This window comes from Streptomyces sp. CC0208 (genome assembly GCF_003443735.1).
Classification (GTDB): Bacteria; Actinomycetota; Actinomycetes; order Streptomycetales; family Streptomycetaceae; genus Streptomyces; species Streptomyces sviceus.
In genome coordinates, this window is the sequence record NZ_CP031969.1 from 3,934,022 (window position 1) to 3,990,242 (window position 56,221).

Consider the following 56,221-nt stretch of genomic DNA (forward strand, 5'->3'; position numbering starts at 1 on the left):
ATACGGCCGTCCTTGGTGAGTTGCAGAGCCGTGCGCGGATAGTGGAGTTTGTCCACCAGCGCTCTCGCGGTGCCCGGATAACCGGTGAGCACGACGGACGCGGGGAAGGTACGCGTGCGATAGCGCTCCTGGAAATACTCCGGCGGGAGATAGACGTACGCGGGACTCGCGATGTGCGACGTGGGGCCGATGATGTCGACCTTCTGGACCTGCCCGACCGACGACGGCCGAAAGCCGCTCCTTCCGGGCACGCCCCCGATCTCGGTCACCCTCAGGGGCCCGCTCGACCGGTCGCCCGGGGTGTGGTCGACCACCACGCCCTGGTCGTTCTCCCGGCCGAACAGGTCGGCCCAGGAGGCGTAGAAGCCGAAGGCCTGGTTGGCGACGAGTCCCACCGACACGAAGATCAGGAGCTGCGTCGCGAGCAACAGCCCGATACGGCCGCTGACGGACCGCCAGCCACGGCGCGCCAGCCGTGGCCAGAGCCACACCGTGCCGGCGAAGAGCGCTACGGCGGCCAGGACCGCCGGCACCAGCGTGTTGTTGCTCGTGAGACCCATTGCTTGCTTTCGCTTTCCTCGGCCTTTGAAACGGCTTTGAGGAGGTGAGTGAACCTCTCCTCACGAGACACCGTCCTAGAGGGCGCAATGTCGCCGGATGCCCGAATCGGGGCACTCCGGATCCAAAGTCACTCGCAGAACCACGGGATGCGATGTCTGTCAGGACAGATGAGGAAATGTCGGGCGGGGTTCCGATCCGATCAACACGGCTGCGGCGTGCACTGCACGGCCCACGCCCCGAGGCCGTCCCCGTCCTCGTCGCCAGAGCCTGCGCGCTCGTAGGGCTTCTGGACATCGCCGCCGGCGTCTTCCCACGCTTCAGGCACAGCCGTATGCACACCATGGCCGAGGTGCTGCCCGGCGCGCTCGGCCCGTTCGCGGCCGCGCTCTCGCTCAGCACCGGCGTGCTGTTGCTGCTGCTCGCCCACGGCCTCAAACGCCACAAGCGCCGGGCCTGGCGGGCGGCCGTGGCACTGCTGCCGGCGGGCGCGCTGGCGCAGTTCACCTACCGCCACTCACTCGTCGGAGCCGCCATCTCGCTCGCCCTGCTCGCGCCGCTGCTGCGCCACCGCGACCAGTTCAGGGCACTGCCCGACCCGCGCAGCCGCTGGCGCGCGCTCGCCAACTTCGTCCTCATGAGCGCCGGTTCCCTCGTCCTCGGGCTGATCATCGTCAGCGTCCACCCGAACCGCCTGGTCGGCGACCCGAGCCTGGCCGATCGCCTCACGCACGTCCTGTACGGCCTCTTCGGCTTCGAGGGCCCGGTCGACTACCAGGGCGACACCTCGTGGACCGTCGGCGTCTCCCTGGGCGCCCTGGGCCTGCTCACGGCGATCACGACGATCTACCTCGCCTTCCGTCCCGAGCACCCCGCCGCGCATCTCACCGAGGAGGACGAGTCCCGTCTCAGGGCGCTCCTCGCCAAGCACGGCGGCCGCGACTCGCTCGGCCACTTCGCGCTGCGCCGCGACAAGGCCGTCGTCTTCTCCCCCAGCGGCAAGGCGGCGGTGACCTACCGGGTCGTCTCCGGTGTGATGCTCGCCAGTGGCGACCCGATCGGCGACGTGGAGGCCTGGCCGGGCGCCATCGAGCGCTTCATGGACGAGGCCAAGGCGCACTCCTGGACGCCCGCCGTCATGGGCTGCTCGGAGACCGGCGGCGAGGTCTGGACCCGTGAGACCGGCCTGGACGCGCTCGAACTGGGCGACGAGGCGGTGGTGGACGTCGCGGATTTCTCGCTCGCCGGCCGCGCGATGCGCAATGTCCGCCAGATGGTCAAGCGCATCGAGCGGGCCGGTTACGAGACCCGCGTACGGCGCGTCCGTGACCTCGGGGAGACGGAGCTGGCACGCGTGCGGCAGGCCGCCGACGACTGGCGCGGCACGGACACCGAGCGCGGTTTCTCGATGGCCCTGGGCCGCATCGGCGACCTCGCCGACGGCGACTGCCTCATCGCCACCGCCCACAAGGCCGACGACCAGCCCGGCCCGTACGGCGACCTCAAGGCGATCCTGCACTTCGTGCCGTGGGGCACCGACGGCGCCTCCCTCGACCTCATGCGACGGGACCGCTCCGCCGACCCCGGCATGAACGAACTGCTGATCGTCGCCGCCCTCCAGGCGGCCCCCAAGTTCGGCATCACGCGCGTGTCGCTGAACTTCGCGATGTTCCGCTCGGCCCTCGCGCGCGGCGAGAAGATCGGCGCAGGGCCGGTGCTGCGCGCCTGGCGGGGCCTGCTGGTGTTCCTGTCCCGCTGGTTCCAGATCGAGTCCCTGTACAAGTTCAACGCGAAGTTCCAGCCCCGCTGGGAGCCCCGCTTCGTCGTGTACCGGGCCTCCGGCGATCTCCCGCGCATCGGCTTCGCCGCGATGCAGGCGGAGGGCTTCGTCAATCTGGCCCTCCCGCTGCCGCGCTTCCTGCGCCGCCGCTCGCACAGCGCACGCGTGTGTGCCCACGCGGTCGGAGAGCGCGACGTGAGAGCGGCGTGACCGCTCGCTCCGGGACTGGCCCGGACGGAAGCCCACCCCTCCTCCAGCCCGGGGCTTCCGTCCGGGCCGCGCGGTCCTGCGGCTCCGCGCGGGGCCTAGGCTGAACGCATGAGCAAGCAGAGCGGACGCGGGCGCGTCGCCGGCCTTCCGGAATGGGACCGCTGCGCGGTCATGGGGGTCGTGAACGTCACGCCCGACTCCTTCTCCGACGGCGGCCGCTGGTTCGACACGACGGCCGCCGTCAAGCACGGCCTCGCCCTCGTCGAGGAGGGCGCCGACCTCGTCGACGTCGGCGGCGAGTCCACCCGCCCCGGCGCCACCCGCGTCGACGAGGCCGAGGAGCTTCGGCGCGTGGTCCCCGTCGTCCGCGGCCTCGTGTCCGAGGGCGTCACGGTCTCCGTCGACACCATGCGCGCCTCCGTCGCCGAACAGGCCCTCGCCGCCGGCGCGTCCCTCGTCAACGACGTCAGCGGCGGCCTCGCCGACCCGGCGATGATCCCGGTCGTCGCCGACGCGGGCGCCCCCTTCGTCGTCATGCACTGGCGGGGCTTCCTGGAGGGCGGCAACGTCAGGGGCGTCTACGACGACGTCGTCGCCGAGGTCCTCGACGAGCTCCACGCGCGTGTGGACGCCGTCCTCGCGGGCGGCATCTCCCCCGACCGTCTGGTCGTCGACCCGGGTCTCGGCTTCTCCAAGGACGCCGAGCACGACCTGGTCCTCCTCGCCCACCTCGACCGCCTTCTCGGCCTCGGCCACCCCCTGCTCGTCGCCGCTTCCCGCAAGCGGTTCCTGGGCCGTGTCCTCGCCGGGCCCGAGGGTGCCCCGCCGCCCGCGCGCGAGCGCGACGCCGCCACGGCCGCCGTCTCCGCGCTCGCGGCGCAAGCCGGCGCGTGGGCGGTGCGCGTGCACGAGGTGCGCGCCACGGCCGACGCGGTACGGGTCGCCCGCGCCGTGGAAGGAGCGCGCACCGACGGCGCGAGCACCGCGGACAACGGCGCGGAAGGATCCCGGTGAGCGCCCCCCACACCGACGTGGAACAGGTGGAAGCCGCCAACACGGCCTTCTACGAGGCGCTGGAGCGCGGCGACTTCGAGGAGCTGTCCTCGTTCTGGCTCACCCCCGCCGACCTGGGCGTCGACGAGACCTACCACGACCCGGCTGACGTCGGCGTGGTCTCCTGCGTGCACCCCGGCTGGCCCGTGCTGACCGGACGCGGCGAGGTCCTGAGGTCGTACGCGCTGATCATGGCGAACACTGACTACATCCAGTTCTTCCTCACGGACGTGCACGTCTCCGTCACCGGTGACACCGCCCTGGTGACCTGCACCGAGAACATCCTCAGCGGCGGCCCGGCGCCCGAGGGCGGCGAGGAGCTCGGCCCGCTCGTCGGCCAGCTGGTGGTCGCCACGAACGTGTTCCGCCGCACCCCCGAGGGCTGGAAGCTGTGGTCCCACCACGCTTCCCCGGTGCTGGCCGAGAACGGCGAGGAAGAGGACGAGGAAACGCCTTCCTGAACCCGTCGGGACCAAGAAGTGGTTGGAATCACGAACCCCTGGGTATGGGCGGCTACCAACCCGTGAGCCGCCGGGTTCCCCAGGGGAAACACCCGGTGAACCCTCCGGGCCCGGGCAGCGGCCGCGCCCCCGTGGCCCGGTCCTGTCAGTGCTCGCAGGTAGATTCGTTCGAGGCCGGGGTACCGCCCGCACGCGGTACGGACCGGCCGTCACCGACGATTGCAGGAGTGATTCGCGTGGATCGTGTCGCGCTGCGCGGCCTGAAGGCCCGCGGGCACCACGGTGTGTTCCCGGAGGAGCGCGAGGAGGGCCAGACCTTCGTCGTGGACCTCGTCCTCGGGCTGGACACCCGGCCGGCCGCCGCCGACGACGACCTGACGAAGACCGTGCACTACGGCATCGTGGCGGAGGAGGTCGTGGCCGTCGTCCAGGGCGAGCCCGTCGACCTCATCGAGACGCTCGCCGAACGCATCGCCCAGGCCTGTCTGAAGCACGAGCGGGTAGAGGAGGTCGAGGTCAGGGTCCACAAACCCGACGCGCCGATCACCGTGCCCTTCGACGACGTGACCGTCACCATCACCCGGAGCCGAGTATGACCGCGTCCTTCGCCGCGGGTCACAGCGACCCGACCGTACAGCCGGTGCCCGCCTCCGTCGTGCAGCAGGTGGACGCCGCCGACGCCACCCTGCACAACCCGAAGCGCGCCGTGCTCTCCCTCGGTTCCAACCTCGGCAACCGCTTGGAGACCCTCCAGGGGGCCATCGACGCCCTGGAGGACACGCCCGGCGTCCGCGTCAAGGCCGTCTCCCCGGTCTACGAGACGGAGCCGTGGGGCGTGGCCGCCGACAGCCAGCCCTCGTACTTCAACGCGGTCGTGGTGCTGAAGACCACGCTCCCCCCGTCCTCCCTGCTGGAGCGGGCCCACGCGGTAGAGGAGGCCTTCAACCGGGTGCGGGACGAGCGCTGGGGCCCGCGCACCCTCGACGTCGACATCGTCGCGTACGCCGACGTGGTCTCCGACGATCCGGTCCTCACCCTGCCCCACCCCCGTGCCCACGAGCGCGCGTTCGTGCTCGTCCCCTGGCACGACGTGGACCCCGAGGCCCAGCTGCCCGGCCGCGGCCCGGTCGCAGCCCTCCTCGACACGGTCACGCGAAACGGCGTGGAAGCTCGCAAGGACCTGGAACTCCGGCTGCCCGAATAGCCGTTAAGGTCAAGACGACCACAGTCCGTGGGAACGCCCAAGGACCTCGGGGGAGCTGAAGGGGCACCGTGAGAGAGCTGCGCATCAGGCTGCTGGCAGGCGTCTTCGCCGTGTCCGGGATCCTGTCCTGGGCGGGCGCCCGCCTGTGGAACTCGATCGGGACCCTGCCCAGCGTCCCGCTGGCGGCCCCCATCGTCCTCGCCCTGATCGCCGTGGTTCTCGTGGCCACGGCGCTCTCCCTGCGCGCCCGTCTCAAGGCCCAGCGCGAGCGCGTCCCCGAGGCGAAGGGCGTCGACCCCCTGATGGCGGCCCGCGCGGTCGTCTTCGGTCAGGCCAGCGCCCTGGTCGCCGCGCTCGTCTCCGGCATGTACGGCGGCACCGGCGTCCTCCTCCTGGAGTCCCTCGACATCCCCGCCCGCCGCGACCAGGCCATCTACGCCGGCTTCTCGGTCCTCGCGGGCATCGCGGTGATAGCGGCGGCGATCTTCCTGGAGCGGGTGTGCAAACTGCCGGAGGACGACGACCGGAACACGGGGGCTACGTCGACGGCGTGACGGGCGGCGGCGCGGAGGACAGGGATGTGAAGAAGCGCAGGGTCACCGCGCCATGATCAGGCTCATCGCCTCGTTCCGCGTCGCCGCGTCCCGCAGCTGACCTCGTACGGCCGAAGTGAGCGTCTTGGCACCAGGCTTGCGGATCCCCCGCATCGACATGCACATGTGCTCGCACTCCACGACGACGATCACACCGCGCGGCTCCAGGATCTCCATCAGGGAGTCCGCGATCTGAGTGGTGAGTCGTTCCTGCACCTGCGGCCGCCGGGCGTAGACGTCCACGAGCCGGGCCAGCTTGGACAGTCCCGTGATCTTGCCGGTGGTGGCCGGAATGTATCCGACGTGGGCGACACCCCGGAACGGCACGAGATGGTGCTCACAGGTCGAGTACACCTCGATGTCCTTCACGAGCACCATCTCGTCGTGCCCGATGTCGAACGTCGTGGTCAGCACGTCCTCGGGCTTCTGCCACAGCCCCGCGAATATCTCCCGGTACGCCCGCGCCACCCGCCCCGGCGTCTCCCGGAGCCCCTCGCGGTCCGGGTCCTCCCCGACCGCGATCAGCAGTTCGCGTACGGCGTTCTCGGCGCGCTTCTCGTCGAACTCGCCGATGGAGCCGTCGCTGTCCAGCGTCACGGGATCGGTCATTCTGGTGCCTCGTTCCTAGAGTCCTCGCGGCCGAAAAACGCCGCGGCCCCCCAGGCTAAAACCTGGGGGGCGCGGCATCCATTCCGGGCCCGGTGAGGTCACCGGGGCGGGACGGGTGAGCGTCAGCTCTCGGGTCGCTCCTCGGGAACGGCCTCCGTGGCCTGCTCCGACGCGGTGGCCTTGGCGGTGCTGATCGCCGGGGTCGCGCCGTTGGCGCCGTTCGTCAGTGCGAGCTCCTTGGGGGAGAGCACCGGCGGACGGGTGGAAGGAGTGCGCCGGGAGGAGCCGGTCCAGGCAGGGCGCGGGGGACGCTTGACGATGGGAGCGAAGATCTCGGCGATCTGCTCCTTGTTCAGCGTCTCCTTCTCCAGCAGCTGGAGCACCAGCTGGTCGAGGACGTCGCGGTTCTCGACCAGGATCTCCCAGGCCTCGTTGTGCGCCGTCTCGATGAGCTTCTTGACCTCCTCGTCGACCAGCGCGGCCACCTCTTCCGAGTAGTCACGCGGGTGCGACATCTCCCGGCCCAGGAACGGCTCGGTGTTGTCGCCGCCGAACTTGATGGCGCCGAGACGCTCGGTCATGCCGTACTGCGTGACCATCGCGCGGGCCGTTGCGGTGGCCTTCTCGATGTCGTTCGCAGCGCCGGTGGTCGGGTCGTGGAAGACCAGTTCCTCGGCAGCGCGGCCGCCCAGCATGTAGGCCAGCTGGTCCAGCATCTCGTTGCGCGTGGTCGAGTACTTGTCCTCGTCCGGCAGGACCATGGTGTAGCCCAGAGCACGGCCTCGCGAGAGGATCGTGATCTTGTGGACCGGGTCGGAGTTCGGGGAAGCCGCCGCGACCAGGGCGTGTCCGCCCTCGTGGTACGCGGTGATCTTCTTCTCCTTGTCCGACATGATCCGGGTCCGCTTCTGCGGGCCCGCCACCACGCGGTCGATCGCCTCGTCGAGCATGTGGTTGTCGATGAGCTTCTGGTTGCTGCGCGCCGTGAGGAGCGCCGCTTCGTTCAGCACGTTCGACAGGTCCGCGCCGGTGAAGCCCGGCGTGCGACGCGCGACGGCCGACAGGTCGACGTCGGGCGCGACCGGCTTGCCCTTCTGGTGGACCTTGAGGATCTCCAGACGGCCCTGCATGTCCGGACGGTCGACCGCGATCTGGCGGTCGAAGCGGCCGGGGCGCAGAAGAGCCGGGTCGAGGATGTCGGGCCGGTTCGTCGCGGCGATGAGGATCACGCCGCCCTTGACGTCGAAACCGTCCATCTCGACGAGCAGCTGGTTCAGCGTCTGCTCGCGCTCGTCGTGACCACCGCCGAGGCCGGCGCCGCGATGGCGGCCGACCGCGTCGATCTCGTCGACGAAGACGATCGCCGGGGCGTTCGCCTTGGCCTGCTCGAACAGGTCACGCACTCGGGAGGCACCGACACCGACGAACATCTCGACGAAGTCGGAACCGGAGATCGAGTAGAAGGGGACACCGGCCTCGCCCGCGACAGCACGCGCGAGCAGGGTCTTGCCGGTGCCGGGAGGGCCGTACAGCAGTACGCCCTTGGGGATCTTGGCCCCGACTGCCTGGAACTTCGCCGGTTCCTGGAGGAACTCCTTGATCTCCTGGAGCTCCTCGACGGCCTCGTCCGAGCCTGCGACGTCCGAGAACGTCGTCTTCGGGGTGTCCTTGGTGATGAGCTTCGCCTTGGACTTCCCGAAGTTCATGACCCGGGAGCCGCCGCCCTGCATCTGATTCATCAGGAACAGGAAGACGACCACGATGAGGACGAAGGGGAGCAGGGAGAGCAGGATCCCGACGAAGGCGTTCTGCTTCGTCGGCGAGACGGTGTACCCGTCGGGGATCTGCTTGTCCTGGTACTTGGTCTGCAGCGTGTTGGCGATGGTCACGCCCTGGTCGCCGATGTAGCTCGCCTGGATCTTCGAGCTGCCCTCGACCTTTTCGCCGTCCTTGAGCTGGACCTTGATGGTCTGCTCGTCGCCGGTGGTCAGCTTGGCCTGTTCGACCTTGTTGTCATTGATCGCCTGGACGACCTGGCCGGTGTCCACCGTCTTGTAGCCGCCGGACGAGCCGACGACCTGCATCAACACGACCACGGCAAGGACGGCCAGCACGATCCACATGACCGGCCCACGGAAGTATCGCTTCACGTCCATCCATACGGAGCGGTGCCGCCCCGTCCCTCCTGCCATAGTGAGTTTGATAAGACAGTTCTTCTGACGGTACCCCAGCATTGTCGCCCGAAGCCGCACGGGACGGCTGGCAGACCCGTCTGCATGCTCCAACGGCGCGAAACCCGCCGGGGTTCCCGATCGTCCTACAAAGACGGCTCTCTTGGCTCAGCGGGCGCTGCAGCCACGTTTCAGCCGCCGTAGACGTGGGGCGCGAGCGTACCGACGAACGGGAGGTTGCGGTACTTCTCGGCGTAGTCGAGACCGTAACCCACGACGAACTCGTTGGGGATGTCGAAGCCCACCCACTCGACGTCGATGGCGACCTTGGCGGCGTCCGGCTTGCGCAGCAGGGTGCACACCTTGAGCGACTCCGGCTCGCGCGAACCCAGGTTCGACAGCAGCCAGGACAGCGTCAGGCCGGAGTCGATGATGTCCTCGACGATCAGGACGTGCCTGCCCTTGATGTCGGTGTCGAGGTCCTTGAGGATTCGCACCACGCCGGAGGACTGGGTGCCCGCGCCGTAGGACGACACGGCCATCCAGTCCATGGTGACGGGGGTGGACAGCGCTCGGGCGAGGTCGGCCATGACCATCACCGCGCCCTTGAGGACGCCGACGATCAGCAGGTCCTTGCCCGCGTACTCCGCGTCGATCTTCGCGGCGAGCTCCACGAGCTTCGCGTCGATCTCTTCCTTGGTGATGAGTACCTCTTTGAGGTCGGCACCCATGTCTTTCGCGTCCACCCGCATCACTTTCGGTCGTCACACCAGCAGCCCACCGCCCCCGGAGGGGGCAGGGATTCAGCCTTGCCGAATCACCAGTCTGCCACCCTGCCGCTGGGCCACGACCTTGCCCGGGAGATTGATGGCCCCCTGGCCGCGCCAGCCGGTGATCAGCCGGTCGACTTCCTCGATGTGGCGGGCGAACAGCGATCCGGCCGGGGCGCCGGCCTCGATGGCCGCCTGGCGCAGGATGCGGCGGCGCACGGCGGGCGGCAGCGCGTAGAGCTTGGCGCACTCCAGGAGCCCGGCCGCGTCGCGTACGGAGGCCTCCGCCTGGCGGGCCCAGGTGTCGAGCGCGTCGGCGTCGTCGCGGGAGAGCTGGGCCGTGCGCGCGAGGGCCTCGACGACTCCTTTGCCGAGGGCCTTCTCCAGAGCGGGCAGGCCTTCGTGGCGCAGCCGGGAGCGCGTGTAGGCGGGGTCGGTGTTGTGCGGGTCGTCCCACACGGGCAGGGACTGGACCATGCAGGCCTTGCGGGCGGTCTGCCGGTCGAGTCCCAGAAAGGGGCGGCGGTAACGGCGGGCGGCCCCCGGACCCCCCGAGACAGCGGCCATGCCGGACAGCGAGCGGATGCCGGAGCCGCGGGCGAGGCCGAGCAGCACGGTTTCGGCCTGGTCGTCGCGGGTGTGGCCGAGCAGGACGGCGATCGCGCCCTGGCGTTCGGCCGCCGCGTCGAGGGCGGCGTAGCGGGCGTCTCGCGCGGCGGCCTCGGGTCCGCCTTCGCGGCCGACGGTCACGGCGGTGGACTCGACGGGGTCCAGGCCGAGTTCGCGCAGCCTGAGGACGACTTCTTCGGCGCGCAGGTCGGAGCCGGGCTGGAGGCCGTGGTCGACGGTGACACCGCCGGCGCGGAGGCCGAGTTTGGGTGCCTCGAAGGCGAGGGCGGAGGCCAGGGCCATGGAGTCGGCGCCGCCGGAGCAGGCCACGAGGACGAGCGGCGACGGCGGGCGCTCGTGCGGGCCCTGCTCGGCAGAAGCATGTCGGCCGTCAGAGGCGTGCAGGTCGTTGAGGATGTCGTGGAGGACGCGGCGGACCGCCAGGCGTATCGCCGCGACCGCAGGATGGGGACCCATGTCCGGTTCCCTTCATGAAGTTTTCGGGGGGTGAGCCCGAGATTCGGTCACGCAGAGTGTGTAGATGGTGACAGAACCGGGCCGTTCCCCGAGCATTGCACGCCTACCCATCGCTCACGGTCCCTCGGACGGGTGATTGAAGGGGCGTTCGCCTGCCGTCGGCCGAATTCCTCTCACGACGTCCGTACACGGTTCACGACTCGGCCTTGCGGTGCACCCGCGCGACCCAGTCCGCCGGTTTGGCGATCTCCGTCTTGGTCGGGAGGGTGTTGGGTGAGGTCCATACGCGGTTGAAGCCGTCCATGCCGACCTGGTCGACGACGGCCCGCACGAAGCGTTCGCCGTCGCGGTACTGCCGGAGTTTGGCGTCCAGGCCGAGCAGCTTGCGCAGGGCCATGTCCAGACGGGAGGCGCCCTTGGCCCGTCGCTGCTGGAACTTCTCCCGGATCTCGGCGACGCTCGGCACGACCGCCGGGCCCACTCCGTCCATGACGAAGTCGGCGTGACCCTCCAGGAGGGACATCACGGCGGTGAGGCGGCCGAGGATCTCCCGCTGGGCGGGCGTCTGCACGATCTCGACGAGGGAGCGCCCCCCGTCGTCGTCCACCTCGCCCTCCGGCCGGCCGCCGGCCAGCGACTGGGCGGCCTCCCTGATGCGCTCCAGGACGGTCATGGGATCGACCTCGGTCTCCCCCAGGAACGACTGGATTTCGCCCTCCAGGTGGTCGCGCAGCCAGGGCACGGCCGTGAACTGGGTGCGGTGCGTCTCCTCGTGCAGACACACCCACAGGCGGAAGTCGTGGGGCTGGACGTCGAGTTCGCGCTCCACGTGCACGATGTTCGGGGCGACGAGGAGGAGTCGGCCGCCGCCGTTCTCGCCCGCCGGGAGTTCGCGGGTGGCCGGGGCGAAGGTCTCGTACTGGCCGAGGACACGGGACGACAGGAACGACAGCAGCATCCCGAGTTCGACGCCGGTCACCTTGCCGCCGACGGCTCCGAGGACCGCGCCGCCCGGGGTGTTGCCGCGCCGCTCCTGCATCTTCTCCAGGAGGGGCTTGAGGATCTCCCTGAACCCGGCGACGTTCGCCCGGACCCAGCCCGGACGGTCGACGACGAGGACGGGAGTGTCGTGGACGCCTTCCGTCCCCATCCGGGTGAAGCCCCGGACGTGTTCCTCCGAGGCCTTGGCGTGCCGGCGCAGTTCCGCGACGACGGCCCGGGCCTCGTCACGGCTCACGTCGGGTCCCGGCCGTACGAGCCGGGTCGCGGTCGCCACCGCGAGATTCCAGTCGACCATCTCGGCACCACCGATGCTCGTCATGCGTCAACCGTACGTGAGCGGTCCCGCTTGGGGCAGGCCGCGCGGGAGGGCAACGCGGACGCCGGGTCAGCCGCAGGCGGCCAGCGCCGAGGCCGTGCGGTCGAGCGCGCTCTGCGCCGCCCCCGGGTCCGTCGTGTCCGCGGCGAGGAAGGCGAAGGCCAGCAGTCGGCCTTCCTGGTCGACGACCGTCCCGGCCAGGGTGTTCACCCCGGTCAGGGTGCCCGTCTTGGCCCGTACGACGCCTGCCGCGCCGTCGGTGTAACGGCTGGTCAGAGTGCCGGTGAAGCCCGCCACCGGGAGCCCGGTGAGGACGGGGCGCAGCTCCGGCCGGGCCGGGTCGCCCGCCTTCACCAGCAGCGCGGTCAGCAGGTTCGCCGTGAGCCGGTCGGCACGGTCGAGTCCGCTGCCGTCGTGGAACTCGGCGCCGGCGAGCGGGAGTCCGAGCTTTCTCAGCCGGTCGCGGACGGCAGTGCCGCCGCCCTCGAAGTCGGCGCGCTGCCGGTCCGCCACGGCGGTCTGGCGGGCGAGGGCCTCGGCGATGTCGTTGTCGCTGTTCGTCAGCATGCGTTCGACCAGGGCGGACAGAGGCGGTGAGGAGACCTCGGCGAGGTTCTCGGCGCGGCCGGTCGCCTTGGAGGGGCCGGGCGACGTCGTCTTGATGCCGTCGGCCGCGAGGAACCGCGCGAACCTGCGGGTCGCGTCCGCCGCCGGGTCGCTCACGCGCGCGACGGGACCGCTCGTGGAGTCGTCGGTACGGGCCTCGTCCGCCATCAGGGCGCTGACGGGGGCGAGGTTGTCGTTGACCCCGATCGGGTGGATCTCGGAACCCGCGTAGAGGGTCTTGTCGTAGGAGAGGGTGACCGTGGTGAGGTGCCGCTTCTTCAGGGCCGCGGCGGTGTCCTCGGCGAGGGCGCGCAGACTCGCCCAGCCGTCGGTGTCGGACCGGGCGGTGAGCGTGGGGTCGCCGCCGCCGACGAGGACGAGTTCCCTGGTGTCGGGTTCCAGGGCCGTGCGCGTGGTGAGGCGGTGGTCGGCGCCGAGGGCGGACAGGGCGGCGACGGCAGTGGCGATCTTCGTGGTGGAGGCGGGGATCAGCGCCGTACCGGCGCCCGCGCCGTAGAGCCGTCTGCCGCTGGCGACGTCCACGACGGCCGCCGTGTGGCGGGTGCCGAGCGCGGTGTTGCCGAGGAGCGGGCCGAGGACGTCGGCCAGGGCTTTTCCGGTGGGGGCGGACTTCACCGTGTTGGCTCCGCCGCCCAGTGCGACGAGCACGGACGCGGCGCTCGGGGCGGGGCGCGGCCCCGTGGCCGTCGTACCGGAATCGGCTGCGTGATCTGTGCCACCCGTCTGTTCGAGGGCGACCGCCCGGTCCCGCTCGGCCGTACGCTGACCCGAGGAGTCCCACGGACCGGCGGCGGTCACCACGGTGGCGGCCAGCGCCAGACCGGCGCCCGCGGCGCCCGCGGTGTACTGCCAGGTCTTGACGGTCTTCGGCCGGGTCATCCCGGTAAACCGAGTGACCTGCGGTTTCACGGCGGCGGCGGTCCGTGCGAGACACGGCCGTACGGTGTCCGTGGCCCGGGTCAGTCCTGGACGTACGGCGTCCGCGGCGCGTGCCAGACGCGGTCGTACGGCGTTCGCGATCCGCGTCACCCGCGGTCCCGCGGCCCGCCAAGGCCTCAGTTCAGGCACGACCAACAGCCCCTTTCGCGATCACACACCTGCGTGAGGGACACTTAACCACCAGAACTATGTGTTGATCATGGAGGAGTCACCGGTGGAGTTCGACGTCACGATCGAGATCCCGAAGGGTTCGCGGAACAAGTACGAGGTGGACCACGAGACCGGTCGGATCCGCCTGGACCGTCGACTCTTCACCTCGACCGCCTACCCGACCGACTACGGCTTCGTCGAGAACACCCTCGGCGAGGACGGCGACCCGCTGGACGCGCTGGTCATTCTTGACGAGCCGACGTTCCCGGGCTGCCTCATCAAGTGCCGTGCGATCGGCATGTTCCGCATGACGGACGAGGCCGGCGGCGACGACAAGCTGCTGTGCGTCCCGGCGACGGACCCGCGCGTGGAGCACCTGCGCGACATCCACCACGTCTCCGAGTTCGACCGCCTGGAGATCCAGCACTTCTTCGAGGTCTACAAGGACCTGGAGCCCGGCAAGTCCGTCGAGGGCGCCGACTGGGTCGGCCGTGTCGACGCCGAGGCCGAGATCGAGCGGTCCTACAAGCGCTTCAAGGACCAGGGCGGCCACTGAGCCCTGTGCCCCGGACGGGCCGCACGCGCACGCGTGCGGCCCGTTCGTGTGCCCGCGCATACTGAGGCCTACGGAATGTGTCGTTCAGGGAGCGTTACGGAGTGACGGAGGCGGAGCACCGCAAGCCGCAGTCGGACGAGGCCAGGAGTTTCTACGACTCCGAGATCACGTCCGAGTTCGCCGTTCCCGACGGGCTCGCCGTGCCGAGAACCGTCGGCGGGGAGCCGGAGACCACGTCGGAGTTCGCGCTGCCGAAGGGGCTGGACGTTCCGCAGCCGTCGGCCGTGGAGCCGGAGAAGTCGGCGTTCAGTACGCCCCGCACCTACAGCGCGAAGGACGCGCCGCCGGCGTTCACCCCGCCTGCCGGCATACCAGTGGTCAGTCTCACCAAGGACCTGCCCTGGCAGGACCGGATGCGCACGATGCTGCGGATGCCGGTGGCCGAGCGGCCCGCGCCGGAGACGGCGCAGAAGTCCGAGGACGACACCGGTCCGGCCGTCCCGCGCGTGCTCGACCTGACGCTGCGCATCGGCGAGTTGCTGCTGGCGGGGGGTGAGGGCGCGGAGGACGTGGAGGCGGCGATGTTCGCCGTCTGCCGGTCCTACGGCCTGGACCGCTGCGAGCCGAACGTCACCTTCACGCTGCTGTCGATCTCGTACCAGCCCTCACTCGTGGACGACCCCGTGACGGCCTCCAGGACGGTGCGGCGGCGCGGTACCGACTACACGCGCCTCGCGGCCGTGTTCCGGCTCGTGGACGACCTCAGCGACCCCGAGACGGCCATCTCCCTGGAGGACGCCTACCGGCGGCTCGCGGAGATCCGCCGCAACCGGCACCCGTATCCGACCTGGGTGCTCACCTCGGCGAGCGGGCTGCTCGCGGGCGCGGCCTCCGTGCTGGTCGGCGGTGACCTGCTCGTCTTCGTCGCGGCCATGCTGGGCGCGATGCTCGGCGACCGGCTGGCGTGGCTGTGCGCGGGGCGCGGGCTGCCGGAGTTCTACCAGTTCACGGTCGCCGCGATGCCGCCCGCCGCGATCGGGATCGCCCTGACGCTGGCCCATGTGGACGTGAAGGCGTCCGCGGTCATCACCGGTGGGCTGTTCGCGCTGCTGCCCGGGCGGGCGCTGGTGGCGGGCGTCCAGGACGGTCTGACCGGCTTCTACATCACCGCGTCGGCCCGGCTCCTGGAGGTCATGTACTTCTTCGTGGGCATCGTGGTGGGCGTGCTGGTGATGCTCTACGTCGGGGTGCAGCTGGGGGCGCATCTCAACCCCGACGAGGCGCTGTCGACGCATTCGCGGCCGCTGTGGCAGATCGGGGCGTCGATGCTGCTGTCACTGACGTTCGCGGTGCTGTTGCAGCAGGAACGATCCACCGTGCTGGCCGTCACCTTGAACGGCGGTGTCGCGTGGTGTGTGTACGGCGCGATGCGCTACACCGGCGAGTTCTCCCCGGTCGCCTCCACGGCGGTGGCGGCGGGGCTGGTCGGGTTGTTCGGGCAGTTGCTGTCCCGGTACCGGTTCGCCTCCGCGCTGCCGTACACGACCGCGGCGATCGGGCCCCTGCTGCCGGGTTCCGCCACGTACTTCGGGTTGTTGTCGATCGCCGGGAGCGAGGTCGACGAAGGGTTGGTGTCCCTCTCGAAGGCGGCGGCGCTCGCCATGGCCATCGCCATCGGGGTCAACCTGGGGTCGGAGATCTCCCGGCTGTTCCTGAGGGTCGGGTCCGCGGGCAAGCGGCGGGCCGCGAAGAGGACGCGGGGGTTCTGACCTTCGGTCAGTAGCCCTCGCTGTACGGGTACTGCTGGTTCTGCTGGGGCTGCTGGCCGTACTGCTGGTTGCCGTGGTTCTGCGGGTACTGCTGGCCGTACTGCTGGTTGCCGTGGTTCTGCGGGTACTGCTGGGCGTAGGGCTGTTGCTGCTGGCCGTAGTACTGGTCGTAACCGTTGTGCTGCTGCTGGGGCGGCTGCGGCTCGTCGTGGGAGGGGATGCGGCGCAGCTGGGTCGTCGCGTCGTCCATGGGCTGGTACGGCTGCTGGGGCGGGGCCTGCGCGGCCGCCCGCTTCTTCTTGGAGCGCTCGCGCAGGTACTCGATGAGGATCGGGACCACCGAGACCAGGACGATCAGGACCAGGATCGCCTCGACGTTCTTCTTGATGGCGTCGATCTGGCCGAGCCAGTAGCCGGCGAGGGTGACGCCCGTGCCCCAGGCCACACCGCCGATGACGTTGTACGTCAGGAAGGTGCGGTACTTCATCCGGCCGGCGCCCGCCACGATGGGGGCGAAGGTCCGCACGATCGGGACGAAGCGGGCCAGGACGATCGCCTTGGGGCCGAACTTCTCCATGAACTCGTGGGCCTTCTCCAGGTTCTCCTGCTTGAAGAGCTTGGAGTTGGGGCGGCTGAAGAGCCTCGGGCCGAAGAACTTGCCGATCATGTAGCCGACCTGGTCACCGAGGACGGCCGCGAGCACGATGAGCGCGCACACCAGCCACAGCGGCTGGCTGATGAAGTGCCCCTCGGCCACGAAGAGACCCGCCGTGAACAGCAGGGAGTCACCCGGCAGGAACGCGAAGAGGCCCGACTCCGCGAAGACGATCAGCAGGATTCCGGGAAGGCTGAAGGTCTCGATCAGATAGTCGGGGCTGAGCCACTCGGGGCCGAGCGCGAGCGTGGTCACGGGATTGTGGCTCCTGCGTGTGGGGATCGGGGCTGGGACTGGCTGCCCTCAAGTATCAACGCAGCCACGGTGGCCCAGGTTCCATGGGGGTCCCCAGGATGCACTGTGCTCCGGCTGGGGCAAAGCTGTGTCCATGGGTATTGACGAATACGGCGGCGGCCAGGGGCCTCGGCCCGACGTGCTCGTGGTGACCACGAACGACGTACCCGGCCACCGGGTCCAGGAGGTGCTGGGCGAGGTCTTCGGGTTGACCGTGCGCTCCCGGCACCTCGGCAGCCAGATCGGTGCCGGGCTGAAGTCGATGGTCGGCGGCGAGCTCAAAGGGCTCACCAAGACGCTGGTGCAGACCCGCAACCAGGCCATGGAACGGCTCGTCGAGCAGGCACGCGCGCGTGGGGCGAACGCCGTGCTGATGTTCCGCTTCGACGTGACCGAGGCGGCGGACGTCGGCACGGAGGTGTGCGCTTACGGGACGGCGGTGGTCCTGGCCCGGGAGTAGCCCCGGGCCAGGTGCTCTAGGCGGTGTGCCGGGCCGCGTTGGCCGTGATCGCGTCCCTGAGGTGCTCGGCGAGACCGGGGCGCATGGAGTCGTAGAACGCCTTGAAGCGCTCGTCCGAGACGTACATCCCGCCCAGGCAGCGGTGCATCTCGTGCGGGCAGTCGTAGAACCAGCGGCAGATGTGCTGCCGGTGCTCCTCCGCCATCTCCATGGCGGCCGGGGAGTCCGGCGCGTCACCGGCGGCCATCAGGGCGTCGTAGCGCTCGCCCCAGTCGGCCACCTCCGCCTGCATGCGCTTCCAGTCGTCCTTGGTGTAGCTCGCGGTGCGGCGCTGCGACTCGGCGTACGCCTCGGTGTCTCCCCAGCGCTGCTCCACCTCGTCCGCGTACTGTTCCGGGTCCTTGTCCCCGAACACCTCGAACTTCTCCTCCGGCGTCAGATCGATCCCCATCGTGCGTGCCTCCATGGCGTGCTCCACGGCCGCCGCCATCTTCTGCAGCTTCTCGATCCGGGCGGTCAGCAGTTCGTGCTGGCGGCGCAGGTGCGCGCGCGGGTCCGCGGCCGGGTCGTCGAGCAGGGCGGCGACCTCGTCGAGCGGGAAGCCGAGCTCGCGGTAGAACAGGATCTGCTGCAGCCGGTCGAGGTCGGCGTCGCTGTAGCGCCGGTGGCCCGCGTGGCTGCGCTCGCTCGGGACGAGCAGGCCGATGTCGTCGTAGTGGTGCAGTGTGCGCACCGTGACGCCGGCGAAGCCCGCGACCTGTCCCACGGAATAGCTCACTTCGTCCGCTCCCTCCTCGGTACGCGCTCCACGGTGGCTCCTCACGTGACGTGAGGTGCAAGCCCATAGGGACACCTCCGGATGTCCCGCCCGTTATGTCCGCTTATCGTGAGCTAGTGGCCCAGGACACCGCGCAGCAGGCATCCGCCGCCCCGGCGACCCCGGTGCGCGCCCTGCTGCCGTTGATCCTCCCCGCTCTCGTCGTCGGGGTGGTCGCGAGTCTGCTGTTCCTCGGGGTGAGCGCGGCGGCCGAGCAGCTCCAGCACGTGTTGTGGCGGAACCTGCCGGACGCGCTGGGGGTGGGCCGGTACTCGGTGCTGTGGATGCTGGTCATGCTCACCGCGACCGGGGTGGCCGTGGGTCTGGTGGTGTGGAAGGTCCCCGGGCACGCCGGTCCGGATCCGGCGACCACCGGGCTGGACGCTCCCGTGCTGCCGCCCGCCGTGCTGCCGGGGCTCCTCCTCGCGACCGCGCTGATGCTGGCGGGCGGCCCGAGCCTGGGGCCCGAGAACCCGATCATCGCGGTGAACGTGGGGCTCGCCTTCTGGCTGGGGCGCAGGCTGATCCCGCGGATGCCGCGCGCACTGTGGCCGGTCCTGGCGGAGGCGGCGACGATCGGCGCGCTGTTCGGGACGCCGGTGGCGGCGGCGCTGGTGATCTCCGAGGCACTGGCCGGCCGGCAGCTCAAGGGTGCTCTGTGGGACAACGTCTTCGCCCCGTTGGTGGCGGCCACGGCCGGCGCCTTGACGACCACTCTGGTGGGCGAGCCGAGTTTCGACCTGCATCTGCCCGCGTTCGGGCTGCCCGACTGGGGCGACCTGCTGGCGATGCTGGTGATCGCGTCGGCCGCCGCGCTGCTCGGCATGGCGGCCGTGCTCGCCCTCCCGTACGTCCACGGCGCGTTCGCGCGGTTGCGGCACCCGATGCTGATGCTGCCGGTGGGCGGGCTCGTCCTGGGGCTGCTGGCGGCCGTGGGCGGCCATCTGACGCTCTTCAAAGGGCTCGACGAGATCGGGGAGCTGGCTGCCGATCCCGACGGCTGGTCGGCCGGGCAGTTCGCCACCATGACGGTCGTGAAGCTGGCCGCGCTGCTCGTCGCCACCTCCTGCGGCTTCCGGGGCGGGCGGATCTTCCCGGCCGTGTTCGTGGGCGTCGCCCTCGGGCTGTGCGCGCACGCGCTCGTGGACGCCGTGCACCCGGCCGTCGGCGTGGCGGCCGGGGTGCTGGGCGTGTTGCTCGCCATCACCCGACAGGCATGGGTGAGTCTGTTCGTCGCCGCCGCGCTGGTGGCCTCGTCCACGATTCTCGCGCTGCTGTGCATCGGCTCCCTCGCGGCCTGGCTGCTGGTGACGGGGCGGCCGCAGATGCAGTTGCGCGAGGACGGAACCCCTGTCCGCTGACCCACGTTGATCCCTTCGGGAGGCACGCCCATGCCACTGCACAAAGGACCCGAGAAGCCCGACGAGCGCCCGTCGTCCGTCAATCCCTTCTACGGCGAGGCCGATCCGGTCGGCGGAATGACCGAGGCCCCGCCCAAGCACCGGCTCCCCACTTCCCCCCTGCCACCGTCGACCGCCTACCAGGTGGTCCACGACGAGCTGATGCTCGACGGCAACTCCCGGCTGAATCTCGCCACCTTCGTCACGACCTGGATGGAACCGCAGGCCGGGGTCCTGATGAGTGAGTGCCGGGACAAGAACATGATCGACAAGGACGAGTACCCGCGCACCGCCGAGCTGGAGCGGCGCTGTGTGGCGATGCTCGCCGACCTGTGGAACGCGCCGGATCCCTCGGCGGCGGTGGGCTGTTCGACGACCGGGTCCAGCGAGGCGTGCATGCTCGCGGGCATGGCGCTCAAGAGGCGCTGGTCGCGGCGGAACGCCGACCGGTATCCAGGGGCCCGACCCAACCTCGTCATGGGGGTCAACGTCCAGGTCTGCTGGGAGAAGTTCTGCAACTTCTGGGAGGTGGAGGCCCGCCTGGTGCCCATGGAGGGCGAGCGCTTCCACCTCGACCCGCAGGCCGCCGCCGAGCTGTGCGACGAGAACACCATCGGGGTCGTGGGCATCCTCGGCTCCACCTTCGACGGCTCCTACGAGCCGATCGCCGACCTGTGCGCGGCCCTCGACGCCCTCCAGGAGCGCACCGGTCTGGACATCCCCGTGCACGTGGACGGGGCGTCCGGCGCCATGGTCGCGCCCTTCCTCGACGAGGACCTGGTGTGGGACTTCCGGCTGCCCAGGGTGGCCTCGATCAACACCTCCGGGCACAAGTACGGGCTGGTCTACCCCGGTGTCGGCTGGGCGCTGTGGCGGGACAAGGAGGCCCTGCCCGAGGAGCTGGTGTTCCGCGTGAACTACCTGGGCGGCGACATGCCCACCTTCGCGCTGAACTTCTCCCGCCCCGGCGCCCAGGTGGTCGCGCAGTACTACACCTTCCTCCGGCTGGGCCGCGAGGGTTACCGCGCGGTGCAGCAGTCCACCCGGGACGTGGCCCGGGGCGTCGCCGAACGCGTGGAGGCGCTCGGCGACTTCCGGCTGCTGACCCGCGGCGACGAACTCCCGGTGTTCGCGTTCACGACGGCCCCGGACGTCCGGGCGTACGACGTCTTCGACGTCTCCCGGCGGCTGCGTGAGCGGGGCTGGCTCGTGCCGGCGTACACCTTCCCGCCGAACAGGGAGGACCTGTCGGTACTGCGGGTGGTGTGCCGCAACGGCTTCTCGACCGATCTGGCCGACCTGTTCGTGGAGGACCTGGAGCAGTTGCTGCCCGAACTGCGCCGGCAGTCGCAACCGTTCACCAGGGACAAGGGGGCGGCGACCGGCTTCCACCACTAGGAGCGGTACGACGGCCCTAGCGGCTCAGTCGTGTGAACCTCCTGACGGCCAGCGGAAAGAAGACCGCCAGCAGCGCCACCGGCCACACCACCGCCGCCCACACGTGCCCCGGTTCGCCGCCGGGGCCGCCCAGTTGGTCCCGGACGGCCGTCGCGGTCCGGGACATCGGGTTCCAGTCGACGACCGTGCCCAGCCAGCCGGGCATGGAGTCCGGGGTCGTGAACGCGTTGGACAGGAAGCCCACCGGCCAGACCAGGATCTGCACGGCCTGCACCATCTCCGGCTTCCCGGCGACCATCGCCAGATGGATGCCGATCCAGAGCATGGCGAAGCGGAAGAGCAGCAACAGGCCCACCGCCGCCAGGAGTCCGCCGACCCCTCCCCGCACCCGCCAGCCGATCGCGTACCCGACACCGATCATCGCGGCCAGGCTCAGCACGGACTGCAGCATGTCGGCGGCCGAACGGCCCACCAGGACCGCGCCGTTGGCCATCGGCATGGACCGGAAGCGGTCGATCACGCCCTTGTTGAGGTCCTGGGTGACGGCGATCATGGTCGCCTCCAGCCCGAACGCCATGGTCAACGCGAGCATCCCCGGGACCAGGTAGTCGACGTACTCCCCCTCGACGCCCCGGCCGCCGCCGACGAGATAGCCGAACATCAGCAGCAGCATCACGGGGAAGACCAGCCCGACGAGGACCCGCACCGGCTGCCGTGCCCAGTGGGCGAGTTCGCGCCGGGTCATGGTCCAGGAATCGGTCAGCGCGTAGGTGCTCACGCGGCCTCCTTCACTCGGTGGTCGTCACCGGTGAGGTGCAGGAACACCTCGTCCAGCGTGGGCCGGCGCAGGACCACGTCCTCCGCCTCGATGCCGGCCGACTCCAGGGCCCGTACGACACCGGAGAGCGCCGCCATCCGGTCGGTGACCGGAGCGCTGAGCAGCCGGCGGTCGGCGTCGACCGAGACCCCGGCCGCGTCGAGAGGCAACAGGGCGACGGCCGCGCCCAGTTGGCCGCCGTCCCGCAGGACCACGTCGATCCGGTCACCGCCGGTCCGCGCCTTCAGCTCGTCCGCCGTGCCGTCGGCGACGACCCGGCCCCGGTCGACGAGGGAGATGCGGTCGGCGAGCTGGTCGGCCTCCTCCAGGTACTGCGTGGTCAGCAGGACCGTCGTGCCGCCGCCGACCAGGGAGCGGACCGCGGCCCAGACTTCGGCGCGGCCGCGCGGGTCGAGGCCGGTCGTGGGTTCGTCCAGGAACAGCACCTCCGGGTCGCGGATCAGGGAGGCCGCGAGGTCCAGGCGGCGCCGCATGCCGCCGCTGTAGGCGCGGACCGGCTTGCGTCCGGTGTCGGCCAGGCCGAAGCGCCCCAGGAGTTCGTCGGCGCGCACGCGCGCGTGGCGGGCGCCCAGGTGGTACAGGCGGCCGAACATCTCCAGGTTCTGGCGGCCACCGAGCTCCTCGTCGAGGGCCGCGTGCTGGCCGAGCAGGCCGATGCGCAACCGCACGTCATAGGCGGCGCGCTGCACGTCGTGGCCCGCCACCTCGGCGCGGCCCTCGTCCGGGCGCAGCAGGGTGGACAGGACGCGGACCAGGGTGGTCTTTCCCGCGCCGTTGGGGCCGAGCACGCCGTGGACGCTGCCGCGCGCGACCCTCAGGTCGAGCCCGTCCAGGGCGGCCTTGTCGCCGTACCGCTTCCGCAGGCCTTCCGCGACGATCACGTCGGTCATCGAGGCATCCTCCAAGATCGACTTGTAGTCAAACTTGACTACCTCTTCAAAGTAACGCCGCGAAACACATTCGTCAAACTTGATTAGTGGGCATCCCCGGGATGCCGCTCCCCCGTCGCGTACGGGTTCTCCTCGCCCTCGGCGAGGACACCGACGAACGGCGCGCCCTCCCCCGCGAAGGTGTACGCCCCGCCCTCGATGCGAGCGATGAGCCCCTGGGTCCACTCGGCCTCGGCGTCGGCCGTGTGGATCCAGAGGTTCATGATCTCGCCGATGTGGCCGAGCTGTTCCGGACCCTCCTCGGGCACGTAGTGCTCGGTGACCGAGGAACGCCACGCCTCGATCCCGCGGATCCGCTCCTTGAGCAGCGCCACAGCTTCGGCGCGCGGCAGTTCGACGATGAAGCCGATCGCCGCCGACTTGACGTCCATCTTCTGGTCGTACGAGGTCAGCGCCTCGCGCACCAGCCTGAAGCACTCCTCGGTGCCGGCCTCGGTGATCTCGTACTCCGTGCGCGGCGGCCCGCCCGCGGTGGACGGCGCCGTCTCGTGCTCGATCAGCAGTCCCTGCTTCGCCATCTGTTTCAGGGCGTGGTAGATCGAGCCGGGCTTGGCGTTGGACCACTCGTGCGCGCCCCAGTACTCGAGGTCGTTGCGCACCTGGTAGCCGTGGGCCCTCCCATGCTGGCGGACCGCGCCGAGCACGAGAAGTCGGATCGCTGACATGCGGTCCAGGTTATGGCCTCACTTTCCGGCGAGCGCCACCAGCTCGAACGCGGTCTTCCCGTCGAGGGACTCGCGGATGATGTCGGCGTGCCCGGCGTGCCGGGCCGTCTCACGGATCAGGTGCAGCAGCACCCAGCGCACGGAGACCCGGCCCTCGGGCGGGAACCAGGGCTGGTCCGGGAGCGGGAAGGTGTCGTCGAGGCTCGGCACCGAGCGGGCGAACGCCTGCGTCTCGGCGGCGACCTTCTCCCAGTACGCCAGCTGCGACTCGACACTCTCGTCGCCGACCAGGGCGAAACACTCGTGCCAGTTCGACGGCTCCCGGTGCACGGCGGGTTCCTCGCCCTTGGCACGGGCGATCCAGCCCTGCTCGGTCTCGGCGACGTGCTTGAGCAGCCCGCCCAGGGAGAGTTCGCTCGCGCTGGGCCTGGCAGCGGCCTGCTCGTCGGTCAGTCCGAGCAGCGAGCGCCGGATCCCGCCGCGCTGCTCCTCCAGGAAGGCCAGGAGCGCTCCGCGCTCGTCGCCGTACTCCTCCGAGGGAACGTGAGTGACCATGACCGCCGCCTTTCGCCGGAACTCGGGGGCCTTCCCCCCGACACCTCCGAAGCTACGGGCCCTTGAGGACAGGTGCTGTCCTGAAGGGCCCGGGGCGGCGGTCGTACGCCGGACATCAGAACGGGAAGCCGCTCCGGCCGTGCTGGACGGAGATCCACTTGGTGGTGGTGAAGGAGTCCAGCATGGTGTCGCCGTTCAGGCGGCCGATGCCGGAGTGCTTCTCACCGCCGAAGGGCACGATCGGCTCGTCGTGGACGGTGCCGTCGTTGACGTGGAACATGCCGGTGTCGATCTGCTTGGCGAAGGCGACACCGCGCTCGATGTTCGCGGTGTGGACGGCGCCGCTGAGGCCGTAGGGGGTGTCGTTGACCAGGCGGACGGCCTCCTCCTCGCCGTCGAAGGTGACGAGGAGGGCGACCGGGCCGAAGAGCTCCTGCTTGAGCAGGGGCGAGTTCGCGGGCAGGTCGGTGAGGACGGAGGGCTCGACCAGGTTGTCCCTCCTGGTGCCGTGCACCAGCGCGGTCGCGCCGTCGGCGATCGCCTGCTCGACGGCGCCCGCAACAGCCTCCGCCTGCGAGGAGTTGATGATCGGGCCGATGACCGTCTCGGGGTCGCGCGGGTCACCGGTCTTCAGGGTCCGCACCTTGGCGACGAACTTCTCGGTGAACTCCTCGGCGACCGTACGGTCGACCAGGACGCGGTTGGCGGCCATGCAGACCTGCCCCTGGTGGACGTACCGGCTGAAGACGGCGGCGTCGACCGCGTAGTCGATGTCGGCGTCCTCGAGGACCACGAGGGCGCTGTTGCCGCCCAGTTCGAGGACCGAGCGCTTGAAGTGCTGGGCGCAGACGGTGGCCACATGGCGGCCGACCTTGTCGGAACCGGTGAAGGAGATGACCTTCGGCACCGGGTGCTCAAGGAAGGCGTCGCCGATCTCGGCGATGTCGGTGATGACGACGTTGAGCAGACCGGCGGGCAGGCCCGCGTCCTCGAAGATCTTCGCGACCAGGGAGCCGCCGACGATCGGCGTGTTCTGGTGCGGCTTGAGGACGACGGCGTTGCCGAGCGCGAGCGCGGGGGCGACCGACTTGATCGACAGCAGGAAGGGGAAGTTGAAGGGGCTGATCACGCCCACCACGCCGACCGGGACGCGGTAGACGCGGTTCTCCTTGCCGTCCACCGGCGAGGGGATGATCCTGCCCTCGGGGCGCAGCGCCAGGTTGACCGCCTCGCGCAGGAACTCCTTGGCCAGGTGGAGCTCGAAGCCGGCCTTCAGGCGGGTGCCGCCGAGCTCCGCGACGATCGCCTCGGCGATCTCCCCCTCGTGGTCCTCGATCAGCCGGAGCGCCTTCTCGAACACCGCGCGGCGGGCGTAGGGGTTGGTCTCGGCCCACTTCTTCTGCGCGCGGGCGGCGGCCCGGTACGCCTCGTCGACCTCGTCGACCGTGGCTATCGTGATCGACGCCAGCTTTTCGTCGTCGTACGGGTTGAAGTCGATGATGTCCCAGGAGCCGGTGCCCGGGCGCCACTCACCGTCGATGTACTGCTGGGCCAGGTCGGTGAAGTACGACGACATGTGATCCCCAAATCACTAGCAGACACACGATCAACGTCACGGTCTGATCACACGTCATCGTACTTGCGCAACACGCCAGTTGGGCACGCAGAGCAATCTTCTGGGGAGAACCCTAGGAGAGCTGGAGGAGACCTCGCAGCAGGTCCCGGCTCTCGTCCGGGCCCGGGCTGTCCTGCTGGAGCTCCTTCATGGCCTTCTCGTACTGCGTGACGTCCTCGCGCTTGTCCAGGTAGAGCGCGCTGGTGAGCTGCTCCAGGTAGACGACGTCCGTCAGGTCGGACTCGGTGAAGCTGAGGATCGTGAAGGCGCCGCTCTCACCGGAGTGCCCGCCGAAGCCGAACGGCATGATCTGCAGCCGCACATTGGGGCGTTCGGAGACGTCGATGAGGTGCTGGAGCTGCCCCCGCATCACCTGGCGGTCACCGTACGGGCGGCGCAGGGACGCCTCGTCGAGCACCACGTGGAACTCGGGACCGCCGTCGTCGGCCAGGTACTTCTGCCGCTCCAGACGCAGCGCCACCCGCTTCTCGACGTCCGCCGCGCTCGCGCCCTTCATGCCGCGCCGCACCACTGCACGTGCATACGCCTCGGTCTGCAGCAGGCCGTGGATGAACTGGACTTCGTACACGCGGATGAGGGAGGCCGCGCCCTCCAGGCCCACATAGGTGGGGAACCAGCTCGGCAGGACGTCGGAGTAACTGTGCCACCAGCCCGCGACGTTGGCCTCACGGGCGAGGGAGAGGAGCGAGGCCCGCTCCTGCTCGTCCGTGATGCCGTACAGCGTCAACAGGTCTTCCACGTCACGCGTCTTGAAGCTCACCCGGCCCAACTCCATCCGGCTGATCTTCGACTCGGACGCGCGGATCGAGTAGCCCGCCGCCTCGCGCGTGATGCCCCGTGCCTCACGCAGTCGCCTGAGTTGCGAGCCGAGCAGCATCCGCCGCACCACCGATCCGGGCTCTCCCGCGCTCACGTTCGCCAGCCTCCCCAACGTCTTCAGGTCCCGAAGTCTGCCACTAAAACACTCCGAGCAGTACTCGTCCGATTACAGATATGGAAAGAAGCCAAAGATTCTGCACAGCACGAAGACAGGTAGTGGGGAGGAAGAGGCAAGAAACAGTGGAGAAGATGGCGGAAAAAATGGCCAACAAGCGGTACGGGTATGGCCAATTCGGTCACGTGCACGTGCATCTGCACCTTGCATCTGCATCGCTCATCCGAAACCATGGTCCCGCGCAACCGCTGCATCGCAACGACCGCGAGTTCCCGGGAGTGCCTCGCATGGGGATGAATGGATCGACCATGCTCGAGCCGTTAAGGCAGGGCCTTCCGCCGCTGGATCCCGCGGCCGTGTCCGACGCCGCCTCCTGTTCCCTGCCCGCCCGCTACGAAGCGGTGGGCGACGCGCGGAGGTTCACCCGCAGAACGCTCGACCAGTGGGAACTGGGCGACCACTTCGACGACATCTGCCTCGTGGTCTCCGAGCTGGTCACCAACGCGCTGCGGCACGCGATGCCGGCGCACGGCGTGCACCACGGGGAGCACAACCCGCCCGTGCGGCTGCACTTGATGCGGTGGACCGAGCGGCTGGTGTGCGCGGTGCGAGACCCCAGTCAGGACAGTCCGGTCGCACGCGACTCCGACGACTTCTCGGCGGAGTCGGGGCGCGGGCTGTTCCTCGTCGACTCCTTCAGCGACAGCTGGGGCTGGCACCCGATGGCGGGGACGCTGGGCGGCAAGGTGGTCTGGGCGCTGTTCCGGCTCCAGCCGCACGCGGGCCCGGCCGCCGCTTCCACCGAGTGAGGCACCGCGGCGTTTTCCGATGCGCTGTTTCTACGCGCGTCACTCGGTGCACGAGAACGGTTACCGCGGGTCACCCAGGGATGAGGTGGATCAACCCGCTATCAGGTGGTCGAACTCGCCGTCCTTGATGCCGAGCAGCATCGCCTCGATCTCCGCGCGCGTGTAGACGAGCGCGGGGCCGTCCGGGAAGCGGGAGTTGCGAACCGCAACTCCCCCGTCCGGCAGGCGCGCGAACTCCACGCAGGAACCCTGCGAGTTGCTGTGCCTGCTCTTCTGCCAGGCCACCCCGCGCAGTTCCGCGGCCGTCATGCCGTTGTACACGTCGAGGTCCACAGGTCGCTCCCCGGTGGTGCGGTGGCCTTGTGGCCAGTGATGCAGTAATCAACTGGTCCGGATCATAGCTCTGTTCACGTGCAGGTGCATGAGCAGATGCACGTGCACGAGGGGTGTTCCCGTGGTTACAGATGTGACGTGTGGGGCACTAGATACGTTCCATCGTGTGCCCCAGGGCCCGCATCACATGCGTCCGCCAGCCCCCGTCCATGATCGTCCGGGCCATCAGCTGAGCGGGGTCGTCGGGATCGAATCCCTCGTGCACTAGGAAGAGACGCGTACCGCGCCCTTCCTGTTCCACCTTCCAGGTGACAGTCCAGTCAACCGAGTTGGCCGGATCGGCATCGGTCCACCGGAGGCTCAGCATCCGCTGCGGCTCGTAGGCGAGCACCTCCACCTCGACGGTGCCCGAGAAGTTCGTGTGGGGCCGCGGGACGGAGGTCATGGTGTAGCGGTGTCCGACCTCCAGCCGGAACGCCTCGGCCCCCTGCATCTGCCACTGCACGAGCAGCTCAGGCTCGGTGAGGGCACGCCAGACCTTGGCGGGCGGGTGCGGGAAGAACTGGTCGACGCGGATGACCGTGAGGTCGTCGTCGGGTGCGTTGCTCATGTCACGTCATCGTCGGGCATGCGGTCGAGCAGCGCGCCCAGGTCCTGCAGCCGGCCGCGCCAGAACCGCTCGTACGGATGGAGCCAGTCCTGCACCTCGGCGAGCGGGGCCGCCTCCAGCCGGTAGATGCGCTGCCGGCCGGAGCGCTGCTCGGCGACGAGGCCGGCCTCGCGCAGCACCCTCAGATGCTCGGACAGGCTCGGGCGCCGCATGTCGAAGTGGTCGGCCAGGACCTGGACGGGCTGCGGTCCGCCGTCGCGCAGCAGCCGCAGCAGCTCGCGGCGTACGGCGCTGGCGAGCGCGGCGAAGACGCGGTCCGCGTCGGCCTCGGTGGTCCCGGCCGGGACGGCTCCTGGTGCGGTCATGCCGGCCTTCCTACTGGTGTGCCTCCGTCAGCAGCATCAGACCGTTGCCGTCGGGGTCGGTGAAGGAGGCCATGCGGCCCCACGGGAGCTCGTCGGGTCCCTGGACGGGGGCCCCGGCCTCCGCGAGCCGCGCACAGTCCGCGTCGACGTCGGTCGTGACCAACATGATCCCCCGGGCCGAGCCGGGCTCGAAGCCGCCCATCCCCGGACCGGACAGCGTGAACACGGTCTGCGCCCCCTCGGGGGCCACCTGGAGCCAGCGCCCCTGGGGCAGGTCACGGTCGGCCGTGACGGTCAGGCCGAGGACGTCGGTGTAGAAGCGCAGGGCGCGGTCCTGGTCGGAGACCGGGAGGGTGACGAAGGAGGCGTGGGTGATGGTCATGCCCCGAAGAATAGGTAGGAGATTCCCTACGCGTCAACCGTAGGGAATCTCCTACCTATAGGGCCTCACCTGCTGGAGTAGGGCAGCAGTGCCATCTCGCGGGCGTTCTTGACGGCACGGGCCAGCTGGCGCTGCTGCTGGGCCGAGACGCGGGTCACGCGGCGGCTGCGGATCTTGCCGCGGTCGGAGACGAACTTCCGCAGCAGGTCGGTTTCCTTGTAGTCGACGTAGGTGATCCCGGCCGCGTCCAGCGGGTTGGGCCGGTCCTTGACGGGCTTGCGCTCGGGCTTGCGAGGCATCAGACCTCCAGGAGGGTGTCGAAGGCGGGCGGCAGCTGTTTCCAGGCGGCGCGCCCCGCGGCGTACTCGGCGTCGGTCAGCAGGCAGGACTCCAGGAGCCGTTCGAGTCCGTCGCGGTCGAGGCCGGGCGAGGTGAAGACGAGGTGCTGGCAGCAGTCGCCGTGCTCGGGATGCCAGTCCGTCGCGGCGGCGGCCCGGCGCACCGGCGGGACCATGTCCCAGGCCGCGTCCGGCAGCGAGGCCAGCCACGGGCCCGCGCTCTCCACGCACAGGGCACCGCCGGCCGCGTCCCAGTGCAGCAGCACGTCCGGCTTGTCGGCGAGCCAGAACCGGCCCCGGCTGCGGGCGGCCGCGCAGGTGATGTCCTCCAGAGCCGCGTACAGCCGCTCCGGGTGGAAGGGCCGGCGGCGGTGCCACACGAGCGTGGCGACTCCGTGCGCGTCGGCCTCGGCGGGCAGCAGGGCGCACGCGGGGTGCTGGGCCGCCGCCGCGGACTCCACGTCGAAGCCGGCGAGGGCGGCGCGGGCCAGGGGCGAGTGCGCGGAGTGCCGTACCGGATGGCGGGTGCCCGCCTCGTTAGTCGGCTCGCCGTCATGGATCGGGACCCGGCGGGCCGTCGGGTGGAGCTGGGCGAGGAGTTCGTGGTCCTCCTCGTCGGCCTCCGGGGAGTCGAGGACGGCGAGGACGGGGGCGTACTCCAGCTGGCGGGCGAAGGTGTCGGCGACCGTGCGCTGGTCGGTTGCCGCGGCGGCGAGACCGCGGTCGGCGAGGTCGTCGCCGTTGCCGAGGTACGGCAGGACGAGCGCCGGGTCGACCGCGGTGATCACGCCGGTGACCGTGAGGCCTGCGGCCGCGACCACCTCGGCCATCGCCTTGGGCTCGACGGAGTCCCACAGCTCGACGACCGCGAGGCGCAGCGTCCCGGCCGCGTCCAGGCGGCGCAGCTCCGGGACCAGGTCCTCCCGGAGCGCGCAGCACGCGCAGTCGTTGACCAGGGCCGCCTCACCGGCGGACAGGATGCCGGTGGCGTCGCGGATCGTCCGTACGACGGTGCCGGCCGCGGCCGTCGCCAGGTCGTGGTGGAGGACGACGCTGCCCGGCACGTCGGCGAGCAGCCGGCCGACGGCCGCCTTGCGCGCGTCGGCGTGCAGCCCGCCGACGATCACGACGGAGAGCATCAGCCCTTCTTTCCGTACCGGCGCTCGAAGCGCTCCACGCGGCCGGCGGTGTCCAGGACCCGGGCCGTGCCGGTGTAGAAGGGGTGGCTGACGTCGGAGATCTCGACGTCCACGACCGGGTAGGTGTGGCCGTCCTCCCACTCGATCGTCTTCTCGCTCGTCATGGTCGAGCGGGTGAGGAAGGCGTGGTCGGCGGCGCGGTCGCGGAAGACGACCGGGCCGTACGACGGGTGGATCGCCTCGCGCATGGTCAGCGCTCCTCTCGGAAGTCGACGTGGCGGCCGGCGACCGGGTCGTACTTCCGCAGGGTCATGCGGTCCGGGTCGTTGCGGCGGTTCTTGCGGGTCACATAGGTGAAGCCGGTCCCTGCGGTGGACCGCAGCCTGACGACCGGGCGGAGTTCGTTGCGTGCCATGCTGGTATCTTACTGAAAATGAATTCCATTTACACAACTGCTTCGAGAGAGGTGCATCACCCCGTGTCCGCCCACTGCATGCTGACCGGCGCCCGGCCGGGCTTCGGCAACCACATCTCCTTCTCCCACCGGCGCACCTCGCGCCGCTTCGACCCCAACATCCAGTCCAAGCGCTACTGGCTGCCGAGCGAGGGCCGGTACGTGCGGCTGCGGCTGAGCACCAAGGGCATCAAGACCGTCGACTCGATCGGCGTCGAGGCGGCCGTGGCGCGGATCCGCGCGCGCGGTGTGCGGGTCTGAGGATTCGGGAGAAGCACCGGCATGGCGAAGAAGAGCAAGATCGCGAAGAACGAGGAGCGCCAGGAGATCGTCGCGCGGTACGCCGAGCGGCGGGCCGAGCTGAAGGAGATCATCCGTCGGCCCTCGTCCACGGACGCCGAACGGCTCGCCGCCCAGGAGGAGTTGCTGCGGCAGCCGCGGGACGCGAGCGCCACGCGCGTGCGTAACCGCGACCAGGTGGACGGTCGGCCGCGCGGCTACTTCCGGGCCTTCGGACTGTCCCGGCTGGGTCTGCGCGGGCAGGCCCACGCGGGACATCTGCCAGGTGTCCGCACATCGTCCTGGTAACTCTCACGGGTGGTGCTGGTAGCTTGCTGCGGTCGTCAGGCCGACCGCTACAGCTTGGAGCTTCCAGTGACTTCGGCGAACTTCTCGCGCACGGTGCCGGTGCGGCGGGCCGCGCTCGCGGCCGCGGGGCTGACGGGTGTGCTCGTCCTGACCGCGTGCAGCGGCGGGGGCTCGGACGACGACGCGTCGCCCAGCTCCAGCGCGTCCGCGTCGTCCTCGGCGCCGGCGTCCGCCTCCGCTTCCGGCGGTACGTCGTCCTCGGCGTCCGGCGAGGTCGCGGGCAGCTGGCTGGCCACCACCGGCGGCAAGGCGGTGGCACTTCTGGTCAACGGCGACCAGGCCGGGCTCTTCGCCACCGGCGGCACGGTGTGCAGCGGTACCGCGAGCGCGGACAGCATCCGCCTCAAGTGCACGGACGGCAGCACGGACCGGGCCGACGGGACGGTCGTGTCGGTCGGCAAAACCAAGCTCAAGGTGCGGTGGTCGGGCGGAATCGGCACCGAGACCTACACCCGGGCCGAGGGCGGCCGGCTGCCGAGCGGGCTGCCGACGGCGAGCCTCGGGTCGTAGCGCAGGACATAGGCGGGGGCGGGGGCGGGCAACCGTGGTGTCCCGCGATGCGTGATGATCCATGCACCGGATCGCCCACACCAGAGGACTTCACATGCGTGCCGCCCCCCTCGCCGTCACCGCCTTCGCCGCCGCCCTGCTCCTGACCGGCTGTTCCGGTGACGACGACAGCTCCGGCGGTGACAGCGCCGCCGCCAGCCCCAGCAACGGCACCACATGCCGGATCGATGCCATGGACGTGGAGGTCGGACCCGCCAGTGTGGCCCCCGCCGCCGGGGACACCGGCGACATCCCCGTCACGCTCACCAACCAGAGCGCCGAGTGCACGCTGGACGGATTCCCCGGCATCGACCTGAAGGCCGCGGACTCCTCGGCGAGCCTCTCGCCCGCGGAGGGCGCGAAAGCCGGGAAGCTGACCCTCGCCAAGGGCACGGCCGCCACCTTCACCCTCACCTACACGCGCGGCGAGGCCGGCGCCAAGGCGAGCCTCGACGTGAAGACGCTGGCGATCGGCCTGCCGGGAGCGGACACCCAGAAGAGCTTCAAGTGGTCGTACGGGCCGGTCCAGGGCCAGGGCGGCAGCGCCGATCACCCGACCGCCTCCGTCAGCGCCTTCACTCCGGCCGGGGACTGAGCCGGGGCCGGTTGCCGACCTGCGCCCGGTCGGCCGCCCGGGCGCCCTCGGTCCAGCCCGCCTCGTCGCTGACACCGCGCAGCCTGGTCGTGGTGGTCCGCGGGAACATGCGCTCCATGCGGTCGGTGACGGCGACCTCGCGGGAGGCGAGGACCGGCAGCAGGTCGTCGGTCACCGGGGCCTCGGCGGCGGTGCGCAGACGGTCGCCGACGCGGTGGGCGTAGGCCGCGAGGAAGGACTGCCGGAAGGTCTTGGTGCGCCTGCGGCCGCCCGCCCGCTGGGCCGCCTCCGCCTTCGCCATCGCGGACTGCGCCTGCACGAGCAGCGAGGTGTACAGGAGTTCGACCGCCGCGAGGTCGCCCTCGAAGCCGACGACCGTGGAGAAGGCGAACGGTTCGTTCCACACGGCCCGGCAGTGGTTGGCGGTGGCGACGGCGTCGAGGAGCACCGCCTTCGCCTGCTCGTACGGCGGCTCGACCCCGATCCGGCAGGCGCCTGGGGTGTCCTTCGCGGGCGCCCGGGCGTCGAGCAGCGCCTCGTCCACGCTGTGCCGGGCCATCAGCTCCTGCGCCTTGGCGGTGAGCGCCTCCGCCTCCTCCGGGAAGCCGGTCGCCTCCGCCTTCGCGAGCAGGGCACGGATCCGGCCGAGCATGCGGGCGTCGCCCCTGGCCTCCCTGTGCCCCTGCCGGGGGTCCTCCAGCGGTTCCAGCGCGGGCAGGCGCAGCAGCAGGCGGTACAGCTCCAGTACGGCGGTGGCGTGCGTGAAGCGGTCGGCGCGGGGGGAGTTGTCGTCGGACTCCTCCAGCTGGGCGAGCTGGGCCGTCCAGCGGGGGCCGCGCGGGCGGTCGTCGGGGGCCTGCGCGCGGATCAGGGCCGCGGCGAGCCGCACATGTGTGTCGTCCAGTTCGCGCCGCACGATCCGTACGACGTCGGCGGGCTGCCAGCCGCGCCGCCAGGCCTGCGCCACGAACTCGGCGCCGCGCCGGGCCAGTTCGGTATCGGTCGCGGGGTCGGCGGCGAGGAGGGAGGCACCGGTGTCCAGGGCGCTGTCGTCGTCGGTGTAGAGGGCGGCCCGGAAGGCGCGGTCGACGGTGCCGGTCGGGTCGCCGTTCGTATCGCCGTTCGTATCGCCGTGCGTGCCGCTGTTCTTGCTGCTGCTCACGGGGCGATCGTCTCACTCCCCGAAAATCGGTCGCCCACGCGCGCGTGCCGCTTCGAGCATGGCGGCATGGTGGACATGTCTCTGTACGCGCCCTTTCTTGTCGCCGCCTTCGCGCTCTGTGTCACTCCCGGTCCCGACATGATGTTCATCGTGGCGATGGGCGGCCGGGGCGGACCCGCCGCCGGGGTGATGGCCGCGTTCGGCGTGGCCTGCGCCATGCTCGTGCACACCGTCGCGGCGGCGCTCGGTCTTTCGGCCCTGTTCCACACGCTGCCGACGCTGTACCACGTGCTGCGCTGGGCGGGAGCGGCCTATCTGCTGTATCTGGCGGTGAAGGCGTTCCGGGACCGGTCGGTTCCGGGTGCGGGCGGGGACACCGGCGGCGGGGCGGGGATGCGGCGGACCTTCTGGCAGGGAGCGGTCACCAATCTGCTCAATCCCAAGGTGATCCTCTTCAACGTGGCGTTCCTGCCCCAGTTCGTGGACCCGTCGCTCGGCCATGTCCCGGGGCAGTTGCTGCTGCTCGGGACCACGCTGGTGGTCATGGGGTTCTTGTGGGACAGCGGTGTGGGGCTGCTCTCCGGGCGGCTCGCGAACGCCCTTCGGCGCAGTGCGCGCGTCAACCGGTGGATGAACATCGTCTCGGGGACGGTGTTCACGGGGCTCGCGGTGCGGCTGGCGGCCTCTCCGAAGTAGCGCCGAAAGTGCGAGGAGAGGCAACCTCTGGTTGACACCCCCCGGCTGTCAACCTAAGGTTGACGCATGACGACGAACCCCAACATCACGTCATCCGTACGGCTCGACGACCTCATCACGGCCATCAAGAAGGTCCATGTCGAGCCCCTCGACCAGCTCCAGGACGCGGTGATCGCCGCCGATCACCTCGGGGAGGTGGCCGACCATCTGATCGGCCACTTCGTGGACCAGGCCCGGCGTTCGGGCGCCTCCTGGACGGACATCGGCAGGAGCATGGGGGTCACCCGGCAGGCGGCGCAGAAGCGGTTCGTGCCGAAGGAGTCGGCGGACCTGAACGCCGACCAGGGCTTCAGCCGGTACACCACGCGGGCCCGCAACGTGGTGATGGCGGCCCACAACGCGGCCATCTCCGCCGGCAACCCCGAGGGCCGTCCCGAGCACCTCGTCCTCGGCCTGCTGGCCGAACCGGAAGGCCTCGCGGCCAAGGCGCTCGTCGCCCAGGGGGTCACCCTCGACGCCGTCCGCCGGGCCGCGACGGACGCGCTCCCGCCGGCCGCCGAGGAAGTCCCCGAGCTCGTGCCGTACGGCTCCGACGCCAAGAAGGTCCTCGAACTCACCTTCCGCGAGGCACTCCGGCTGGGCCACAACTACATCGGCACCGAGCACATCCTGCTGGCCCTCCTGGAGTTCGAGCACGGCACGGGGGTCCTGTCCGGCCTCGGCGTCGAGAAGGGTCCGGTGGAGGGTGCCGTCGCCAAGGAACTGGCGGGATACCTGAAGGCGCAGGGCGAGCAGGGCTGAGGGAACTCCGCCGGAGCGGCAGATGTCCGGAAGGTCCGTTGTCAGAGGTGCCTGGCAGACTCGCAGGCATGACGGACCGCTGGGCTCTCGCTCCGGCCGAGGACGGCGGTGTGGAGCTGGCCGCCCTCGGCGCCGACGGGCTGCCCGTCGGGCCGGTGCGGCGCGAGGGGGATCTCGCCGAGGCCGTGCGGGGGCGGCCCGAGGTGGCTCGGTGGGTGTGGCGGTCCACCGCCGAGGTCTATCCGCGTCTGCTCGCCGCGGGGGTGCGGGTGGAGCGGTGCTACGACATCGAGGACGCCGAGACCCTCCTGCTCGGCCACGAAGGGCGGGCCGGGGAGCCGCGTTCGGCCGCCGCCGCCCTGGCCCGTCTGCGCGGCGGGCCGGTACCCCCCGACCCGCCCCTGCGCGCCGCGGAGCCGGGATCGCAGTCGCCCCTGTTCGAGCCGCAGAGCGTCCGGCTGCCCCTGACCGACCTCGTCGAGGTCTACGCCGACCAGCAGCGGCGGCACGACGCCACCGCGCACCCCGACCGGATGCGGCTGCTGACCGCCGCCGAGTCGGCGGGGATGCTGGTGGCCGCCGAGATGAACCGCGCCGGGCTGCCGTGGAGCGCCGAGACCCACCGCCGGGTGCTGCACGAGCTGCTGGGCGAGCGGTATGCCGGCGGCGGTGAGCCCCGGCGTCTCGCCGAGCTGGCCGACGAGGTGTCCGCGGCCTTCGGGCGCCGGGTGCGGCCCGATCTGCCCGCCGATGTCGTCAAGGCGTTCGCGCAGGCGGGCATCAAGGTGAAGTCGACGCGGCGGTGGGAGATCCAGTCCCTCGACCATCCGGCCGTGAAGCCGCTGGTCGAGTACAAGAAGCTGTACCGCATCTGGGTCGCCCACGGCTGGTCCTGGCTCCAGGACTGGGTCCGGGACGGCCGCTTCAGGCCCGAGTTCCTCGCGGGCGGGACCGTCACGGGCAGATGGGTCACCCATGGCGGCGGTGCCCTGCAGATCCCGAAGGTCATCCGGCGCGCGGTGGTCGCCGACCCCGGCTGGCGGCTCGTCGTGGCGGACGCCGACCAGATGGAGCCGCGGGTGCTGGCGGCCATCTCCCGCGATCCGGGGCTCATGGAGGTGGCCGGACGCGAGAGCGACCTCTACCAGTCCGTCTCCGACCGCGCCTTCTCCGGCGACCGCGCCCAGGCCAAGCTCGCCGTGCTCGGCGCGGTCTACGGCCAGACCTCGGGCGACGGCCTGAAGAACCTCGCCGCCCTCAGACGCCGCTTCCCCAAGGCGGTGGCGTACGTCGACGACGCGGCCCGCGCGGGCGAGGAGGGCCGGCTGGTGCGGACCTGGCTCGGGCGGACCTGTCCGCCGGCGGCCGGGGCGGGTGACGCGGAGGAGGCGGGCATCCCCCAGGACGACCCGGCCGGACAGCCCGCTTCCGGCGAGGACGGCTGGGTGCCCGGGTACGCCTCCACCAACACCCGGGCCCGCGGCCGGTTCGCCCGGAACTTCGTGGTGCAGGGCAGCGCCGCCGACTGGGCCCTGCTGCTGCTCGCCGCGCTGCGGCAGGCCTGTGCGGGGATGGCGGCGGAGCTGGTCTTCTTCCAGCACGACGAGGTGATCGTGCACTGTCCGAAGGAGGAGGCCGAGGCGGTCGTGGCGGCGATCCGGGAGGCGTCGGCGCTGGCCGGGCGGCTGACGTTCGGTGAGACGCCGGTGCGCTTCCCGTTCACGACGGCGGTGGTGGAGTGCTACGCGGACGCGAAGTGATCACCGTAAGCCGGAGTCGTCGAGCAGCGCGATGAGCTCCTGGAGCACCGTCTTGTCGTCCGTGCCGTCCAGCGCGTCGAGAGCGGCCCGCCACTGCTCGTACGCCTCCTCGGTCCTGCCCCGCTCGCGCAGCAGGAGTCCGTGCTGGTGGCGGGCGAGGGCACCGGTGTAGCGGTCGGCGCGGGCGTCCGCGCGGCGCAGCAGCTCCGCGCACTCGGCGGCGGCGCGTTCGCCGTGGCCGATCAGGCGCAGGGCGCGGACCAGACCGAGGCGGGTCTGGGACTCTCCGTGCCAGTCGCCGGGGCTGCCGAGGATGCGCAGACTCTCCTCGAAGTGCGCCACCGCGGCGGCCGGTTCGCCGAGGGTGAGATGGGCGTAGCCGATGTTGCAGTGCGCCGAGTGCCGCACGACCGCGCTGCCGGTCTCCTCGCCGATGGCGAGCGAGCGCCGGTGCTGCTCGATCGCCGCGCGCGGGTCGGTGTGCTCGTACAGGTTGCCGAGGTTGCTGTGGGTGACGGCCTCGCCGAAGGGGTCGTTCAACTGCCGTGCGTAGGCGAGGCTCTGCCGCAGCGCCTCGCGCGACTCGGCGTACCGGCCCAGGCCTTCGAGCAGCAGGCCCTGGTTGTTGAGGCAGCGGCGCGTCCAGGAGTCCCTGCCGAGCCGCCGCCAGATCGCGAGGGCACGGTCGTTGAGGGCCAGGGCCTCGCTGTGCCGTCCGGTGAGGAAGTGCAGGCCTGCCAGGTCGCCCAGGGCGCACGCCTCGGCCTCCTCGTCGCCGAGCCGCCGCGCGACCGTGAGCGCGGTCCGGCCGAGGACCTCCGTCTCGGCGACCCGGCCGCTGCGCTGGAGGAAGGGCGAGAGCAGGCGCAGCAGGGCGGAGAGATGGGCCGCGGTACGCGCGTCGGGGGTGTCCGTGTGCCGTTCGGCCAGGGCCACGATGTTCTCCAGCTCCGACTCGCCCCAGGCGAAGGCCTTCTCCGAGGAGGGGAACGGCGGGATGGCCAGCACGTGGGCCGCGTGCTCCGGCGGTTGCGCGGCGGTCGGGCGGCGGCGGTCCTCCAGGTCGAGGCCGGGTTCGACGATCGCGGTCAGGACGCGTTCGGCGACAGCCGCGTACCAGCGCAGGGAGGTGCGGGCGATGTCGGGAGCGTGCCCGGTGCGCGCGAGTTCCCGCGCGAAGTCGCGGACCAGGCCGTGCGGGGCGTAGCGGCCGTACGCCGTCTCCTCCAGGAGGGCCACGTCCACGAGGCGGTCGAGGGCGTCCTCGGCGCGGGTCTCGTCGGTGGCGTCGGTGCCGAGGAGGCGGGCGACCAGGGGGACACCGTAGGTGGGCAGGTCGAGAGCGCCGATGCGGCACAGGGCGAGGGCGGCGTCGCGGTCGGAGCGGCGGCCTGAGGCGGCGAGGGCGTCGTGGGCGACGGCCAGCGAGCGGCGGACGGAGAGGTCGTCGTACTCCAGGTGCCGCAACCGGTCCTCGGTGGCGGCCAGTTGGTCGGCGAGGACATCGGGGGTGAGGGCGTGCCGGGCGGCCAGACGGGCGGCCACGACGCGCAGGGCCAGGGGGAGGCGGCCGGTGAGTTCGATGAGGGGGTGCGTGGCGTCGATGGGGGTGGCGGCATCAGGGGGAGCGGCACCACCGGGGGTGCCGGGGGTGCCGGGGGTGCTGCCGTCGGCGGGGGCGCCCTCCCCGACGGGGGCTTCCCCGCCGTTCCGGCCGCCTGCTCGGCCCGAGAGCGCGCGCAGGAGCTCCGCGCTCTCCTCGGCCGTGAGCGGGGAGAGCGGGAAGCGGTGGGCGTCGTCGAGGGCGGTCAGGGGGGAGCGGCTGGTGACGATCACCGCGCAGCCGCCGCCGGCCGGGAGCAGCGGCCGTACCTGGGCGGCGCTCGCCGCGTCGTCCAGCACCATGAGCGTGCGGGTGGGCGCGAGCAGCGAGCGCAGCAACGCGGCCGCCGCGTCCGGGTGTTCGGGGATGCTGCGCGGGTCGGCGCCGAGGTCGCGGAGCAGGGCGGTGAGGGCCTGGGCCGGGGTGAGGGGGGTCATTCCCGGGGTGGCGCCCTGGAGATTGACGTAGAGCTGGCCGTCAGGGAAATGTTCCCGCAACTCGTGGGCGACGTGCAGCGCGAGCGCGCTCTTGCCGACGCCGGCCATGCCGCTGACGACACCGACGGCCGGGCCGCCGTCGGCAGTGAGGGCACGACGGAGCTCGTTCCGGGCGGTGACGCGGCCGGTGAAGTGACCCGGGGGCGGCGGGAGTTGAGCGGGGCGGGGCAGGAGGAGGGGGGCCTCGGGGTCGAGGGGCGACGGGTCGGCGGCAGCGGGTGCCGCAGGGTGGCCCTGGGACGCTGAAGGGAGGGCCGGAGGGCGGACCGGAGGGCGGGCCGGGGTGCGGGCCGGGGTGCGGGACTGCGGGGCGTCTTCGCGCGTAGCGTCTGCGCGTGGCGCGCCGGGAGCGGCCGAACGGCTCCGCTCGCTCGCCGCGCCGAAGTCGACGGCCTTTGCCGGGCGCCCGGTTGTGGCCGCCCGGTCCGTCTCGCCGCCCCGATCCGCACCGGCCCGCCCGCCGCCGTCTCCCCCGCGCAGCACCTCCACATGTGCCTCGCGGACCGCCGGGCCCGGTTCCACGCCGAGTTCCTCCACCAGGCGGGTGCGCAGGTCACGGTGGACGGCGAGGGCCTCCGCCTGGCGGCCGGTGCGGTGCAGGGCGAGCATCAGCTGGCGGTGGTAGGACTCGCGCAGCGGGTGTTCGGCGGCCAGTGCGGAGAGTTCGGGGACGAGGGCGTCCGGCCGGGTGTCGGCGAGGGCGAGCTCGGCGTCGTAGTGCCACTCCAGGAGGAGCAGCCGTGCCTCCTCCAGGCGTTGCACCAGGGCGTATCCGGCGAGTTCGGAGGGGACCCCGCTGAGCGGTGCGCCCCGCCACAGGGCGAGCGCCGCCGCGCAGGCCTGGACGGTCCCGGTCCAGTTCCCGTCGGCGTGCGCGCCGCGGGCCCGGGCGACATGGCTCTCGAAGACCTGGACGTCGAGTTCGCCCGGCGCGACGCGCAACAGGTAGCCGGGTGCCACCGCCTGCAGCCGTTCGGGGTCGTCCAGCTGCCGTCGCAGCCGGGAGACGTGGTTGTGGAGCGAGGCCTTCGCCGAGGCGGGCGGGGTGTTGCCCCACAGAGCCTCCTTGAGGGACTTGGTGGAGACGACCCGGCCCGCTTCGAGAAGCAGCGCGGCCAGCAGGATGCGCTGCTTGCGGCTGCCGACGACCCGTACACCGGCGCCGTCCTGGCCGTCCGGCCCGTCCTGGCCGCCGTCACGACCGCCGTGACCGCTGTGGCCGCCGTACAGAATCGGCGGCCCGAGCAGTCCGAACCGCAGCCCCGACTGCGATCCGCGCCCCATCACGCCGCCCACTTCTGGCGGAATTCCGCCCTCTTCACGGCGGTTTCCCGCCAGCCGTCCGACGCCGGCCGCTGCCGGAATCCGTTGTCGTCCCGCGGTTGCACACCGTCGGTCCCCCATCACCGCCGTCGACTTCAGGCCAACCGGCGGACAACGAAACGTAGATGCGTTGGCCACATGTTAGCGACTTGTTGGCGCCACCTGATGTGATCACAACATCGGATCTGGCCCGAGGGCGCGCGCGTACAACGCGCAACTCGGGGGAGTGTCGCCGTCGCGGCCGGATCCGTGGGACGCGAGAGGGTCCCGGTCGGCGGAGGTGAACGACCGGGGCCCTCGTCCTGTCCCCCGGGCCGTCGGCCCTCAGATCACGGGCGGACGTCCCAGCCGGGTGAGGTGCCACACCGTTCGCCAGCGCATCGGCCGCCGTTCGCCTGCCGGTTCCCGCAGGCCCTCGACGAATCCGCCGAACCAGGCGCGCAGTCCGCTCGACGAACGGATCCGCAGCAGGGTGAGCGCCGTCCACACGCCGAGGTGCACGGGGATCAGCGCCAAGGGCAGCCGGCGGCGGGCCAGCCACACGCGGTTGCGGGCGTTGACCCGGTAGTAGATGGCGTGCCGGGCGGGGGAGGTCCTCGGGTGCTGGAGCAGCAGTTCGGGCGCGTACAGGATGCGCCAGCCGCGGTCGGCCGCCCGCCAGGCCAGGTCGATCTCCTCGTGGGCGAAGAAGAACTCGGCGGGCCAGTCCCCGGTCTCGGCGAGCATCGCCATGCGGAAGGCGTGCCCCCCGCCCAGAAACCCGGTCACCTGGCCGCCGCGCATCGGGGCGGAGGCGCCGACGCGGGGCACGTGCCGCTGCTGGGTCTCGCCGCTCTCGTCGGCGATACGGAAGCCGACGATGCCAAGCCGGTCATCGGCCGCGTACAACTCCTGTACGCGGCGCAGCACATCGGCGTCCACGAGCAGGCCGTCGTCGTCGAGTTCCACCACGACGTCCACGTCGTCGAAGTCCCGCAGCCGGGCGAGCGCCACGTTCCGCCCGCCGGGGCAGCCGAGGTTCTCCTCGACGTCGAGGGTGGTGACCTCGCCGGGCAGACAGAGCCGTTCGGCGAACTCGGGCAGCCGGCAGCCGTTGCCCACGATCACGATCCGGGCGGGGGCGATGTCCTGCTTGGCCACGGACCGCAGCAGGGCGTCGACCTCGTCGGGCCGGTTCCCCATCGTCACGACGGCCACGGCGATCCTCGGCGCGCCCATGTCCTCACCTCGTCCCGGTCGTCCCGACGGGCATCAACCGGCGCGATGCTAGCCGTTCACGGCGAGAGAGGGCCCGCCTGACATCCCGGTGCCGGGGGGGACATGCCGACCCGGTTCCACAGTGTGGCCTTCGTGTCCACGAGCGTGGTACCGCGAAGAAACGGAAGCCCGCGCCGACGGGGCCCCGACCACCTGGGTTCCGGGGTGGATGTCCAGTCTGCGCGGGGTGAGTTCGGGCCGCAGCCCAGTGGTGAGACCGTCGAGCACAACGGGCCGCACAGCGTCCGCCATCGTCACGCCGCGGCGGCCGGTCGTGGTGTCCCAGGTCTAGCCGATCTGCCCCGCGGACTGATCACGGACGGCCACCAGCAGCCGTCCGCGGGGGCCGAGGGCGAGGTACTTCGCCGCTGCGGCCCGTGACGGTGCCAGGTACAGCGTCGTGCGGAGGGCGGCACGCGCGAGGTCCCAGAGGACCAGCGACTGCGCCGAGGCGCCCCCGCCCCACGGGGAGACGCCGTACGCGAAGGCCGTGCCGTCCGGGCTGAAGGCCATCAGCGGCAGCGGCACGGCGTCCGTCGCCGCTGGCCCGGCTCCGTGGTCGGCGCCTGGGAGCGGGGCGGCGGGCAGCGTACGGACCAGACGGCCGTCGTCCGTGTCCCGCAGCCGGAACGCGTAGCCGCCGGAGGACTGCTCGACGGTGGCGAGCGTACGGCCGTCCGGGCTCAGCAGCGCGGCGCTCACCGGGGCGCCGCGCCACGCGGAGGTGATCGCCGGCCCCAGGGGCGAGCGCGTGCAGGCACTGGCCGACCACGGCGCGACCGACAAACTCACGCCCGCCCTGGCAGACTTCCCGCCCACCTACAACCGCTAAGGGCTTCTCAGGACCCCTCCAGCCGCCCCCGTGTCACTCCCGCCGGTTCTCTCTCCGCCGCACGAACTTCAGCCCCGACCAGTCCTCCCCCAGCGCCGCGACCTTCACGTCGACGACGCCGAGCGGCAGGAAGACCTCCCGCAGGGCGTTCTCGGTGATGTCGCTGACGTGCCCGGCGGCCCTGCGCGGCCAGGCGATCCACAGTGCGGCGTGGTCCGCGAGGCCGGCGACCAGTTCACCCGCCTCGGCGGCCAGCCGCGCGTACTCGCGGTGGAAGCTCAGGACCACGTCCGCGCCGGGCGAGCCGCCGACGGCGACCTCGCAGTCGGCGGGCAGACCGGGGATGTCCCACCCCTCGGGCGCGCCGTCGAGCCGTACCCGGTGCCCCGCCTTGATGCCGAGCTTCCTGGCGAGGGGCGTGGCGGAGTAGCCGCCCGCCGAACCGGCTCCTGACATACGGCACCTCCGCGCGCTGGTCCTGCCCCGTCACCCCAGGGTGACGGTCCGTACGGCGGATGTCCGTCCGGACACGGGGTACCTCGCTCGTACAGTTGCCCGCCGCGTGAATGTTGCCGGTGACGTCGTAGCCGTAGGTGATGTCGGAGTCGGGAGCCTTGACGATGAGCCAGGTGTACTTGTCCGCGTCGGCCGTGCCCAGGCTCAGTTGGAGCATCTCGCCGTACTGGGAGCAGCGGGTCTCGCGGACCTAGTCCGTCGGGTCCCGGGGTGAAGGACGGCGGACCGGTCGCCAGGGAAATGCGTCTCCGCGGCCGCGGCCGGCACCCGTGGATCGGGGCCTCGCCGACCTCCGCCGAGTAGCGCCCCGACGCCGTGCAGGGCGGGGCGCTACTCGTGGAGGCCGTCTCGCCGTCCGCCTATGTCTGCGGGCGACTGCTCCAGATGACGCTGCGGTCATCGCTGTCGAAGTCGGATCCGACAGGGTCCTCTCCGCCGCGCGCAGCAGTGACGCTGCGGCACAGCACGAATCCTGATCCGCTTCTGGACCGAAGGACGACAGGCAGATGCAGCTCTCTGCCGGACGCGCTGATTCCAGAGAAACCGAGAATCTCTTCGGCTTCGGCCTTGCTTGCGGAGCACAGCTCAATGGCCTTGTATTGCTGGACCAACTGCATGGCACTCACACCTTCGAAAAGAAGGTCCAGGCAAGCAGTTTCCACGCCGTCGGGAACTGCCCGAAGGAGGAGCTGGGAGTGCCCGATCCCATAACGCCAGACTCTGAAGGTCCGATCGGATCGGAACATGACGGCGGAACCTTCGCCATCATTTGAAGGGGTTGGCATCTACCCGACCTCCCTTGTACCAGGTGATCCTGTCCCAGGCTTGCGGAGACTGGCTGATTTTGTAGAGCTCCCAGTTCGTCAGGCCTTCGAATCCGGACGGATCGACCGTCTTCCCCGCACGGGCCGCGGCGAGGGGGTCGGTGATTCCGTCCAGATTGAACGAGATCTTCGTCGTGGATCCTGAAGAGAGATACGCCTCGAACTTCTTGTACCACGGGCCACTCCCAGGCCAATCGTGGTATGTCAAAGCCTCGCGTTCCATGGCGAACTCCTCGAGCGCCATTATGTCTTCATCCACCGTCTGCAGGCCGAGCGCGATGTGTTCGCACACCGATGCCGAGTTGTGGACGAGGACCGACGTACTACCCGCCAGGACGTAGTAGGTGTGGAGGTTGTCGACGGTGAGGTTGTAGGCCGAGTGGAGCCGGTGGTAGAGGCGGACGCCGACCACGGTGACGGTCTGGCCCTCGTTGGTACGCAGGGTCTGGCCGGGCTCGAGGTCGCCGGCGTCGATCCAGCGATGCGCGCCGGGCGACCAGAAGGGATGGTGCTGGGTGGCGGTGATCCGTGCGTTGCCAGCGCCGATCGTGATGTCGGCGAAGTCGGTGTCGTCCGGCGTGTAGATGGTGTCGGTGACGGTGTGGCCTTCTGTGCGGCCGCTTTCGGGATCGGTGGCAAGGACCGCGTCACCGACCCTGACGTCCTGGATCCGCTTGGTCGTACCGTCTGCCATCAGCACTGGCGTGGTGCCGGGGAAGCTGTTGCGCTCGCACGACTTGCCGAGGATTCTGCCGATCTTGGCTGCGATACCGGCGAGGGCCTCATTGGACAGCCCGTCGAGGGCGCGCAGTGCCTTCCAGGCGGCCGCGTAACCGATCCCGGTCTTGGCAGCGGCGTCGAGGGCCGTGACGGCGCGCGCGATCGGGCCGAGGGCGCCTTCGAGCGGGATGTATGTGGCGAGGCTCCAGGCGCAGGCGGTCTTGTCACCGTGCCAGCAGTCCATCAGGTCTTCGGCGAAGAAGGAGAACAGGATCGATCCGGCCACATCACCGAAGAGGTTCTGCCATCCGGCGCGGACGATGTCCTTGCCGGAGAAGTGGTGCGTCCAGCCCTCGATCTTGATGTTCTTCAGCGTCACCCGCTTGAGGAACTGCCATGCCGACTTCGGGCATCCGTCGACCGTGGCCTGGGCCTGGTCATCGGTGCACAGGTAGACGTCGGCCTCGTAGGTGACGACGAGGTCGTACTTCGCGTTGCAGCCCTGGAAGGCCGCGTCCGGCAACCCCGGGCAGGTGCCGATCTGCCGTGAACTGACGATCTCGACGGTGGACTCGTCCGGGACGGCGAAGACACCGGGGATACCCGTACCGGAACCCGCGGAGCGTTCCTTGTTGGCCTGCGCCTTTTCCGCCCTGTCGGCGGCGTCCTGGGCTTCCTTGGCGTACTTGTCGGCGTCCTTGGCGGCTTGTTCGGCTTCGGTCGCGGCGGCGTCGGCGCGGTCTGCGGCGGCGCGGGCCTCCTTGGCGTCCTGTTCGGCCTGCGCGGCCGCGGAGCGGGCGGCTTCGGCGTCCAGTGCCGCCGCGTCGGCGGAGTCGCGGGCGTCCCTGGCGTAGCCCTCGGCGTTGCCGGCCGCCTGGTCGGCGGCTGCCGCGTCGTCGGCGGCCTGCCGGTCGTACTCGATGGTGCGGGCCAGCGAGGCCTGCGCCGCAGCAGCGGCCTTCGCGGCGTCGGCCGCGTAGCCCAGCGCCTCCTTGGAGTAGGTGCGGGCGTCGGCCGCGTACTTGGCGGCGTTCGCCGCGTGGGTGTACGCCTCCTTCGCATCACCCTTGGCCTGGTCGGCGAGGTTCTTCGCCGCATCGGCCTCGGCGGCCGCGTTCTGTGCGTGCGCCTGGGCGACGGCCCGCTGCTGTTCCGCGATCGTCTTCGACGACTGCCCCGTAAGCACCACCAGACCGGCCGCGGAGTCGGTGTCCACGTACGCGGAGCCGAGCTCGATCGCGTCATTGGCGGGGGCGGCGACCTGCTGGGCCGCCCTGCCCGCGTCCACGGCGGCCTGCGCGGTGACGTGCGCGAACCCCGCCGCCTTCGCCGCGGCGGCCACCGCCTTGCCGGCTTCCACCGCGGCGCCGTCGGCCTGGGCCCTGGCGTCCCTGGCATGCTGCTCGGCCTCGTCGGCCAGCGCCACCGCCGTCTTGGCCTCTGACGCGGCATGCTGCGAAGCCGTGATCGCGTCCGCAGCGGCGCTGGTGGCCGTCCTGACGGCCGCATCCGCCCTCAGCTTGGCCGCCTGCGCGGCATCGGCGTCGGAACGGGCGCGCTTCGCGGCCGCCTCGGCACGCGTCGCCGCGGCGTCCGCGTCAGCCGCGGCCTGCGTGGCGGCGTCCGCCTCCGAACGTGCCCTGCCCGCCGCGGCCTCGGCGTTGTCGGCCGCCGTGTCCGCCTGGTTCGCCGCGGCGCGAGCCGCGTCGGCGGCGGTGCCTGCCTCCAGCTTGTCGGCGTAGGCCTGCTTCGCATCGGCCTTCGCGCGAGCCGCGTCCGCCTTCTCTTCGGCGTCCCACGCGTCGTCGCGCATCTCCTTGGCGTGGTCCCTGGCGCTGACCGCGTCATCGCGCTTGCTCTCGGCGGTCCTCTCTGCGGCTTCCGCCTGGTCCTTGGCGTCCTTCGCCTTCGCCGCCTCGGCCTGTGCGTTCTGCTTGTGCTGTGCCGCCTCGGCCTGCTTGGCGGCGGCGATCTCCTTCTCCGCCTTGGCCGTCTTCTCCTCGGCCTCCGCCGCGAGCCGCTTGGCGTGCGCGTCGGCGGCGGCCGCCTTGGCGTCACCCTCCGCCTTCACCGCGACCGCGAGCTTGGCTTCCGCGGTCTCCTTGTCCTTCTTGGCGTTGTCCCGGTGCATCCTGGCCGCGTCCGCCGCGGCTTTGGCCTGCAACTCCGCCGCCGCGGCGGCCTCCTTGCGGAACTCCGCCTTCGACTGCGCCGCCTGCGCCAACGCGCGCTGCGTGATGGTCGCGCTGTCCCCGGCCGCGGCACGGGTCGCCGCCTCGGCGGTCTCGCCGGCCTTCTCCAACGCCTGAAGCCCGGCAGCCGCTCCCTTGGTGACCTGTGCCTTCTGCAGGCCGACCAGCAGACCACGTCCCCGCGGGGCACCGTTGGTGTCGGCGATGCCGTAGGCGGCCTGGAGCGCGGTGTCCGACGTGGTCGCGGCCTTCTGCGCGGTGGCCAGCTGCGCCTTGACCACGGCGAGCTGCTTCTTCGCCTCGGCCTGCGCAGCGGTGACGTTGGCCTTGGCCTTGTCCACGTCGGCCTTCGCCGGCGCGCTGCCGGTGTGGGTCTTGGCGACGACCCGGAACTTCTGCGCGGCGGAGCCGTTGCACGCCGACGACACGGCGTCCTTGCTGTTGTCGAACGTCGGCAGGTGCAGACACTTGCCGGACGCCGCGTTCACCAGCGCAGTGGCGCTGCGCACGTCGAACTTCCACTGCTGCGCCTTGGCGCTGCCGCAGTCGCGGATCTGGACCTTCGTGCCGTCGGCGGTACTGCCGTTCAGCACCTCCAGGCACTTGCCCGAGTTCGGGTTCTGCAGGGTGTAGCCGCCGTCGTAGGTGGCCCACCGCTGCCACTTCTGGGCGGCCCCGCCGTTACAGGTGTAGACCTGTACCGGGGTGCCGTTGGTCTTGGCGCCGCCCGCGACATCGAGGCACTTGCCGGCAGCGCCCGGCACCTGGATCTCCAACTGGCCGTCGCCGATCCAGTTGAAGCCGCCCTCGGTGTAGTAGTCCAGCCAGCGGGTGGAGTAGTCCGCGATCCACGACTGCCCCAGCAGCTTGCCCAGCGCGAACGCGCCGTCCTGCAGCGCCTTGTTGGCGCTGCTGCTGGCAGCAAGGATCTGGTTGCGCTGCGTGGCCTGCGAGGCGATCTCCTGCTGCCACTCGGCGGACGCCTGCGAAACCTCCTTGCCGAGCACCCGGTTGGGGTCGATCGGATCGTGCCAGGCACACGAGGCGAACCGAGCCTTCAGGTCCTCCACCGCGATGCGGAACTCTGGGGTCTCCGGCGCCGGAGCAGTCGTGGGAAAGCCGCCGGACGCGAGGAAGATGCGGGCGTCGTCGGCGAACACCCGCGGAACGAATATCTCGTTCGGAACGATGTCCCCGGAGTTCTTCTTCCAGAGCTTCCAGGCCTCCCGCTCCTGGCTCGTCCCACCGCTGGTGTACAGCGGATCACCGATCGCGAGGGCGGCCTTCTTCGTCTTGTCGTCCGCCTGCGGTGACGGGTCGTAGAACGGCGACAGCAGATCGACCGACTTGAAGTACGACTGGTAGAGCCAGGGAAGCAGCCCCGTCTTGTCGAAGAAGTTCTCCTTCGTGGCGGCGCCGGGGTAGTCGTCCAGGCCGCTGACGGCGCTGCTCCACGACTGACGGGTCTCCTCCGTCTTCTTCACCCAGGCGTCGGAGTCGTCGTTGTCCTTCTGCCATGCCAGGGCGAACGCGCCGGTGCCGTAGGTGCGGTCAGCCTTCTGGTGCAACTGGTCCGCCGGCAGCGGCAGAGAGGCGCCGGCCAGGCCGTACTGACTGGGCCCGCCCCTGCGCAGGCCGTCGGCCATCAGGCATTGGTCGAAGCGCAGTTGCTCGGCGGCCTTGGCATCGAACCCGTCGTAGGAGTCAGCGGCCGCGCTGGTACGCGGATCCTGGCCGACGGCCGACGCAGGCTGCACCGCTCCGGTGACGAGAAGGGCCAGGGAGGCGAGTGGGACAACCGGAGTTGCCAGACTGGCCAGCCATCTCGGACGTCTGCCCTGTTTCCGTACAGGTCTACGCAACACGCGTATCCCTCTCTTTAGGGGGTGGCTATGGCAGGCGCACTCCGGGGAGGGACACGTAAGACCCGCACATGGGTCCTCACGTAGTGGTGGGCGCTCCCCCCGTGGACACGCCGGACACTCCAGGGCGAGCGGACTGGTCAGGTCCCGCCAGGAGCGGACGTCACCATAGGCAGGTCGGTCCTTCCCACAACAGGGCTTATGCACAGGGCAGTTACGTTCCGTAGCCACCCCCTCTTCGAAGGAATCAGGTGGAACCTGTGTGCAGCTTGTGAGAAATGCCTTGCCGACCCCTCACCGAGACACCCGCTTGCCCACGCTCCGCAACGGTGAGACCAACATCACAGACGCCGGGAAGTGTGTGGTTCTCCCACGGCGCCCGACTGTCGGCATCCAGAAGATTGGCCGGCAGACGCCACGACTTCGTGTGCCGTGTGCCGTGTGCCGTCGGCGAGGACGACGGTGATCGTCGCCTCGACCACCGGTACCTGAACACGCTGCCCGCTGCTGACGCATCGATCTCCGGATCAGTGCCAACAGGTTGCCTGGCCGCCGTCCCGCTCGGTGCCGACCGACACCGAGTAGGCGAGGCCCGCGCCGACCTCCGGGGCGGGCTCGGGCTCGGGCGAGAAGCCTTGGGGACGGAGGTCGACATCGAGCAGCAGATGCCGCCCCTGCTCGGTCCTGGTCCAGCAGGCGCCCTCCACGGTGGCGGGCGGTGCCCCCGAGGCGGGGTCCTCCTCGAACTTCCAGCCGGCCGCGGCGGCTGCCTTGACGTAGTAGGTGATGACGTCGTCGGGTTCGCCCGGGAACGCGTACAGGCGGTCCGCGTGCAGCCAGGGCGCTCCGCTGCTGTCGTCGTCGCATCCGGTGGTCACGCCCACCCCGCGGTAGTTGGCGGGGGCCGAGGCATGGGCGGGCGCCGAGTCGAGGACTGGCTGCTCGGCCAGTCGCTCGAGTTCGGCGGCCGTGCCCTGACAGCCGTCATCGCTGTCCGCGGCGGAGCACGCACTGCGGAAGGCGGCCGGCAGCACGAGAGCCGCCGCGAGTACGACGCGGGTGCAGGTGAGGGGCAACGGTGCTCCTGGGAGTACGGGGGTAGCCGGGGCCAGGGCCAAGAGGAAGGGCAACCGGAAGAAACCCAAGAAGTAGGGCACCGGACCGCTCCGCTCACGCATCGCTCACGCAAGCCATCCCGCGGCACCACGGCCATGTGCCGCGTCTGCCTTTGAGCAAGGAAAAACCCCAGGTCACGGCGAGTGAGTCCTGGGGTTTCTCGGAGCCGCCTTCGGGATTCGAACCCGAGACCTACGCATTACGAGTGCGTTGCTCTGGCCATCTGAGCTAAGGCGGCGCGCCGTCCGCACCATGGTGCGATCAGCAACGTCGGCAAGTCTACACAGTTTCCGAGGGTGCTCCGAACCAGCCCCGGCGGGCGATGTCCGGAGCTGGTCGTCGGTCCGGGGAGGGGGTCAGGAGCAGCGTTTCCCGTCCACGGGAGGCGTGCCGCGGAGCAGGTACGTGTTGATCGCGGAGTCGATGCAGGCGCTGCCGCGGCCGTAGGCGGTGTGGCCGTCGCCCTCGTAGGTGAGCAGGCGGGCCGAGGAGAGCTGGGCGGCCAGGGCGCGGGCCCAGGGGTACGGGGTGGCCGGGTCGCGGGTGGTGCCGACCACGACGATCGGGGCGGCGCCCCGCGCTTCGATGCGGTGCGGCTCACCCGTGGGCCCGACCGGCCAGTACGCGCAGCTGAGGGAGGCCCAGGCGAGGCCCTCGCCGAAGACGGGGGACGCCTTCTCGAAGGCCGGGACCGCCTTCTCGACCTCCTCCGGGCTGTCGTAGGCGGGCGGGAGGTCGAGGCAGTTCACCGCCGCGTTGGCGGACATCAGGTTGCTGTAGCGGCCGTCGCCGTCCCGCTCGTAGTAGCTGTCGGCGAGGACCAGCAGCCCGGCGCCGTCGTTCTTCTTCATCGCCGAGCTCAGCGCCTCCCGCAGCTGCGCCCAGGAGCTCTCGTCGTACATCGCCGCGATCACGCCGGTCGTGGCGAGGGCCTCGCCGAGGGTGCGGCCGTCCGCGTCGCCGGTGCGGATCGGGTGCGCGTCGAGCTTCCTGAAGAAGGCCTTGAGCTTGCGGCCGGCCTCCACGCTCGGGGTGCCCTTCGCTCCGAGCGGGCAGTCCGGCTGCTGCACACAGTCCTTCGCGAACGACTGGAACGCCGTCTCGAAGCCCGCCGTCTGGTCGAGGTTCAACCGGCGCGCGGGCAGCGTGGGGTCCATCGCACCGTCCAGCACCAGCCGTCCCGAGCGGCCGGGGAACAGTCCCGCGTACGTCGCCCCGAGGAACGTCCCGTACGACGCCCCCACGTAGTTCAGCTTCGCGTCGCCCAGGGCCGCCCGCACGACGTCCATGTCCCGGGCCGTCTCGACGGTCGACACATGCCGCAGCAGCTTCGCCGAGTGCGCGCCGCACGCTTCCGCGAACTTCTTGTAGGCGTCGACGAGTTCGGTGGTCTCCCGCGCGTCGTCCGGCGTGCTGTCCGTCTGGGTGTACGTGTCCATGTCCCGCCCGTCGAGGCATTCGACGGGCTCGCTGCGGGCGACTCCGCGCGGGTCCACGGCGACCATGTCGTAACGGGCCCGCACCTCGGCCGGATAGCCGATCCCGGCGTACGCCTGGACGTAGGCGACCGCCGAGCCGCCCGGTCCGCCGGGGTTCACGAGCAGTGACCCGAGGCGCTTGCCCGGCCCGGTGGCCTTCTTCCGGGCGACGGCGAGCCGGACGTCCCCGCCGGCGGGCTTGTCGTAGTCGAGCGGTGCCTTCAGGGTGGCGCACTCGAAACCGGGGACCCCGCAGCTGTGCCAGCGCGCCTTCTGTCCGTAGTACGGCGACAGCGCGGCCGGTGTCGAGCGCGGCAGCGCGCCGAGGGCCACGTCGGCGGTCGCGGTGGCCGAACTCGTCGAGGCTCCCGCGGAGCAGGCGGAGACGAGCAGCGCGGCGACGGCGAGGAGGGCGCCACCGGCACGGGCAGTGCGCGCCGACACCTGCGCCTGCGCCTGCGCCTGACGAAGGGGCAGCTTCCGGCCGGTGTGGCGGGGATTTCGCCTGATGTGCATCGAGCGAGCCTAACTCTCCGCGTTGGATCACATGCCCTGCGTGAACAAACCGGCCCGTACGGGTGACGCCTGTCAACGCGTGATCACCCGACGTGTGATCACCCGACGGTTCTCAGCCCGCTCTGAGCGTCATCGTCATCGCCTCCACCGCGAGCAGCGGGGCGACATTGCGGTCGAGGGCCTCACGGCAGGCGCCGATCGCCTCGATCCGACGGAGCGTGGTCTCCGGAGAGCTGCCGCGGGCGATCCGCTCCAGGGCGTCCTCGGCGTCCGCGTTGGCGATCGCCACCCGGGAGCCGAGCTGGAGGGCGAGGACGTCACGGTAGAACGCGGTGAGGTCGGTCAGGGCCAGGTCGAGGCTGTCGCGCTGGGTACGGGTGCGGCGGCGCTTCTGCCGGTCCTCCAGGTCCTTCATCACGCCTGCCGTGCCGCGGGGCATGCGACCGCCCTGGGAGGCGCCCATCGCCGTCTTCAGCTCCTCGGTCTCCTTGCCGTCCGTCTCCTCGGCGAGCTGTTTGGCGTCGGCGGCCGCCGCGTCGACCAGCTCCTGCGCCGCCCTGAGACAGCCGCCGACGTCGTCGATGCGCAGGGGCAGCTTCAGCACGGCGGCCCGGCGCTCGCGCGCGGCCGGGTCGGTGGCCAGGCGGCGCGCCCGGTCGACGTGGCCCTGGGTGGCGCGGGCGGCGGCCATCGCGGCGGCCGGCTCGACGCCCTCCCGGCGCACGAGCATGTCGGCGACGGCCTCCACGGAGGGGGTGCTCAGGTTGAGATGCCGGCAGCGGGAGCGGATCGTCGGCAGGACGTCCTCGATGGACGGCGCGCACAGCATCCAGACCGTGCGGGGGGCGGGCTCCTCCACGGCCTTGAGGACCGCGTTGGCCGACTTCTCGTTCAGCCGCTCGGCGTCCTCGACGAGGATGATCTGCCAGCGGCCGTTCGCCGGCGAGGTGAACGACTTCCTGACGGTGTCCCGCATGTCGTCGGCGAGGATCTGGGAGCCGACGGCGGCCACAGAGCTGACGTCGGCGTGGGTGCCGATGAGTGCCGTATGACACCCGTCGCAGAACCCGCAGCCGGGCGCTCCGCCGAGGGCCCGGTCCGGACTGACGCACTGGAGCGCGGCGGCGAAGGCCCTCGCCGCCTGGTTCCGGCCCGCGCCGGGGGGCCCCGTGAACAGCCAGGCATGCGTCATCTTCGACGCCTCGGGCGGCGGGGCGGCGGCGGCTACGGCGGTGACCAGGGCGTCGGCGTCCCGAGCGGCGGCCGCGAGCTGCTCGCTCACCCTCTCCTGGCCGACCAGGTCGTCCCATACGGTCATGGATCACGCCGCCCTTTCGTCATGTCTCGCGCTACGGGATCCATTGTGCGGGCGAGCACTGACAACCGGCCTGGCCGGTGGGCGGCCGCGTGCCGGGTGGGGGCTCGCGGGGTCTCCCCGCGGCCGCCCACCGGCACGGACCTCTCAGCGCCTGCGACGCCGGTCGTCCCCGTGCTCCTCGTCGTGCGGCCCGAGCAACTCATCGGCCAGCGACGGCAGATCGTCCAACGGGGTCTCCTCGGCCCAGTCCGACCGGGCCCTGCGCCGAGGTTTCCCCTCCGCGTCGACCTGCGGCAGCTCCCGTGTCCGCTGCTCGTCCCGGAAGTACCCCGGCGACACCCGGTCCGAAGACCCCTGCCCCTGCCCCGGCGCCGGCGGCACGGGAGGCAGCACGGCCGTCTCGTCGGCGGCACCCGGCGGAACCGGCGGCAGCACCGCCGTCTCGTCAGCGGCACCCGGCGGCACGGGAGGCAGCACGGCCGTCTCGTCAGCGGCACCCGGCGGAACCGGCGGCTGCGGCAGCTCGGCCGTCACCTCGGAGTCGGAGGCGGCCGCGCCGGAAGCCCCGCCCGCGGAGGAATCCTCGTCGTCCTTGTCCATGGGCACCCGGGGCAGTACGGCCGTCTCGTCCACCGGACCGCCCGACGCGTTGGTCGGTGTCACCACAGGCGTGGGCACGGTCGCCGCGTCCATCCCGACCGCGGGAGTGGCGGTCTGCCTGGGCCCCTCCTCGGCCGCCGCGGCCGCGGCCTCGGCGAGCCGCCGGGCCTCCTCCGCCCTCAGCAGCGCCTCCTCGGCCTTGCGCTGCTTCTCCAGCCGCTGCTTCTCGGCCTCGGCACGCAGTCGGGCCTCTTCCTCGGCCCGCTTGCGGGCGGCTTCCTCCTGGGCCTTGCGCCGCGCCTCTTCCTCCGCGCGGGCCTTCTCCTCGGCGAGGAGCCGTGCCCGCTCCTCCTCTGCCCGCCGGCGCGCTTCCTCGGCCCGCAGCCGGGCCTCCTCCGCCTGGCGTTCGGCCTCGCGACGCTGGGCCTCCTCCAGCTCGCGCCGCTTGCGCTCCTCCTCCTCGGCCTTCAACCGGGCGAGCTGCTCCTGGCGCTCACGCTCCAGGCGCTCCTCCTCGGCCTTGCGCGCGGCTTCTTCCTCGGCCTTGCGCCGCGCCTCCTCCTCGGCCTTGCGGCGAGCCTCTTCCTGCTCCCGGATCTCCTGCTCGGACAGCGGCAGCATCTGGTCGAGGCGGTGCCGTACGACGGTGCTGACGGCCTCGGGCTCCTGCCCGGCGTCCACGACCAGGTACCGGCCGGGGTCGGCGGCGGCCAGCGTGAGGAAGCCGGACCGCACGCGCGCGTGGAACTCCGCGGGCTCCGACTCCAGCCGGTCCGGCGCCTCGGTGAATCGCTCGCGGGCGATCTCCGGCGACACGTCCAGCAGGACCGTCAGATGCGGCACCAGACCGTTCGTCGCCCAGCGGTTGATGCGGGCGATCTCGGTCGGGGACAGGTCACGCCCGGCGCCCTGGTAGGCCACCGAGGAGTCGATGTACCGGTCGGAGATCACGACCGCGCCGCGCTCCAGTGCGGGCCGGACCACGGTGTCCACGTGCTCCGCGCGGTCCGCCGCGTACAGCAGGGCCTCCGCGCGGTGCGAGAGCCCGGCGCTCGACACGTCCAGCAGGATCGACCGCAGCCGCTTGCCCACCGGGGTCGCCCCCGGCTCGCGCGTCACCACGACCTCGTGCCCCTTGGCCCTTATCCACTCGGCGAGCGCCTCGGCCTGGGTGGACTTCCCGGCTCCGTCGCCCCCTTCCAGGGCGATGAAGAAACCTGCGTCAGTAGGCACCGTCACCGGGTCGTCGCCGCCGAGCAGCGCGTCCCGAAGGTCGTGCCTCAGGGGTACGCCGGACCGGTCGTCGACCTTGGCCAGCACCAGCGCGGCCACCGGCAGCAGCAGCGCGCCGACCAGCATCAGGGTGAACGCGGCGCCGCCGTGCGCGAACACGAACTTGCCGTTGTCCAGTCGGTGCGGTCCGATCGCCGCGGCCACCACGGGGGCGGCCAGCGCGCCGAACGCCACACCGACCCGCACGACCGCGTGCAGATGCTCGGTGGTCCGCGCCCGCCGGTACTCCTCGGTCTCCTGGTCGAGCAGGGTGTGCCCGGTGTTGGCGGCGACGCCCGCGCCGACTCCGGCCAGGGCGTCGATCAGCAGCACGGTGGTGACGTCCGGGACGAGCCCGGCGGCCAGCAGGGCGATGCCGGTGAAGGCGATCGCCAGCGCGAGCAACCGGCGCCGCGACAGCGTGACCAGCACCCTGGGCGCCGTACGGATACCGACGACGACGCCACCGGTCAGCGCGAGCACCATCAGCCCGTACAGGACCGGGCCGCCGCCCAGGTCCTTGGCGTGCAGCACGGCCACGGCCACGGCGGCCGCGATCGCCCCGGCGACGGCCGCGCAGGCCGGCACCAGCAGCGGGATCGCTCCGGTACGGCCCTTGTCGACGCCGGTGCCCGTCTTGGGACGGCGCAGCCCCTCCAGCGGCGAACGCGCGCGCGGGGTGCGGGTGTTGGGCAGTTCCAGGAAGGTCAGCAGGGACAGGGACGCGGCGAACAGTCCGGCCGCGAGGTACGACGCGAGGGCCGCCTGGTGCTGGTCGAACCAGGCGATGCCGGAGCCCAGCAGGTTGTTGAGCAGACCGGCGACCAGGAGTGCGGCACCGGCCAGCGGGATCGCCACGAAGGTCGTCCGCAGCGACAGGCGGCGCAGCGCGTCCAGGTGGTCCGGCAGCGGTCGTACCGTCGCCCCCTCCGGAGGAGGAGCGGGCAGCAGGGCGGGCGCCGCGCTCTCGCGGCACACGGTCCAGAAGCGCTCGCCGACCCCGGTCACGAAGACGGTCACCAGGAGCATCGCGAGGGCGTCGGCCGGCATCCAGTCGATCCACAGTGGGGCGACGATGAGCAGGGCGAGCCTGACTCCGTCCGCGCCGACCATGGTCCAGCGGCGGTCGAGCGGCCCCTCCTGCGAGGTGAGCGAGGTCAGCGGGCCGAGCAGGACGGCGCCGAAGAGCAGCGTCGCC

General features: G+C 71.2%; 53 protein-coding genes and 1 tRNA gene (2 of these 54 cut by a window edge). 20 read left to right on the top strand and 34 right to left on the bottom strand.

Translation table 11 applies throughout. The annotated features are described in order from the left end of the window. Nucleotides 1-560: the 5' portion of an alpha/beta hydrolase-fold protein gene (locus tag D1369_RS17900; protein WP_007383751.1), read on the bottom strand. It extends 568 nt beyond the left edge of the window; 560 of the gene's 1,128 nt are visible here — the first part of the coding sequence; the start codon lies at nucleotides 558-560; the stop codon falls past the left edge of the window. Between the two features lie 176 nt (nucleotides 561-736). Here D1369_RS17900 and D1369_RS17905 point away from each other — a divergent pair, with 176 nt between their 5' ends. From D1369_RS17905 to D1369_RS17930, 6 genes are all read left to right on the top strand, one after another. Then, entirely contained in the window at nucleotides 737-2,548 is a 1,812-nt protein-coding gene (locus tag D1369_RS17905) for a phosphatidylglycerol lysyltransferase domain-containing protein (RefSeq protein ID WP_007383750.1), read from the top strand. 108 nt (nucleotides 2,549-2,656) lie between these two features. Further along, nucleotides 2,657-3,562, top strand: coding sequence for a dihydropteroate synthase (folP, locus tag D1369_RS17910; RefSeq protein WP_007383749.1), 906 nt, complete (start codon nucleotides 2,657-2,659; stop codon nucleotides 3,560-3,562). Further along, on the top strand, nucleotides 3,559-4,062 hold the full coding sequence (locus tag D1369_RS17915) for a nuclear transport factor 2 family protein (RefSeq protein WP_007383748.1): 504 nt from the start codon (nucleotides 3,559-3,561) through the stop codon (nucleotides 4,060-4,062). The genes folP and D1369_RS17915 overlap by 4 nt, the downstream gene beginning before the upstream one ends. 236 nt (nucleotides 4,063-4,298) lie before the next feature. Next, entirely contained in the window at nucleotides 4,299-4,658 is a 360-nt protein-coding gene (folB, locus tag D1369_RS17920) for a dihydroneopterin aldolase (RefSeq protein ID WP_037900983.1), read from the top strand. Continuing rightward, nucleotides 4,655-5,266 carry a 2-amino-4-hydroxy-6-hydroxymethyldihydropteridine diphosphokinase gene (gene folK / locus D1369_RS17925; RefSeq protein ID WP_007383746.1) on the top strand — a complete coding sequence of 204 codons (612 nt, stop codon included), beginning with the start codon at nucleotides 4,655-4,657 and terminating at the stop codon, nucleotides 5,264-5,266. The genes folB and folK overlap by 4 nt, the downstream gene beginning before the upstream one ends. Before the next feature lie 68 nt (nucleotides 5,267-5,334). After that, complete coding sequence (locus D1369_RS17930) at nucleotides 5,335-5,820, top strand: DUF3180 domain-containing protein (protein WP_007383745.1); 486 nt, start codon at nucleotides 5,335-5,337, stop codon at nucleotides 5,818-5,820. Nucleotides 5,821-5,862: 42 nt separating this feature from the next. Here D1369_RS17930 and folE read toward each other — a convergent pair whose 3' ends face one another. The 6 genes from folE to dacB all read right to left on the bottom strand — a co-directional run bounded on the left by folE (nucleotide 5,863) and on the right by dacB (nucleotide 13,469). Next, on the bottom strand, nucleotides 5,863-6,468 hold the full coding sequence (gene folE, locus D1369_RS17935; protein ID WP_007383744.1) for a GTP cyclohydrolase I FolE: 606 nt from the start codon (nucleotides 6,466-6,468) through the stop codon (nucleotides 5,863-5,865). A 122-nt stretch (nucleotides 6,469-6,590) separates the two neighbouring features. After that, nucleotides 6,591-8,624: an ATP-dependent zinc metalloprotease FtsH gene (gene ftsH / locus D1369_RS17940; RefSeq protein WP_037900980.1), complete on the bottom strand. Its 2,034-nt coding sequence runs from the start codon at nucleotides 8,622-8,624 to the stop codon at nucleotides 6,591-6,593. Nucleotides 8,625-8,830: 206 nt separating this feature from the next. After that, complete coding sequence (gene hpt / locus D1369_RS17945; protein ID WP_020122574.1) at nucleotides 8,831-9,391, bottom strand: hypoxanthine phosphoribosyltransferase; 561 nt, start codon at nucleotides 9,389-9,391, stop codon at nucleotides 8,831-8,833. A gap of 51 nt (nucleotides 9,392-9,442) precedes the next feature. Then, the gene (gene tilS / locus D1369_RS17950; protein WP_007383741.1) at nucleotides 9,443-10,495 is read right to left on the bottom strand and encodes a tRNA lysidine(34) synthetase TilS; all 1,053 of its coding nucleotides are present in this window, start codon (nucleotides 10,493-10,495) and stop codon (nucleotides 9,443-9,445) included. A 193-nt stretch (nucleotides 10,496-10,688) separates the two neighbouring features. Then, entirely contained in the window at nucleotides 10,689-11,816 is a 1,128-nt protein-coding gene (locus tag D1369_RS17955; protein ID WP_007383740.1) for a zinc-dependent metalloprotease, read from the bottom strand. A gap of 66 nt (nucleotides 11,817-11,882) precedes the next feature. Continuing rightward, nucleotides 11,883-13,469, bottom strand: a complete 1,587-nt coding sequence (dacB, locus tag D1369_RS17960; protein WP_037900977.1) for a D-alanyl-D-alanine carboxypeptidase/D-alanyl-D-alanine-endopeptidase — start codon at nucleotides 13,467-13,469, stop codon at nucleotides 11,883-11,885. A 124-nt stretch (nucleotides 13,470-13,593) separates the two neighbouring features. Between dacB and D1369_RS17965 the strand changes: the two genes are divergently transcribed. Both D1369_RS17965 and D1369_RS17970 read left to right on the top strand, forming a co-directional pair. Next, nucleotides 13,594-14,085 (top strand): inorganic diphosphatase, encoded by a 492-nt coding sequence (locus D1369_RS17965; protein ID WP_007383738.1) that lies wholly within the window; start codon nucleotides 13,594-13,596, stop codon nucleotides 14,083-14,085. Between the two features lie 101 nt (nucleotides 14,086-14,186). Beyond that, complete coding sequence (locus D1369_RS17970) at nucleotides 14,187-15,854, top strand: threonine/serine exporter family protein (RefSeq protein WP_037900974.1); 1,668 nt, start codon at nucleotides 14,187-14,189, stop codon at nucleotides 15,852-15,854. Nucleotides 15,855-15,861: 7 nt separating this feature from the next. Here the strand turns inward: D1369_RS17970 and D1369_RS17975 are convergent, their stop codons facing one another. Continuing rightward, a complete protein-coding gene (locus D1369_RS17975; RefSeq protein ID WP_007383736.1) occupies nucleotides 15,862-16,764 on the bottom strand; it encodes a VTT domain-containing protein in 903 nt (300 codons plus the stop codon). A gap of 133 nt (nucleotides 16,765-16,897) precedes the next feature. Between D1369_RS17975 and D1369_RS17980 the strand changes: the two genes are divergently transcribed. Continuing rightward, nucleotides 16,898-17,263 (top strand): YbjQ family protein, encoded by a 366-nt coding sequence (locus tag D1369_RS17980; protein ID WP_007383735.1) that lies wholly within the window; start codon nucleotides 16,898-16,900, stop codon nucleotides 17,261-17,263. Between the two features lie 16 nt (nucleotides 17,264-17,279). Here D1369_RS17980 and D1369_RS17985 read toward each other — a convergent pair whose 3' ends face one another. Further along, nucleotides 17,280-18,041, bottom strand: a complete 762-nt coding sequence (locus D1369_RS17985) for a MerR family transcriptional regulator (RefSeq protein ID WP_007383734.1) — start codon at nucleotides 18,039-18,041, stop codon at nucleotides 17,280-17,282. Nucleotides 18,042-18,157: 116 nt separating this feature from the next. Here D1369_RS17985 and D1369_RS17990 point away from each other — a divergent pair, with 116 nt between their 5' ends. Next, entirely contained in the window at nucleotides 18,158-19,441 is a 1,284-nt protein-coding gene (locus tag D1369_RS17990) for an ion channel protein (RefSeq protein WP_037900968.1), read from the top strand. 30 nt (nucleotides 19,442-19,471) lie between these two features. Then, entirely contained in the window at nucleotides 19,472-20,878 is a 1,407-nt protein-coding gene (locus D1369_RS17995; protein ID WP_007383732.1) for a glutamate decarboxylase, read from the top strand. A gap of 16 nt (nucleotides 20,879-20,894) precedes the next feature. Here D1369_RS17995 and D1369_RS18000 read toward each other — a convergent pair whose 3' ends face one another. The 6 genes from D1369_RS18000 to D1369_RS18025 all read right to left on the bottom strand — a co-directional run bounded on the left by D1369_RS18000 (nucleotide 20,895) and on the right by D1369_RS18025 (nucleotide 26,399). Further along, the gene (locus tag D1369_RS18000; RefSeq protein WP_007383731.1) at nucleotides 20,895-21,656 is read right to left on the bottom strand and encodes an ABC transporter permease; all 762 of its coding nucleotides are present in this window, start codon (nucleotides 21,654-21,656) and stop codon (nucleotides 20,895-20,897) included. After that, nucleotides 21,653-22,606 carry a daunorubicin resistance protein DrrA family ABC transporter ATP-binding protein gene (locus tag D1369_RS18005; protein ID WP_037900965.1) on the bottom strand — a complete coding sequence of 318 codons (954 nt, stop codon included), beginning with the start codon at nucleotides 22,604-22,606 and terminating at the stop codon, nucleotides 21,653-21,655. The genes D1369_RS18000 and D1369_RS18005 overlap by 4 nt, the downstream gene beginning before the upstream one ends. 83 nt (nucleotides 22,607-22,689) lie before the next feature. Beyond that, nucleotides 22,690-23,331, bottom strand: a complete 642-nt coding sequence (locus D1369_RS18010) for a PadR family transcriptional regulator (protein ID WP_007383729.1) — start codon at nucleotides 23,329-23,331, stop codon at nucleotides 22,690-22,692. A gap of 18 nt (nucleotides 23,332-23,349) precedes the next feature. Further along, nucleotides 23,350-23,886: a DinB family protein gene (locus D1369_RS18015; protein WP_007383728.1), complete on the bottom strand. Its 537-nt coding sequence runs from the start codon at nucleotides 23,884-23,886 to the stop codon at nucleotides 23,350-23,352. 115 nt (nucleotides 23,887-24,001) lie between these two features. After that, nucleotides 24,002-25,462 carry an aldehyde dehydrogenase family protein gene (locus D1369_RS18020; RefSeq protein ID WP_007383727.1) on the bottom strand — a complete coding sequence of 487 codons (1,461 nt, stop codon included), beginning with the start codon at nucleotides 25,460-25,462 and terminating at the stop codon, nucleotides 24,002-24,004. A 112-nt stretch (nucleotides 25,463-25,574) separates the two neighbouring features. Beyond that, on the bottom strand, nucleotides 25,575-26,399 hold the full coding sequence (locus D1369_RS18025; RefSeq protein ID WP_007383726.1) for a helix-turn-helix transcriptional regulator: 825 nt from the start codon (nucleotides 26,397-26,399) through the stop codon (nucleotides 25,575-25,577). A 365-nt stretch (nucleotides 26,400-26,764) separates the two neighbouring features. Between D1369_RS18025 and D1369_RS18030 the strand changes: the two genes are divergently transcribed. Beyond that, entirely contained in the window at nucleotides 26,765-27,265 is a 501-nt protein-coding gene (locus D1369_RS18030; RefSeq protein WP_007383725.1) for an ATP-binding protein, read from the top strand. Nucleotides 27,266-27,355: 90 nt separating this feature from the next. Here the strand turns inward: D1369_RS18030 and D1369_RS18035 are convergent, their stop codons facing one another. The 8 genes from D1369_RS18035 to rpmG form a co-directional block, all read right to left on the bottom strand. Continuing rightward, entirely contained in the window at nucleotides 27,356-27,574 is a 219-nt protein-coding gene (locus tag D1369_RS18035; RefSeq protein ID WP_063649682.1) for a DUF397 domain-containing protein, read from the bottom strand. 172 nt (nucleotides 27,575-27,746) lie between these two features. Further along, entirely contained in the window at nucleotides 27,747-28,208 is a 462-nt protein-coding gene (locus D1369_RS18040; protein ID WP_007383723.1) for an SRPBCC domain-containing protein, read from the bottom strand. Next, on the bottom strand, nucleotides 28,205-28,573 hold the full coding sequence (locus D1369_RS18045) for a metalloregulator ArsR/SmtB family transcription factor (protein WP_007383722.1): 369 nt from the start codon (nucleotides 28,571-28,573) through the stop codon (nucleotides 28,205-28,207). Before D1369_RS18045 ends, D1369_RS18040 begins: the two co-directional genes overlap by 4 nt. A 10-nt stretch (nucleotides 28,574-28,583) precedes the next feature. Next, a complete protein-coding gene (locus D1369_RS18050) occupies nucleotides 28,584-28,955 on the bottom strand; it encodes a VOC family protein (protein WP_007383721.1) in 372 nt (123 codons plus the stop codon). 65 nt (nucleotides 28,956-29,020) lie between these two features. Then, the gene (gene rpsR, locus D1369_RS18055) at nucleotides 29,021-29,254 is read right to left on the bottom strand and encodes a 30S ribosomal protein S18 (protein WP_007383720.1); all 234 of its coding nucleotides are present in this window, start codon (nucleotides 29,252-29,254) and stop codon (nucleotides 29,021-29,023) included. Further along, nucleotides 29,254-30,432, bottom strand: coding sequence for a GTP-binding protein (locus D1369_RS18060; RefSeq protein WP_007383719.1), 1,179 nt, complete (start codon nucleotides 30,430-30,432; stop codon nucleotides 29,254-29,256). The genes rpsR and D1369_RS18060 overlap by 1 nt, the downstream gene beginning before the upstream one ends. Continuing rightward, nucleotides 30,432-30,680, bottom strand: coding sequence for a type B 50S ribosomal protein L31 (locus tag D1369_RS18065; RefSeq protein ID WP_007383718.1), 249 nt, complete (start codon nucleotides 30,678-30,680; stop codon nucleotides 30,432-30,434). Before D1369_RS18065 ends, D1369_RS18060 begins: the two co-directional genes overlap by 1 nt. A 2-nt stretch (nucleotides 30,681-30,682) precedes the next feature. Then, nucleotides 30,683-30,847, bottom strand: coding sequence for a 50S ribosomal protein L33 (gene rpmG, locus D1369_RS18070; protein ID WP_007383717.1), 165 nt, complete (start codon nucleotides 30,845-30,847; stop codon nucleotides 30,683-30,685). 63 nt (nucleotides 30,848-30,910) lie between these two features. Here rpmG and rpmB point away from each other — a divergent pair, with 63 nt between their 5' ends. The 4 genes from rpmB (at nucleotide 30,911) to D1369_RS18090 (ending at nucleotide 32,678) form a co-directional block, all read left to right on the top strand. Beyond that, entirely contained in the window at nucleotides 30,911-31,147 is a 237-nt protein-coding gene (rpmB, locus tag D1369_RS18075) for a 50S ribosomal protein L28 (protein ID WP_007383716.1), read from the top strand. 21 nt (nucleotides 31,148-31,168) lie between these two features. Continuing rightward, nucleotides 31,169-31,474, top strand: coding sequence for a 30S ribosomal protein S14 (gene rpsN / locus D1369_RS18080; RefSeq protein ID WP_007383715.1), 306 nt, complete (start codon nucleotides 31,169-31,171; stop codon nucleotides 31,472-31,474). A gap of 66 nt (nucleotides 31,475-31,540) precedes the next feature. Beyond that, complete coding sequence (locus D1369_RS18085; protein ID WP_007383714.1) at nucleotides 31,541-32,044, top strand: hypothetical protein; 504 nt, start codon at nucleotides 31,541-31,543, stop codon at nucleotides 32,042-32,044. A 94-nt stretch (nucleotides 32,045-32,138) separates the two neighbouring features. Continuing rightward, nucleotides 32,139-32,678: a DUF4232 domain-containing protein gene (locus D1369_RS18090; RefSeq protein ID WP_037900960.1), complete on the top strand. Its 540-nt coding sequence runs from the start codon at nucleotides 32,139-32,141 to the stop codon at nucleotides 32,676-32,678. Here D1369_RS18090 and D1369_RS18095 read toward each other — a convergent pair. Next, nucleotides 32,659-33,840, bottom strand: coding sequence for a DUF2786 domain-containing protein (locus tag D1369_RS18095; protein WP_007383712.1), 1,182 nt, complete (start codon nucleotides 33,838-33,840; stop codon nucleotides 32,659-32,661). The two genes, D1369_RS18090 and D1369_RS18095, sit on opposite strands and share 20 nt — an antisense overlap. Before the next feature lie 66 nt (nucleotides 33,841-33,906). Here D1369_RS18095 and D1369_RS18100 point away from each other — a divergent pair, with 66 nt between their 5' ends. From D1369_RS18100 to D1369_RS18110, 3 genes are all read left to right on the top strand, one after another. After that, nucleotides 33,907-34,536 (top strand): LysE family translocator, encoded by a 630-nt coding sequence (locus tag D1369_RS18100; RefSeq protein WP_007383711.1) that lies wholly within the window; start codon nucleotides 33,907-33,909, stop codon nucleotides 34,534-34,536. A gap of 66 nt (nucleotides 34,537-34,602) precedes the next feature. Continuing rightward, the gene (locus D1369_RS18105; RefSeq protein ID WP_007383710.1) at nucleotides 34,603-35,337 is read left to right on the top strand and encodes a Clp protease N-terminal domain-containing protein; all 735 of its coding nucleotides are present in this window, start codon (nucleotides 34,603-34,605) and stop codon (nucleotides 35,335-35,337) included. A gap of 68 nt (nucleotides 35,338-35,405) precedes the next feature. Further along, on the top strand, nucleotides 35,406-37,097 hold the full coding sequence (locus D1369_RS18110) for a bifunctional 3'-5' exonuclease/DNA polymerase (RefSeq protein ID WP_007383709.1): 1,692 nt from the start codon (nucleotides 35,406-35,408) through the stop codon (nucleotides 37,095-37,097). On the opposite strand, the gene D1369_RS18115 is transcribed toward D1369_RS18110, so the two are convergent. The 4 genes from D1369_RS18115 to D1369_RS18130 all read right to left on the bottom strand — a co-directional run bounded on the left by D1369_RS18115 (nucleotide 37,098) and on the right by D1369_RS18130 (nucleotide 43,065). Further along, entirely contained in the window at nucleotides 37,098-40,481 is a 3,384-nt protein-coding gene (locus D1369_RS18115; protein WP_118083141.1) for a BTAD domain-containing putative transcriptional regulator, read from the bottom strand. Between the two features lie 363 nt (nucleotides 40,482-40,844). After that, a complete protein-coding gene (locus D1369_RS18120; RefSeq protein WP_007383706.1) occupies nucleotides 40,845-41,738 on the bottom strand; it encodes a glycosyltransferase in 894 nt (297 codons plus the stop codon). 327 nt (nucleotides 41,739-42,065) lie between these two features. Beyond that, nucleotides 42,066-42,569, bottom strand: coding sequence for a hypothetical protein (locus D1369_RS18125; protein WP_162951020.1), 504 nt, complete (start codon nucleotides 42,567-42,569; stop codon nucleotides 42,066-42,068). Between the two features lie 73 nt (nucleotides 42,570-42,642). After that, nucleotides 42,643-43,065: a hypothetical protein gene (locus tag D1369_RS18130; protein ID WP_007383703.1), complete on the bottom strand. Its 423-nt coding sequence runs from the start codon at nucleotides 43,063-43,065 to the stop codon at nucleotides 42,643-42,645. Between the two features lie 566 nt (nucleotides 43,066-43,631). Between D1369_RS18130 and D1369_RS42975 the strand changes: the two genes are divergently transcribed. Next, the gene (locus D1369_RS42975) at nucleotides 43,632-43,898 is read left to right on the top strand and encodes a hypothetical protein (protein ID WP_158680148.1); all 267 of its coding nucleotides are present in this window, start codon (nucleotides 43,632-43,634) and stop codon (nucleotides 43,896-43,898) included. Here D1369_RS42975 and D1369_RS18135 read toward each other — a convergent pair. The 6 genes from D1369_RS18135 to tmk form a co-directional block, all read right to left on the bottom strand. Continuing rightward, complete coding sequence (locus D1369_RS18135) at nucleotides 43,891-48,618, bottom strand: RICIN domain-containing protein (RefSeq protein ID WP_240436082.1); 4,728 nt, start codon at nucleotides 48,616-48,618, stop codon at nucleotides 43,891-43,893. The two genes, D1369_RS42975 and D1369_RS18135, sit on opposite strands and share 8 nt — an antisense overlap. Before the next feature lie 632 nt (nucleotides 48,619-49,250). Further along, complete coding sequence (locus tag D1369_RS18140; protein WP_037900957.1) at nucleotides 49,251-49,799, bottom strand: hypothetical protein; 549 nt, start codon at nucleotides 49,797-49,799, stop codon at nucleotides 49,251-49,253. Nucleotides 49,800-50,003: 204 nt separating this feature from the next. After that, a tRNA-Thr gene (locus tag D1369_RS18145) sits at nucleotides 50,004-50,077 on the bottom strand. Between the two features lie 118 nt (nucleotides 50,078-50,195). Beyond that, complete coding sequence (locus D1369_RS18150) at nucleotides 50,196-51,833, bottom strand: alpha/beta hydrolase (protein WP_007383699.1); 1,638 nt, start codon at nucleotides 51,831-51,833, stop codon at nucleotides 50,196-50,198. Nucleotides 51,834-51,945: 112 nt separating this feature from the next. After that, nucleotides 51,946-53,151: a DNA polymerase III subunit delta' gene (locus D1369_RS18155; protein WP_007383698.1), complete on the bottom strand. Its 1,206-nt coding sequence runs from the start codon at nucleotides 53,149-53,151 to the stop codon at nucleotides 51,946-51,948. A 144-nt stretch (nucleotides 53,152-53,295) separates the two neighbouring features. Then, nucleotides 53,296-56,221, bottom strand: partial view of a dTMP kinase gene (gene tmk, locus D1369_RS18160; RefSeq protein ID WP_118082524.1) — the 3' portion only. The gene runs 272 nt beyond the window's last position; only the last 2,926 of its 3,198 coding nucleotides appear in the window; its start codon lies beyond the right edge, outside the window — the gene reads right to left on this strand; the stop codon is at nucleotides 53,296-53,298.

Coding starts and splice junctions, on each gene's coding strand:
- D1369_RS17905 (WP_007383750.1), top strand. CDS start 737: ATGTCGGGCGGGGTTCCGATCCGATCAACACGGCTGCGGCGTGCACTG.
- folP (WP_007383749.1), top strand. CDS start 2,657: ATGAGCAAGCAGAGCGGACGCGGGCGCGTCGCCGGCCTTCCGGAATGG.
- folK (WP_007383746.1), top strand. CDS start 4,655: ATGACCGCGTCCTTCGCCGCGGGTCACAGCGACCCGACCGTACAGCCG.
- folE (WP_007383744.1), bottom strand. CDS start 6,468: ATGACCGATCCCGTGACGCTGGACAGCGACGGCTCCATCGGCGAGTTC.
- ftsH (WP_037900980.1), bottom strand. CDS start 8,624: ATGGACGTGAAGCGATACTTCCGTGGGCCGGTCATGTGGATCGTGCTG.
- hpt (WP_020122574.1), bottom strand. CDS start 9,391: ATGCGGGTGGACGCGAAAGACATGGGTGCCGACCTCAAAGAGGTACTC.
- tilS (WP_007383741.1), bottom strand. CDS start 10,495: ATGGGTCCCCATCCTGCGGTCGCGGCGATACGCCTGGCGGTCCGCCGC.
- D1369_RS17955 (WP_007383740.1), bottom strand. CDS start 11,816: ATGACGAGCATCGGTGGTGCCGAGATGGTCGACTGGAATCTCGCGGTG.
- D1369_RS17980 (WP_007383735.1), top strand. CDS start 16,898: ATGGGTATTGACGAATACGGCGGCGGCCAGGGGCCTCGGCCCGACGTG.
- D1369_RS17995 (WP_007383732.1), top strand. CDS start 19,472: ATGCCACTGCACAAAGGACCCGAGAAGCCCGACGAGCGCCCGTCGTCC.
- D1369_RS18005 (WP_037900965.1), bottom strand. CDS start 22,606: ATGACCGACGTGATCGTCGCGGAAGGCCTGCGGAAGCGGTACGGCGAC.
- D1369_RS18010 (WP_007383729.1), bottom strand. CDS start 23,331: ATGTCAGCGATCCGACTTCTCGTGCTCGGCGCGGTCCGCCAGCATGGG.
- D1369_RS18015 (WP_007383728.1), bottom strand. CDS start 23,886: ATGGTCACTCACGTTCCCTCGGAGGAGTACGGCGACGAGCGCGGAGCG.
- D1369_RS18020 (WP_007383727.1), bottom strand. CDS start 25,462: ATGTCGTCGTACTTCACCGACCTGGCCCAGCAGTACATCGACGGTGAG.
- D1369_RS18025 (WP_007383726.1), bottom strand. CDS start 26,399: ATGCTGCTCGGCTCGCAACTCAGGCGACTGCGTGAGGCACGGGGCATC.
- D1369_RS18030 (WP_007383725.1), top strand. CDS start 26,765: ATGCTCGAGCCGTTAAGGCAGGGCCTTCCGCCGCTGGATCCCGCGGCC.
- D1369_RS18035 (WP_063649682.1), bottom strand. CDS start 27,574: ATGACGGCCGCGGAACTGCGCGGGGTGGCCTGGCAGAAGAGCAGGCAC.
- D1369_RS18040 (WP_007383723.1), bottom strand. CDS start 28,208: ATGAGCAACGCACCCGACGACGACCTCACGGTCATCCGCGTCGACCAG.
- D1369_RS18045 (WP_007383722.1), bottom strand. CDS start 28,573: ATGACCGCACCAGGAGCCGTCCCGGCCGGGACCACCGAGGCCGACGCG.
- D1369_RS18050 (WP_007383721.1), bottom strand. CDS start 28,955: ATGACCATCACCCACGCCTCCTTCGTCACCCTCCCGGTCTCCGACCAG.
- rpsR (WP_007383720.1), bottom strand. CDS start 29,254: ATGCCTCGCAAGCCCGAGCGCAAGCCCGTCAAGGACCGGCCCAACCCG.
- D1369_RS18060 (WP_007383719.1), bottom strand. CDS start 30,432: ATGCTCTCCGTCGTGATCGTCGGCGGGCTGCACGCCGACGCGCGCAAG.
- D1369_RS18065 (WP_007383718.1), bottom strand. CDS start 30,680: ATGCGCGAGGCGATCCACCCGTCGTACGGCCCGGTCGTCTTCCGCGAC.
- rpmG (WP_007383717.1), bottom strand. CDS start 30,847: ATGGCACGCAACGAACTCCGCCCGGTCGTCAGGCTGCGGTCCACCGCA.
- rpsN (WP_007383715.1), top strand. CDS start 31,169: ATGGCGAAGAAGAGCAAGATCGCGAAGAACGAGGAGCGCCAGGAGATC.
- D1369_RS18090 (WP_037900960.1), top strand. CDS start 32,139: ATGCGTGCCGCCCCCCTCGCCGTCACCGCCTTCGCCGCCGCCCTGCTC.
- D1369_RS18100 (WP_007383711.1), top strand. CDS start 33,907: ATGGTGGACATGTCTCTGTACGCGCCCTTTCTTGTCGCCGCCTTCGCG.
- D1369_RS18105 (WP_007383710.1), top strand. CDS start 34,603: ATGACGACGAACCCCAACATCACGTCATCCGTACGGCTCGACGACCTC.
- D1369_RS18110 (WP_007383709.1), top strand. CDS start 35,406: ATGACGGACCGCTGGGCTCTCGCTCCGGCCGAGGACGGCGGTGTGGAG.
- D1369_RS18115 (WP_118083141.1), bottom strand. CDS start 40,481: ATGGGGCGCGGATCGCAGTCGGGGCTGCGGTTCGGACTGCTCGGGCCG.
- D1369_RS18120 (WP_007383706.1), bottom strand. CDS start 41,738: ATGGGCGCGCCGAGGATCGCCGTGGCCGTCGTGACGATGGGGAACCGG.
- D1369_RS18130 (WP_007383703.1), bottom strand. CDS start 43,065: ATGTCAGGAGCCGGTTCGGCGGGCGGCTACTCCGCCACGCCCCTCGCC.
- D1369_RS42975 (WP_158680148.1), top strand. CDS start 43,632: ATGCAGCTCTCTGCCGGACGCGCTGATTCCAGAGAAACCGAGAATCTC.
- D1369_RS18150 (WP_007383699.1), bottom strand. CDS start 51,833: ATGCACATCAGGCGAAATCCCCGCCACACCGGCCGGAAGCTGCCCCTT.
- D1369_RS18155 (WP_007383698.1), bottom strand. CDS start 53,151: ATGACCGTATGGGACGACCTGGTCGGCCAGGAGAGGGTGAGCGAGCAG.